The organism is Micromonospora sp. NPDC005206, from assembly GCF_040608175.1.
Taxonomy (GTDB): domain Bacteria; phylum Actinomycetota; class Actinomycetes; order Mycobacteriales; family Micromonosporaceae; genus Micromonospora.
On the sequence record NZ_JBEXHU010000026.1, the window covers coordinates 1 to 56651 of the forward strand.

A 56651-nucleotide genomic window follows, 5' to 3' on the forward strand; every position below is an offset into this window, starting at 1 on the left:
TCCTCGGAGCAGCGTGTCTCGATCATCAGGTGGGTCAGGGCGCCGTCGATGTACAGCACCGCCTGGTCGGCCGTGCCGAGGTCCGGGGCGTCGTAGCCGAGCCGCGCCAGTTCCGCGTCCAGCTGTGCGGCCCGCGCCTCGCTGGCCTGCTGCACGCTGGCCGCGTGGCGGCGTCGCGCTTCGGTCAGCCAGTCCGGCCTGCTCTCACGCGGCGACCGCACGTCCCGTTGGGTCCAGGGGCGGTCGAGTTTCGGCAGGTCCGCGTAGTCGATGCCGAGGACCTTGGCCGCCCCTCTCGGCTTCACGACCTTGTCCAGTTTTGCAGGCATGCCCACACCGTCTCATCTTATCTATGTCACCACGATGGACTCCGGACCCGCATAGTCGCAGAGGTAGAAGCGTTGTCTACAGCCTGCACGTACATCTTGTCTTCGTCACCACGTATCGGCGGGACGTCCTCAACGACGCGATGCTCACCGACGACCACGTCCACCTGCTCGTGCCCTACCCGCCCAAGCTGCCGATCTCCACACTGGTCAACCGACTCAAGGGCGTCTCGGCGCACTACCTGCGCAAGGAGTTCACCGGCCGGATCAACCGGCACATCATGCATGGGCACCTGTGGTCCCCTTCGTACTTCGCCGCGTCCTGCGGCGGCGCCCCACTGGAAGTGATCAAGGACTACATCAAGGGGCAGAAACGTCCCGGTCCGTAACGCGATTCCTCCCGGCCCTGAAGGGCCGGGATTCCTCGCTAGTCCAGTTGAACTTTCGTCCGGTGTGGGCCGTACCACTGCCCGAGGATGTCGATGCGGCTGGTCCGCCGTATCGCTGCCGAACTGCGGGAGGCCTGCCGTGCGAGTTGGTGAGCAGTCGACGGATCCCATCGATCAGGTACTGGGGGAGGTGCCGCTGCCGGCACCGCTGACCCCCGAGGATGTCCGGCTCGCGGTCCGGGCGGTGGTGGTGCACACCGCCGAGGAGTGGCCCACCGGGCCACTGTGCCGTAACGACGGCGCCTCCTACCCCTGCCGGTTGCACCGCTGGGGGCGGCGGGTGCTCGAGACACACGGGCTCAACGAGCGACAGATCGAGGCGTTGATCCGGCACGGCAACCCCTTCGTGCACGTGCCCTTCCCGTTCACCGCGACCGGGCCGTCCTCCGCCCGTCCCGCCGGCTACTCGGCCCAGGCCGCGCGTACCAACGGGCTGACGGCGCGACACCCGGCCGCGCGGGTCGTCCCACCCGGGGTACGACCCACCGCTCCCGGCCGGCCGGTGACTCCCCCCGTCACCGCGCCGCGCTGGCCCCGGGCGAGCTGAAGCGGCGCTACCCCTCGCCCGCCAGACCCGGGGCGACACGATGCCGGCCCGACGCGGAGGTTCCCCACCCGCGCCGGGCCGGCGTCGTGCTGTCCGAGCCTCAGTCGTTGCCGGCCCCGATCCCGCAGTCCGGCGCGGACCAGCTCGTCGTGTTCGAGCTGTTGTCGCTGTTGTTCTCCCGCCGCGAGTCGACGTGCACGTGGTCGTCGTGGTCGGGGTAGCCCGGCCCGTAGAGTCCGCTGAAGCCGTTGTTGCGCGCGCCGCGGGCGACCTGGCACAGCGACGACGTCCGCGAGGTGATGTCGGCCGCGTTGCCGTACAGGTGCTGGCTGTCCGATGCGCCGCCGACCTGGTTGTTGCAGCTCCGGCTGCGGAAGCCGCCCGAGACGTAGAGCGGCTTGTCGCCCAGGCCCTTGCGCAGCGCCTCCAGCTTCCACATGGTGCGCAGCGCGTTCTGCTTGGTCTGGCTCGCCGACAGCGGACCGCCGCTCCACCCGCTCCCGCCGCACCCGTTGTCCAGTTCGTTGTAGCTGAAGTGCGCGGGCGTGCAGTCGTTGTCCTGGAGCTGGTACAGCTTGGCGTAGGTCTGCGGTCCGGCGATCCCGTCGGCGCGCAGCCCGTACGCCTGTTGGAACCGCTTGACCGCCGCGGCGGTCTTCGGTCCGTAGATGCCGTCGTTCTCGACGATGTCCCGGGACCCGGCCCAACCGGCCACCCGGATCTGCAACTGGCGGACGTCGCTGCCCGAGCGGCCCTGGGACAGCGTGCGGTCCCAGGTGTAGCAGCCGTCGGCGTGGGCCGCGGGCGCGGCGACCACCGAGGCGATCGCGGCCCCGGGCAGCGCCAGGGCGAATGCGACGGCAGCTCGCTTCAAGGTGTTTACGCGCACAGAAGTCCTCCCGATAGGAGAGCGAATGGGGTGGTTTCAGGACATCGACCGAGACATCCCGTGATTTCCACCCTCGCACTGATCAGTGCGGTTGGCGGCAATTAACGAGAATTGTCCTCACGATTGGCCTTGCCTGGGTATCGGCTGGGATTTCGACTGATTTGCGAAACAGCCATTCACTCCCGATCACCCCGCCAAAGGGCAACCACACCGAACGTCGCAATCAATCGCACCGAGGGTGATGTTCCTCGGCCATTGGCGGCCGGTAACGTCAGCCTCGGGCGGCGGACTGGCGGAGGTGCACGTGGCACGCGGTGGCGTCTTCTGTGTCGAGGGCCAGTGGCACCGAGACCTCAACGAGCGGGGTTCCGTGCTGCCCACCCTCGAGTTGCTGGAACGGCTCGGCAAGATCCGGTTCATCCACAAGGACGCGGCCACCCGCGACGAGCTCTTCTACTTCCTGGACCGCTGGCTGCTCAAGCAGTACGCCGACCACCGGGTCGCCTTCTTCGCCATGCACGGTGAGCCGAGCCGTCTCTGCCTCACCGACTGGCAGTCCGTGGAGTTGAACGAGGTGGCCGAGTTGATGGCCGGCCGCTGCGAGGGGCGCCGGCTCTATTTCGGCAGTTGCTCGGTGCTGCGCGCCTCGGACGCGGTGCTGCGCGAGTTCCTCGAAGTCACCGGAGCCGCCCTGATCTGCGGTTTCACCCGGGAAGTCGACTGGGTCGAATCGGCCGCTTTCGAAACCGTGCTGCTCGACGTGCTGGCCAACGGTCAGCGGCACAATGCCGCCGAACTGCGGATGGGCTCGGCGCACTGGGCGCCGCTCGCCTCGTACCTCGGTTTCCGGGTGATCTACGCAAACGGCCGGGCCTGGCGTCCGGCCGGTCGCCCCCGGGTGCCGGCCCAGGCGGCGCACCGCGCGGCCCGGCCCAGCTGACCCGCCGTCGCCGCGTCGCGATCGCCCTGGTAGGAACGGATGATGGCGCCCAGCATCGCGAAGAACACCCGGGTCGACCGGGACACCCTGCTCGACTTCCTCCGGCCGCGACACCGCGTCGTGCTGATGACCACCCGGGCGGACGGCCGCCCCCAGTCCTCTCCGGTCTCCGCGGGCGTGGACGGCCAGGGCCGGCTGGTCGTCTCCACCTACCCGGAGCGAGCTAAGGTCACCAACATCCGCCGCGACCCGCGGGTCTCGGCCTGCGTGCTGTCCGACGACTGGAACGGGCCCTGGGTGCAGCTCGACGGCACCGCCGAGGTGCTGGACCTGCCGGAGGCGCTGGAGCCGCTGGTCGAGTACTTCCGCAGCATCTCCGGCGAGCACCCGGACTGGAACGACTACCGGGCGGCGATGGTGCGCCAGGGCAAGTCGCTGATCCGGGTCACCATCGACTCCTGGGGCCCGATCGCCACCGGCGGCTTCCCCGCCCGGCTCGCCGACTGACGGTTGGCGGGTGGTGTTCAGTACGCGGCGGTGAAGCGGGCGTTCTGGTGCCGCGGCTGCTCGATCTCGTCGACGATCGCCACCGCCAGGTCCTCGTACGTCAGCACCGAACGGCCCTGGTCGTCGGTGACCGGCTGGTCGGTGCCGGTGCGGTAGTGCCCGGTGCGCTCGCCGGGGTGGAACTCCAGCGGGGGCGGCGAGACGTACGTCCAGCTCACCCCATCGGCGGCGGTGCGGTAGTAGTCGAGGGCGTCGGCCTGGCCCAGCGCCGAGTCCCGATACTGCGCCGGGAAGTCCGGCTCGTCCGCGATGCGGGTGCCACGTGGGGTGAGCAGGGTCGACCCGCCGCCCAGGTGGATGATCCGCGGCGCAGCCGGCATCCCGCGCAGCGTTGTCACCAGGTTCTCCGCCGCGTTCCGCCACAGCTCGCGTTCGCCGCCGCCGATGGCCACGACCAGCGCGTCCACGTCCGGTGCCAGCTCCCGCACACTCCGCTCGCTGGTCGCGTCGCCGGTGACCGTCCGTACCCCCGCCGGCAGGTACGAGGTGGCCTCCGGGCGGCGGACGGCGGCGATCACCCGGTGCCCCCGGTCGACCGCCTCGGCGGTGATCCGCGACCCGGCGGTGCCGCCCGCGCCAAACACGACGATGGTGCTCACGATCGCCTCCCACCCGAACCTGGACCCGTCTTCAGGCTAGGGAGCGGCCGCCCGGGAGGTGCCGTAACGACGAACCCGGCCGTACGTTCGGGTGACTCGAAGGCTCGCATAGATCGAATACGGTGAGTCGCGCGAGATCCATTGAACCCAACGGGGGAGTCATGAGGCATCTCTCTGCCCGACGTCGGCTGCTCTCCTGGGCGGCGCCGGTCACGCTCGCGCTCACCGCTCTCGGACCCGCGTTCCCGGCGCACGCCGCCGCAGCCGGCACCCCGACTCCGGCCGTCGTCGGCCCGGTCGACAAGGACCTCAACGGCGACGGCGTACCCGACCTGGTGACCGTCGGCGGCACCGCCGGCCTTGGCTCCGGTGTCTGGACGGCGCGGGGCCGGGTCAACGCGACCACCGGCGCGGGCACCGGCCGCGTGAAGGTCCCGGCCGTGAACATCGGGGTGTACGGCAACGGGGTTTACGGCACAGACAACCCGCCGTCGGAGTTCGACGGCGCCCAGGTGATCACCGGCCGCTTTTTCGGCACTGCGAACCAGGACTTCCTCGCCTACTACCCGAGTGGCATCAACACCGGGGGCGGCAGCTTCATCGCGGGCGTCGGCGACGGCACGATGGTCAATCCCTATGGTGGCGGCGGCCAGGTGAGCCTCATGTCCGAATTCCTTGCCGACGAGTACGGTAACTTCCCGATCCAGCTCGTCAACGGGTACACGGCAGACGACGTGGACACCGCCATCCCGGACCTGATCGGCATCGTGGGCGACGAGACCAACGGATACCGCGTCAACTACTACCCGAACATCGGGGCACCCGGCCTCTACTTCCCCCGTCTGCCGCTCAACAACGCCACCCCGACCGGCGGCAGCGACTGGCAGAACTGGACCCTGGCCAGCACCGAGCTGGCGTCGGGGGCGGCGCTGGTGTTGCGTAACGCCACCAGCGGTGACCTCTACCTCTGGCAGGGCGTCACGATGACCGACAACGGCGACGGGACCGGCACGCTCGCCTACACCCAGTACCAGCTCGCCTCCGGCTGGAACACCGGCGTCGCGATCAGCGGCCTCACCGCCGCCGACTTGAACGCCGACGGCGTGGCCGACCTGTGGGCCGTGTTCCCGGACGGGACCGTGCGCGCGTACCTGATCTTGAAGCTGTCCGCGACCGGTACGGCGAAGGTGCGCGCGATCCAGGCGCAGCAGCTCGGCTGAGCCACGGCACCGGGGGCCCGTCGTGGCAGACGGGCCCCCGGTACCGGTCAGTCGACCAGGGCGGCGTAGACGAGCTGGCGCAGCTGGGAGCGCAGCGGGTACGTGCTCGACGGCATCAACTGGGTGAAGAGAAGCGCGGTGATCTCCTCGGCCGGGTCCACCCAGAACGCGGTGCTGGCCACCCCACCCCAGTAGTACTCGCCGACGCTGCTCGGCACCCGGCTGGGAATCGGGTCGTCGACGACCGCGAAGCCGAGGCCGAAGCCGATCCCGTCCAGGGTGGTCTCGGCGAAGCCGCCGGTGGACAGGGTGCCCAGGTCCTGACCCTCTGGCAGGTGGTTGCGGGTCATGAAGCGCACCGTGCGCGGCCCGAGCAGGCGTACCCCGTCCAGCTCGCCGCCGCGCAGCAGCAGCTGTGTGAAGCGGTGGTAGTCGGCGGCGCTGGAGATCAGGCCGCCGCCACCGGAGAACAGGGCGGGCTTGCGGTAGGCCAGCGAGCCGAGGCTGTCGTAGCGGACCGCCCGGCCGCTGCGCGGCTCGGGGACGTAGAGCGCGGCCAGGCGTTCGGCCTCGTCGCCCTCGACCCACCATCGGCTGTCGGTCATGCCCAGCGGGCCGAAGATCCGGTCGGCGAAGAACGCGTCGAGGCTCTGCCCGGACACCACCTCGACCAGTCGGCCGAGCACGTCGGTGGCGACCGAGTAGCCCCAGGCGGTGCCCGGCTGGAACAGCAGCGGCAGCTCGCCGAAGGCCGCGCAGGCGCCGGCCAGGTCGACGTCCGCCGGCGGGTACAGGTCGTAGCCGGCCGCCCGGTAGAGCCCGTCGACCACGGAGGTCTGCATGAAGCCGTACGTCAGACCGGCGGTGTGGGTGAGCAGGTGCCAGACCCGGATCGGCTCGATCGCCGGCACGGTGTACGGCTTGAGCGTCGACCCCTTCGAGTAGACCCGCAGGTCGGCGAACTCCGGCAGCCAGCGGCTGATCTCGTCGGTCAGCTCGAAGCGGCCCTCCTCCCACAGCATCATCGCCGCGACCGAGGTGACCGGCTTGGTCATCGAGTAGATCCGCCAGAGCGTGTCGGCCTCGACCGGAGCGCCCGACTCCCGGTCCCGCAGCCCGTACGTCGAGGAGTGCGCCACCTCGCCGCGGCGGGTGACCACCACCTGCCAGCCGGCCAGCCGGCCGTCGTCGACGTACCGGCCGAAGTGCTCGTCGATCCGGGCCAGCCGCGCCGGGTCGAAGCCGATCTGATCCGGGTCCTTGCTCCGCGCCACACTCACGCCGCCGAACCTACTAGCCGGTACGCCGGTACCGGAAGGGGCTGCCACCGACCGACCGGCCGGCCGGCTGTCGGCGGCCGGCACTAGCCTGGCCGAATGCCGGAGCTGACCGAGGACGTGACCTTCCGCCACGAGGACTGGTACGGCGAGGAGCTGACCGACCGGCACTTCGTGGGCTGCGAGTTCTTCCACGTGGACCTGACCGAGGCGGTGAGTCGCGGCGCGGTGTTCACCGGCTGCACGTTCGGCAACGTGCTGTTCAACGCCTCCCGGCACGTCGACTCCGCCTTCACCCGCTGCGTCTTCAAGCGGTGCAACTTCTTCGAGGTCGAGTTCACCGGCTGCAAGCTGGTCGGCAGCACCTTCACCCAGTGCGACCTGCGCCCGTTGACGGTGGCCGGCGGCGACTGGTCGTTCGTCGCGCTGCCCGGCGCGGACCTGCGCGGCGTCCGTCTGACCGACGTGCGGATGCGCGAGGTCGACCTGACCGGCGCCAACCTCACCGGCGCCACCGTGACCGGCGTCGACCTCTCCGGCGCGCAGCTGCACAGCTCCCGGCTCGGCGACGCCGACCTGCGCGGCAGCGACCTGACCGCGCTGGACCCGACGGTCGTCGAGCGGGCCGGTGCCATCGTCGACGCCGAGCAGGCCGTGGTCATCGCGCAGGCGCTCGGCTTCCGGATCGGCTGACGCGAGGGCGGTCAGGATCGACCGGAGTCCCGGCCGGCTGCCCGATACCGTCCGGTTCCGGACTGGACACGCCCGCCCGTCCGGATCTAGCGTGTCGTCCACGCCGGATGCGAGCGCAAAACGGCCCACAGTGGACGGTGCGATCCGCGACGCTGGATGGCGGCCGGGCGGTGGAGGTGGAGGGGTCGGTGGCGGACGAAGACCGCACGCGGGCGGATTCGGGGGCCGGTGACGAGCCGTCCGACCGACCAGCGAGGCACCGGCCGCGCGCCGGCATCACCGGGCATGCCCGCAGCACACTGCGCCGACTCACCAGTGACCGGAAGCGGCGGCGCTGGGCGGTGCAGGGGCTCGCCGTGCTCGTCTGCCTGGTGGGGCTCGTCTTGTACCTCGGCACCCGGTCCGGCCCGGAGTCCGGCGACGATCAGGCGGGCCGCCCGGGCGGCGTGCCCGCCGGGGCCACCCGCCCCACCGGCTTCCGGGGCGCGGAGGGTCGCACCCTCGAGGCCGGGCCGGCGACGCCCAATCTGCGTCCTCGGCAGCGTCCGCCCTCGCCCGACCCGACGCCGTCGGTCAGCGCGCCGGCCCCGCCGCCGCCGTCCCCGTCAGCGCCGGTGCTGTCGGTGAGCCGGGCGGAGGTGCCCGCCGAGGTCGACCTCACCGCCGTGGGCACCCGGGACTGGATGCACTGGGGCCTGCACGGCGGCAAGTCGACGGTCCGTAAGCGCGCCGGCTCCGGAGAGATCATCGACGGGGGTGGCGTCGGCACCCGGGTCGGCTGGGACGGCAACCAGGAGGTTGTCAGCTGGCGGGACGGCACGTCGGAGCGTTCGGTGAGCGGCAGCCCGAACGGCGTCTACACCTGCGGCGCCGGCAACGGGTTCAGCCTCGCCGTCGCCGGCAGCGGCGAGCCGCGTGTCGTCCAGCTCTACGCCGGGACCTGGATGGCCCGGGGCCGGCTGGAGGCCCGGCTGTCCACCGGCGGCCCGGTCAGCACCGCGCGGCTGGAGGACCCGTACACCAGCCAGAGCGCCCAGTTCACCATCCGGTTCAAGCTGCCGAAGGGCGCCCGGCTGCTGCTGACCTGGACCGTCGAGAAGGCCTTCACCGAGCACTGCGGCAACGTCGGCCTCCAGGCCGTGGCGGTGCGCTGACCGCCGGCTGTCGCCACGGTGTTCGGGCTGCCCGCCACGGATGGCGGCAGTAGCCTGGGCGCGAGGGCCACCGATCCGTGAGGAGTGCCGATGACGTCCAGCGAGCAGGTGGTGGACAGCCCCAGTGGCTGGGTCGCCGAGCACATCCGGCGGTACGTCGAGACCGGCGGCGCCGAGGGGCACGAGTGGCGGCCCGGGGTCTACACGCTCCTGCTGACCACCCGGGGCCGGCACAGCGGCAAGCGGCGCCGCACCGCCCTGATCTACGGGCGGGACGGCGACGACCACCTGGTGGTCGGCTCGCAGGGCGGCGCCCCGAAGCACCCGGCCTGGGTCCTCAACCTGCTGGCCGAGCCGCAGGTCGAAGTGCAGGTCGGCCCGGAGACGTTCACCGCGCGGGCGCGCATCGCGACGCCCGAGGAGAAGCCGCGGATGTGGGCCACGATGACCGCCATCTGGCCGGCGTACGACGACTACCAGGCCCGGACCGACCGGGAGATCCCGGTGGTGGTGCTGGAACGGTTCTGACCTGGCGTCCGTCATGCCGCGCCGGACGGCGGGACAGTTTGTCCGTCGCACGTGGTCGAGGGCGACGTAACTTTCTGCCGTCTCCGTCCCACCGTCCAGTGTGGAGGCACCGCAGATGAGCAGCAGTACCGCCCACCGTGTCCGTCCGGCCGTTTCGTCCGGTGCCGGTGAAGCCCCGGGGGAGGTGCTCCGCGACATCCCCCTGCCGCCATACGTGACGGGGGAGGACACCCAGTTCGCGGTGCGGGCGGTGGTGGTGCACGCGCCCCGCCGGTGGTCCGGCGGCATGGTCTGCCGTAACGACGCCAGCCCGCACCCACGCCGGCTGCACCGCTGGGGCACCCGGGTGCTGGCGCTGCGCGGGCTGCGGGCCGCCGAGATCGCCGCGCTCATCGAGCGGGGTGACCCGACCGCGGTGGTTCCCCCACCGGACCGCCCGGCCTGATCCGGCCGGGGGCGCGGGGCGCCCCCGGCCGTCGGTCAGCAGGTGATCGGCTTGACCCAGGAGCATTCCACGCCCTCCGGGGTCCGTGGCGTCTCCGGCACCGCCGGCGGTGCAATCCGTGCCGTGGCCGCGCCGTCCTCGCGGTAACCGGCCAACGCCACGGCGATCTGGTCCTCCAGCGGCTTCACGGACGCGGTGAGGTAGTTGTTCAGCAGGATGGAGAACGCCAGCAGCCGGCCGTCGGCGCTGGTGACATAGCCGGACAACCCGGAGACCCCGGTCAGGCTGCCGGTCTTGGCGTGCACGTTGCCCGCCGCCGGGGTGCCGGCCATCCGGCTGCGCAGCGTGCCGCCGACGAACCGGTCGGGTTGCCCGGCGATCGGCAGGGCCGCGTACCAGGTGGCGAACCAGGGTTCGGCCCGGACGGCGGCCAGCAGGTCGACGAACTCCGTGGCCGGAACGAGGTTGCGCCGGGACAGCCCGGAGCCGTCGCGCTGGCGCAGCGTGCCGGTGTCCATCCCGGTGTCGGCGACGTACTCGCTGATCGCGGTCAGCCCGGCCAACCAGGTGCCGGAGCCGGAGAGCACCCGGCCGATCTCCTTGGTCAACACCTCGGCGTGCCCATTGTTGGAGAGCTTGAGGAACGGCGTCATCAGCTCACCCAGACTCATCGAGTCGTGCCGGGCCACCGGATGCGCGGCCTCCGGGGTGGGCTGACCGAGCACGGTTCGACCGAGCACCCGGACGCCGTGCCGGTGCAGTGCCGCCCGGAACACGTCGGCCGCGTAGCCGGTGGGCTCCCAGACCGTCACCCAGTCGCTGGCCGGCTCGTCGCCGACCGCGATCTGCCCGCTCACCACGATCGTGTTGCCGCCGTGCTCGCGTTCGATCGAGATCGAGGTCTCACCACCGGCGACCGTCTCGGCGCGGTTGTCGATCCGGACGTACCCGGTGGGTGGGGTGGTGTTGACAACCGGCGGGGCGCCGGCCCGGTCAGCCGGGGCGGCGTGCACGATCACGGTGCCCGCGTCGTAGTCGGTGTCCGGCGCGACGGTCAGCGCGGAGACCTGGGCGGCGTAGTAGTAGGGCTCGTCGTCCCAGGTCCAGTCGGGGCCGAGCCGGGTGCGGTCGTACCGGGTGTCGTCGGCGATCAGGTTGCCGGTCACCACCCGGACACCGTCGGCCGCGACCTGTGCGGCGAGCGCGTCGTAGTCGGCCGCGAGCATGGTCGGGTCGCCGCCGCCCCGCAGGTAGAGGTTGCCCGAGAGCAGCCCGCCTCGGCGCTTGCCGGTGGTGCGTACGTCGGTGCCGAAGCGGTGACCCGGGCCGAGCAGTTCCAGGGCGGCCGTGGAGGTCAGCAGCTTGGTGTTGGAGGCCGGGATCAGCCGCCGGTCCCCGTTGCGGTCGTAAAGGGTCTGCCCCGTGCCGGTGTCGACCACGACCACCGACGCCTGCGCGCCGGTCAGCCGCTGGTCGGCGAGGATCGTGTCGATGGCCGCGCGCAGGCGGGTCGTCGCGGGGGTGGGCGACTCGGCGGTGGCGACGGGCGCGCCGGCGGTGGCCGCGGTGGCGACCAGCGCGACCAGCGCGAGGAGCCGGGGAAAGAGACGGCGATGCATGCGCTGATGCTGCCACGAAGGTATTCGCCGGAGAAGGGTCTCGGGCGAAGGATATTGCCAAACCCCGTTACGTCGGTCGGCCGACCGACCTGTCGTGCCCGCCCCAGTAGTGTCGTTGCGCCCCCATGACCAGCGGTGCCACCAGCGCGGCGAGGGCCCCGCCGAGCAGCGGGAAGACGATGAACAGCCAGAGCTGCCGCAGTGCCACTCCGCCCTCGAAGACGGCCGGGCCGAAGGCGCGGGCCGGGTTGACGGCGGCGCCGTCCAACGTCACGCCGACCAGCTGGGTCACGGCCAGGGCCAGCCCGATCGCCACGCCGGCGGTGCCCGGATTCTCGCTGCGACTGGTCACCACCAGGACGACCAGCACGAAGAGGAAGGTCAGCACGATCTCCAGCACGGCCGCGCCGCCCCGGTTGATGTTCGCGCCGTACCCGTTCGAGCCCAGCGCCCCGGTCTGGTCCACCACGTCGCCCCAGCGGGTCAGCGCCCAGAGCAGGAAGCCGGCCACGGTCGCGCCGGCGAACTGCGCGATCCAGTAGGCCACCGCACCGATCACCGAGATCTTCCCGGAGAGCAGCACACCGAGCGTCACCGCCGGGTTGACGTGGCTGCCGGAGAGCGGGCCGATCGTGTAGACCAGAGCCAGCATGACGAACCCGAAGGCCAGGGCGACGACCACCACCCCGCCCTGGACGCGCGCCGCGACGGCGCTGCCCACCCCGAAGAAGACCAGCAGAAACGTGCCGAGGAATTCGGCGGCCGCACGACGGGCATCTTCCATTTCGTCAGCGTAAGGACAATTCGGGCGACCCGGTGCTCGAATCATGGTCTGTGATCGGTGCGACGGCCAGGGCGGGCAGAGCCACGCCGCGTTCGGCGTTGTACCTCGCGTGGACACCCACTCCGTCGACGTCGTGGTGATCGGGGCCGGCCAGGCCGGCCTGAGCGCCGGCTACCACCTGCGCCGCACCGGCTTCGCCCCCGGCAGCGGCTTCGTCATCCTCGACGGTGACGACGGCCCCGGCGGAGCCTGGCAGCACCGCTGGCCGACCCTGCTGCTGGACCGGGTGCACGGCATTCACGACCTGCCCGGGCGGCCCTTCCCGCCCGGCGACCCGCAACGGCCGGCCGCCGAGCAGGTCAGCGCCTACTTCGCGGGGTACGAGCGAGCCTTCGAACTGCCGGTGCGGCGGCCGGTGCGGGTCCGCGCGGTGCACTCCCGTCCGGACGGACGGCTGGACGTACGCACCGACGGCGACCAGTGGACCACCCGCGCCCTGATCAACGCGACCGGCACCTGGACCCGGCCGTTCTGGCCGTACTACCCGGGTCGGTCCTCATTCCGCGGCCGGCAGCTGCACACCGCCGACTACCGGGGCCCGGACGAGTTCACCGGCCGCCGGGTGGTGGTGGTCGGCGGCGGCACCTCCGCGGTGCAACTGCTCGCCGAGGTCTCCACCGTCGCGGCCGCCACCACCTGGGTGACCCGCCGGCCACCCCTGTTCCGCGACGAGGAGTTCGACACCGAGCTGGGCCGGGCCGCGGTGGCCCGGGTGGACGCGGCGGTACGGGCCGGGCGCCCACCGGGCAGCGTGGTGGGCGTGACCGGGCTGCCGGTCACCCCGGAGATACGACGGCTGCGCGAGCGAGGCGTCCTCGACCGGCTACCCGTCTTCGACCGGATCACGCCCGACGGGGTGGCCTGGGCGGACGGACGGTTCGTGCCGGCGGACATGATTCTCTGGTGCACCGGCTTTCGCGCCGCGCTCGACCACCTGGCCCCGCTGGGGCTGCGCGGGCCGGGCGGCGGTATCACGATGGACGGCACCCGCGTGGTCGCCGACGAGCGGATCCACCTGGTCGGGTACGGCCCGTCCGCGAGCACGATCGGAGCGAACCGGGCCGGCCGCGCGGCGGTCAACGAGATCCGTGCGTTGCTCGCCCCGGCCCACGCTCTCGACTGATCCGCCTCTATTTGACGGATCGCCCGGCAGCGGGCAACGTAGGCGGTGACGGGGCCCGTCAGCTGCCCCGACGCGATGCGACGGCGACGACCGTTCGCCCCTCCTGTCGCCTCCCACGTGTGCTCGTACGCGGACCGATTGTCCGGTCTGTGCGGTAACCGACCGCGAGCCGAGAATCCACGAGGAGTTCCGCCAATGCTCACCATGACCGACAATGCCGTGCTCGTCATCCGTGACCTCGCCAACCAACAGGACGTCGGCGAGGACGGTGGGGTGCGTATCGCCGCCGACGCCGACGCCGGATCGCTCACCGTGGAACTGGTGCCCGAGCCGGTGCAGGGCGACCACGTGGTCGACAACCAGGGCGCCCGGATCTTCCTCGACGAGGACGCCGTCGAACTGCTCGGCGACGCCTCGGTGGACGCCACCGTCGACGACGAGGGCATCATCCAGTTCGGGTTCACCGAGAAGGCCTAGCAGGGCTCAGCCGGCACGGCGGGTCGCACCGCCGCGCGACTGCCGCGGCGACCGCCCCCGCTGCGGCGGCTCCGGCCCGGGATGCCACCCCGGGTCGGCGTCGGCGCGTGGGTGCAGCAGCGCGGTCAGCACATGCGCCAGGTGGTGCGACGTGCTCCAGGCCGCCCAGTTGGCGGCCGAGCCGGCGCCGGCGCCCCTTCGGGCCCGGCGCAGCAGCTCATGGTCACCCCAGGAGAAGGCCGCGCCGGTGCGCGGCCAGTGCGGCGCCGAGACCAACGTGCGGCACAGGTCAGCGAACCGGTCGTCGCCCCGCCCGCCCCGCCGGGACCAGCGGTAGACCCACCAACCGCCGTCGGCCGTGTATCGCACGGTGGGCAACCGGTCACCCGGTTCACCGGTGCCGGGTACGGCCGGGCCGACGCCGTAGTCGCCGTAGTCGACCCCGGCGTCGGCCAGCCGCTGCCAGAGCTGCCAGTCCCAGCGGTCCAGCCGGACCGGCTCGTCGGTGGGCAGCCGGGACAGCGTCGGCGGCATTCCGCCGGCCGCCACCGTCACCGACCGCCAGGCGTGCCGACGGGCCCAGTCCAGCAGCCGGCGTACCCGGGGCTCGGCCAGCCGCACGTCCGCCGGGCAGCACACGTCGCCCGCGTCCACCAGCAGGTCGCACTCCTCCGGCGCCAGGCCGGTGAACCGCCAGATCCGCTCGACGGCGGCGGTGTCCTCGTCCGGCCCGGCCCGGTCCTGACCGGCCCGCAGCCGGACCAGCGCCCGCCGGGCGTACGCCCGGGCCGCCGTGCCGTGCGCGACCAGGCGCCGGTCGCTCTCCGCGAGCCCGATCACGGGCACCAGCGGTACGCCCCAACGGGCCAGCTCCGCGTCCGGCGCGTCGGGCAGGGTACTGACGTCGACGGCTGGCAGCAGCCCGACCGGCAGCCGGCGCAGTACGTCCATCGTGGTGCGGTCGACCGCGCCGACCTCCAGGATCGGGGCGAGCATCGGGGCGGCCGCCGGGTCGAGATGACTCAAGGCGTCCAGCTCGCCGCGACGGCTGGCGAGGATGGGGCGGTAGACCGGTTCCGCCGCCCGGCCCCCGTGGGCGGGCACCATACTTCAATCTAGCCAGGCATAGGCATATGTCCCAGCTCGTCGAGCCGGAATTCGGCTGTCCGGCTGTCGGCTCGGCGACTACGCTCGCCCGATGCTCGCGCCAGCTCACCGCTACCGGTCCGACGACGAGGACAGCGCCCGCTGGGCCGGCTTCCCGTTCCGGGACGGCGACATCGTGATCAGCACCCGATCCAAGAGTGGCACCACCTGGATGCAGATGATCTGCGCGCTGCTGGTGCTGGGCACCCCGGAGCTGCCGGCGCCGCTGACCGAGCTGTCACCGTGGCTGGACTGGCTGGTCGAGCCGCAGGACGCGGTGTACCGCCGGTTGGCCGCCCAGCCGCATCGGCGGTTCATCAAGACGCACACGCCGCTGGACGGTCTGCCGCTCGACCCCCGGGTGCACTACGTGGTGGTGGCCCGGCACCCGCTGGACATGGCGGTCTCCCTGTACCACCAGGCCGGCAATCTGGACCGGGTGCGGCTCAGCCAGCTGACCGGCCAGACCGTCCCGGCGGGGCCGCCGCGAGCACGGACGCCGGTGGGGCAGTGGCTGTCGAGCTGGGTCGACCGGGAGGCGGACCCGCGCGCCGAGCTGGACTCGCTGCCCGGGGTGCTCCTGCACCTGAGCGACGCCTGGTCGCGCCGGCACGAGCCGAACGTCGAGCTGGTGCACTACGACGACCTGCGGGCCGACCTGGGCGGCCAGATGCGCCGGCTCGCCGACCGGTGGGGCCTCGCGGTGTCACCCGAGCACTGGCCCGACCTGGTCGAGGCGGCGACCTTCGGCCGGATGCGGGAGCGCGCCGACCGGCTCGCACCGGACACGCTCGGTGTGCTGCGCGACCGCCGGGCCTTCTTCCGTCATGGCGGATCGGGACAGGGACGGGACCTGTTGGACGCGCCCGCGCTGGCCCGCTACCGGGCGCGAACGGCGGCGCTCGCGCCACCCGACCTGCTCACCTGGCTGCACCACGACGGCTGACCGGCCGGCGTGGCACGACGCAGGGGTGCGCAGACGAGCGCACGGCGCCGCTTCGACCGTGGTCGGAACGTCGCCGCGCTCTGGCCGTCTCCCACCACCGCAGCCGTTCGGCGGTACGCCGGCAGGGACCTGGCTCGACCGGCCGCCCGCGCCGGTCAGACATGTCGATCCCCGGCCGGCGTGGATCCAAACCTGCCAACCGTGGGGAATTCCACCATCTGCGAGTCCCGGCGTGGCTCGGCGCCGAACGGGGTATGAGCCCGACATGGAGCATTTCACGATCGCGACCGTCGCCGAGAAGAGCCCGGACTTCCGACGGGTGCTGTGGACCGGACAGCACACCCAGTTGGTCATCATGACCATCCCGCCGGGCGGGGAAATCGGCGAGGAGGTGCACGAGGACATCGACCAGATCCTGACCTTCGTCAGCGGCACCGGCGAGGCGCGGGTCGCCGGCGAGAAGCGGGAGGTCGTCTCCGGCGACCTGGTCGTGGTGCCGGCCGGCACCAGGCACAACTTCGTCAACACCGGGCCCAACCCGTTGGTGCTCTACACCGTCTACGGCCCGCCGGAGCACGCCGACCAGGCCGTGCACCGGACCAAGGAGGAGGCGGACGCGGCCGAGGAGGCCGGCGAGGACGAGCCACCCACCGCGTGACGCGGCCGACGGCGGTCTGATCCGGGCCGATCGGGGTACCCGCGACGGGTGGAGCAGCAGCCGGCGATCTCCGACTACGGATTCCTGTCCGACTCCCGCTCCGGCGCGCTGGTGAGCAAGCACGGGTCGATCGACTGGTGGTGTCCGCCCCGGTTCGACGGCGCCTCCGTGTTCGGGCGGTTGCTCGACCCGCGCGCCGGGCACTTCCGGTTGGCGCCGGTGGGCGTGGGCGGGCAGGGATACCGGGTGGAGCGCTCGTACCGGCCGGACACGCTGGTGTTGCGCACGGTGCACCACACCCCTAACGGCAGCGTGGCGGTCACCGACGCGCTCGCCGCCGAGTTCGGCGCCCGTGCGCACGAACTCGGCCAGAACTCACCCGCCGTGCTGATCCGGGTGATCGAGGGGCTGTCGGGGCGCGTCCGGATGGCGTTGGACTTCGCACCCCGTCCGGAGTACGGCCTGCTCACCCCGTACCTGCACGAGCAGCCGGACGGCACGGTCGTGGCCGGGGCGGGCCCGGTGACACTGTTGCTGCGCTCCGCGGAGCTGCCGCTACGGGCCGGCCGGGACCGGGTGACCCACGAGTTCGAGGTCTCCGCCGGCCAGGTGATCGGGATGGACGTGGCGTACGGCGCCACGTACGGCGACCCGCCGGTCCGGCTGGACCCGGTGGCCGCACTCGCCGACACGGTACGGGCGTGGGAGGCGTACCGGGAGCCGCACCAGTATCCGGGCCGGTACCCCGAGCTGGTCCGGCCCAGCGCGACCGTGCTGACCGGTCTCACGTACTCCCGCAGTGGCGCGATCACCGCCGCGCTGACCACGTCCCTGCCGGAGCAGATCGGCGGTGACCGCAACTACGACTACCGCTTCGCCTGGCTGCGCGACTTCTCGATGACCATGCGGGCGCTCTGGGTGGCGGCCTGCCCCCACGAGGCGTCCCAGCTGTTCGCCTGGGTGTCCCGCTCGATCGGCCGGATCGGCGACGAGCCGGTGCCGGTGCTGTTCGGGCTGGAGGGGGAGCGTGACCTCACCGAGCACGACTGCCCGCAGCTGGCCGGCTACGCCGGCAGCCGGCCGGTCCGGATCGGCAACGACGCCTGGCGGCAGCGACAGCTGGACGTGCCGGGGGAGGTGATGTCGGCGGTCTGGCGGCTGCGCGACTACCTGGGCGGGACGTTCGACGGGGAGCTGCGGGAGATGGTGCTCGGGCTGACCGAGCAGGTGGCGAGCACCTGGCATCTGCCGGACCGGGGCATGTGGGAGGCCCGCGACGGGGACCAGCACTACCTCTCCTCGAAGGTGCTCTGCTGGATGACCATGGACCGGGCGGTGCGGCTCGCCGACCGGCTGGGCGAGCGGGCCGCCCCGGACCGCTGGGCCAGGATCCGCGACGAGATCCGCGACGAGGTGCTCCGGCGGGGCTGGAACGAGCGGATCGGCGCGTTCACCGGCGCGTTCGGCTCGGCCGAGCTGGACGCATCGGCGCTCTTCCTGCCGGTGGTGCACTTCCTGCCGGCCACTGATCGGCGGATGCGCTCCACCATCGAGGTGGTGGAGCGGGAGCTGGGCACCGACGACGGTTTGGTACGCCGCTGGTCGACCGACCCGGCCGGCTTCGTGCTCTGCTCGTTCTGGCTGGTGGAGTGCCTGATGCTGGCGGGCGAGCGGCGCCGGGCCGAGGAGCTGTTCGAGCGGGTGGTCGGGCGAGCCAACGACGTGGGCCTGTTCAGCGAGCAGATCGACCTGGTCACCGGTGCGCAGCTCGGCAACACCCCGCAGGCGCTGTCGCACATCGGCCTGATCAACGCGGCCTGGCGGCTGACCGATCCGTACAGCTTCTGACCGGTCGACCGCCCCGCCTTCCGGTGAATCCTGCAACAGACCTGCAAGCGCAAGGCATTGACGTTGATGCGTACGCGGTCCTAGCCTCGAAGATGCGGGAAAGCCCTTTCCCACGGCTTTGATCCCGCTTCACCCCGCTCCGGACACCGGGCATCCGACGGGGCGCACCGATCCCAGGCCATGGCGTCACGCCGTGCCGGCACGTCCCCGTACGGACGGCCGCGGGATCGCCACCACACGCGTCAAGGAGGACAGCTGTGCAGAAGAGACGACTCCCCGGCCGACGACCATTGCTGCTCGCGGTGGGCGCCGGCGCGACCGTGGCCGCCCTCGCGGCCGGCATGACCTCGGCCTTCGCGGCCACCGTCTTCACCGACGACTTCAACGACGGCAACACCACCGGGTGGTCCAAGTCCGGCGGCACCTGGACCGTCGACGGCTCGGGCGTGCTCAACCAGTCCAACGCCGGCAGCTCGCTGGCCCGGCAGTTCGCCGGCCAGACCAGCTGGACCGACTACTCGGTGCAGGCCCGGGTCCGGCCGGCCAGCTTCGGCTCGTCCAGCGCCCTGGTCGGGCTCGCGGCCCGGTCCAGCAGCAGCACCAAGATGTACCGGCTGGCCCTGCTCGGCTCCGGACGGGCCGAACTCCAGGCCGTCAACGGCAGCGCCATCACCTCGATCGGCTCCGCGTCGCTGGGCATCGGCACCGGCAACTGGTACACCCTGCGCATCGAGGCCAGCGGCAGCACCATCCGCGGCTTCGTCAACGGCACCCAGATCGCCGCCGGCAGCAACAGCCTGGTCGGCGCCGGCCGGATCGGCCTGGTCACCGCGTACGCCAGCGGCGGCTTCGACGACGTCATCGTGGACGCGTCCGGCGGTGGCACCCCGCCCCCGACGACCCCGCCGCCCACCACGCCGGGCCCGACCAACCCGCCGCCCGCGGGCTGGCCGACGCCCACCGGGAACCAGAAGGTGGACGCGACGATCCCGGTCTCGGGCACCTTCGACGGCGGGCTCAGGCGCTACTACGGCATCGGCGACGGCGGCCAGAGCGAGAGCCAGGACCCGATGTTCGAGCTGGCCGCCGGTGCCACCCTGCGCAACGTCATCATCGGCGCGCCCGCCGGTGACGGCGTGCACTGCGAGGGCAACTGCACCCTGATCAACGTCTGGTGGGAGGACGTGGGCGAGGACGCGGCCACCTTCCGCGGTGGCACCACGTACACGGTCGACGGCGGCGGCGCCCGCTCGGCCAGCGACAAGGTCTTCCAGCACAACGGCTCCGGCACCGTCACCATCAGGAACTTCCGGGTGGAGAACGCCGGCAAGCTCTACCGGGCCTGCGGCAACTGCTCCACCTCGTACCAGCGGCACGTGGTGATCGACAACGTGATCGTCCGCGACACCGACGCGATCGCCGGCATCAACACCAACTGGGGCGACACCGCCCGGTTCAGCCGGATCACCATCGTCGGCGACCCGGACCGGGACACCTCGATCTGCGTCAAGTACCGGGGCGTGCCGAAGGGCAGCGAGCCCGTCCAGATCGGGGAGGGCGCCGACGGCGTCAACTGCCTCTACGCACCGTCCGACATCACCTACCAGTAGGCCGGCACCGCGGCACCCCGCGGACCGCACGGTCCGCGGGGCGCCCGCCGGCTCAGGCCAGCACGGGTACGCCGGAGACGTCGACGGTCTCCGGATACTTCAGCCCGGCGCCGGTGTTGAGCACCACCACCCGCTCACCGGCCCGGATCCAACCGCCCGCGCGCAACTGTCGTGCCGCGGTCAGGCAGGCGGCCCCCTCCGGGCAGAGCAGCAGCCCCTCCCGGGTGGCGAAGGCCCGCAGGTCGGCCAGGATGTCCGCGTCGTCGACGGCCACGGCCGTGCCGGCGGAGTCCCGCAGCGCCGCCAGGATCAGCTCGTCGCCGAGCGGCGCCGGCACGGTGATGCCGAACGCGACGGTGTGGGCGCCGGCCCACGGCCGGGCCCGATCCTCGCCGGCGGCGAAGGCCCGCACGATCGGCGCGCAGCCGGTCGACTGCACCGCCACCAGCCGGGGCAGCTTGTCGCCGATCCAGCCCAGCTCGCGCAGCTCGTGCAACGCCTTGTGGATGCCGATCAGCCCGACACCGCCGCCCGTCGGGTAGATGATCACGTCGGGCGTCTGCCAGCCGAGCTGCTCGACGATCTCGTACCCCATCGTCTTCTTGCCCTCCAGCCGGTAGGGCTCGCGCAGCGTGCCGGCGTCGAAGATCGCCCCGGCGGACTCCGCGACCAACTCGGCCACCCGCCGGCTCGCGTCGCTGATCAGCCCGTCGATCAGGCGCAGGTCGGCGCCGGCCGCCACGCACTCACGCCGGCAGATGCTCGGCGCCGGCAACGGCATGACGATGGTGGCTCCCATCCCGGCCCGCGCCGCGTACGTCGCCCAGGCCGAGCCGGCGTTGCCGTTGGTGGGCATGGCGATCCGCTCGACGCCCAGCTCGCGGGCCCGGCTCACGCCGACCGCGGCGCCGCGCGCCTTGAACGAGCCGGTCGGCATCAGCCCCTCGTCCTTGACCATCAGGTCCTCGATGCCGATCTCGGCTCCGTACGCCGGGGCGCGTAGCAGTGGCGTCCAACCCTCGCCGAGCGTGGTGACGTGTCGAGGGTCGGCGACCGGCAGCAGCTCCCGGTAGCGCCACAGGTCGGCCGGGCGCAGCGGGAAGCGCTCCGGGGTGACCGCCTTTGCCACCGCCGCGAGGTCGTAGCGGGCCAGCAGCGGGGAGCCGCACTCGCACAGGTTCTGCAACCGGTCGGCGGCGTACTCCCGGCCGCAGCGTGGGCAGTCCAGGTGGGTCAGGTACACGTCGCTCCTCGCCGTCAGACCGCGTCGATGCTGAGCCAGCGCCCGCTGCGCTTCCCCGGCTCGTAGACCGAGTCCAGCCGCTTGGCGACCACGCCGGGCAGGCCCTGCTCACGCCCGGTGCGCAGGGCCTCGTCGCCGGCGCCGGGGAACCACGGCGGAGTCTGCCAGTGCGTACCGGTCAGCGCCAGCCCGTCGAGCAGTTCCCGGCGTTGCGCGTACGGCAGGTCCACGCTGCTCACGCCCTCCAGCCAGAGCAGGTCGACCAGGAGGTACTGGGCGCCCGCCGGGACCCTGCCGCCGCTGGCCGCGCCTGCCGGGCGCACCCGGCCGGCGCCGTCGATGCGCACCAGCACACCGTCCAGCACCGCCTCGGTCGGGGCCAGCGCCTCGGCCAGCGCGCGCAGCCACGGGTATCCGCCGGTGATCTCCTCGTCGGTCTCCGAGAGCAGCCGCAGCCGCCCACCGGAGACGTACGCCATCGCCCGAACCCCGTCCCAGCGCAGCTCGTAGCCCCACCCGGCGACGTCCCGGGGGAGCCCGGCGGCGGGCGTGGCGTGCATCGGGCGGACCAGCTCGGGCATCGGCGTCCAGCCGGGCGGGGCCGGGTCGGTACGCCGGACCATCCAGTCCCGGCCGCCGGTGGGGAAGAGCACGTACCGCCCGGCGGTCCGCTCCCCGGCGAGGGTCACGATCACCTCGTCGTCGCGCCACTTCTCCGAGCGGTAGGTGCCGCGGTCGTGGATGACCATCCGGCCGCCGCCGTACTCGCCGGCTGGGATCTCGCCGTGGAAGTCGAGGTACTCCATCGGGTGGTCCTCGGTGTGCACGGCGAGGTGGTTGTGGCCGGGGTCGCGGGGCAGGCCGCGCGGCACCGCCCAGGACGCCAGCACCCCCTCGTGCTCCAGGCGCAGGTCCCAGTGCAGGCTGCGGGCGTGGTGCTGCTGGATGACGAAGCGGGCGGCGCCGTCGCCGGGGCCGGCCGCCGTCGGGCTCCGCGCCGGCACCGGCTCGGGTGTGCGGGCCGCGTCCCGCCGACGCCGGTACTCCTCCAGCCGGTCGGTCACACCCGCATTCTCCGGCAAACCGGACCGTCCCGCTGGACACCTGAGTGTCCGGTTCGCTCGCCGGCCGGGCGTCGGGCGGGTAGAACGGTCCATATGGACAACACGGACCAGCCCACCGTCCTGCTCCCCGGTGACGTGCGGATGCCCCTGCTCGGGTTCGGCACCTGGAAGGCCACCGGCCAGGCCGGTTACGACGCGGTGCTGGCCGCGCTCGACACCGGCTACCGGCACCTCGACACCGCCACCCTGTACGGCAACGAGCGGGAGGTCGGCCGGGCGGTCCAGGAGAGCGGGATGCGCCGCGAGGACATCTTCATCACCACCAAGGTCCCGCCGGACCGGGTAGGCCGGGAGCGGGAGACGCTGGAGGCCAGTCTGGAGGCGCTCGGCGTCGACCAGGTGGATCTCTGGTTGATCCACTGGCCGCCGTCCGCCACCGACAGCATCCCGATGTGGCGGGAGTTGCTGGCCGCCCGGGACGAGAACCTGGCCCGGGCGGTGGGGGTCAGCAACTACAGCACGGCGGAGATGGACGAGCTGATCCAGTCGACCGAGGAGAATCCGGCGGTCAACCAGATTCGGTGGGGCCCGATGCTGTACGACCGGCAGCGGCACGCCGAGCACCGGGACCGGGGAGTGGTGCTGGAGGGGTACAGCGCGTTCAAGACGACCGACCTGAGCAATCCGGTACTCACCGGGATCGCCGGCGCGCACAGCGTCTCGCCGGCGCAGGTGGTGCTGCGCTGGCACATCGACCACGAGATCGTGGTGATCCCGAAGTCGGTGACCCCGGAGCGGATCAGCGCCAACTTCGACGTCTTCCACTTCTCGTTGACGGCGGAGGAGATGCGCGAGATCGACGCGCTCGGCAACGCCTGATTCTGCCAAATTCCTTCAGTGAACGGCGCGTGTGTGAAGGGTATCGACATCGACGCTCATGACGGTATAGCGTGCCCGTCATCACGTTCGTCGATGCGTTCGAACCCGCCGTCGCTGGAGGATCGCCATGGCCCGGTCACCATCCATCCGTCTGCGCCGCCGAGGGATGCTCGCCATCCCCGCCCTGGTGGCCGCCGCGCTGACCACCGTCGCCCGGCCCGCCCCGGCGAGCGCCGCGCCGAAGGCCGAGTGCCTGGCCGACCTGCTCGGGGGCTCCTGATGGCCACCATTCCCTGGCTGGTCGACGTGCTGCGCGCCGCCGGGGTCCAGGTCGTCGTCGAGGGGGACTGGCTCAACCGGATGCGGCCCGGCTCCTTCGACCCGATCGGGGTGCTCTGGCACCACACGGCCTCGACCTCCAGCGCCAGCAACCCGCACCCGGCGCTCGGCATCTGCATCAACGGCCGACCGGACCTGGCCGGCCCGCTCTGCCAGGCGCTGGTCGACTACAACGGGGTATTCCACGTCATCTCGGCCGGCCGGTGCAACCACGCCGGGGTCAGCGGTGGCAGCGGACCGATCCCGTCGGGAGACGGCAACACGCTCATGATCGGGTGGGAGATCGACTACAACGGCGTCAACCAGGAGATGACCGCCGCGCAGTACAACGCGTCGATCGCCGCCACCGCCGCTGTGCTCACCCGGCTGGGCAGGGACAGCAGCTACGCCCGAGGGCACCGGGAGACCAGCACCAGCGGCAAGATCGACCCGTCCTTCATCGACCTGAACGTGATGCGGTCCGACGTGGCCGCCAGGATGGCCGGCGGCGGCACCGCGTGGTCCTCCACCGTGGACAACACCACCGCCGGCCGCTTCACCGCCAGCGCCAACTGGGGTGTGTCCTCGTACTCCGGCCAGCGGTACGGCGCCGACTACCGGTACGCGGACCCGGTCGCGGCCAGCGACGTCGCGTGGTACCGGTTCGCCGTCCCGGCCACCGCCAGTTACCGCGTCGAGGCCTGGTGGCCCGCGAACGCCGGCTACAACAGCGCCGCGCCGTACATCGTCGCCACCACCACCGGCAACCAGACGGTCCGCGTCGACCAGCGGATCACCGGCGGGCAGTGGCGGATCCTCGGCACGTTCACCCTGCCGGCCGGTGACGCCAACCGGGTGGGCGTGAGCCGGTGGAGCAACGGCACCGGCCTGGTCATCGCCGACGCCGTCCGCCTCACCCGGGTCTGACCCGCACTGCCAGATCGACTCGATTTCCAAGAATTCGGGGTATCCCAGGTGCGAGGACGCCCCGACTTCAAGGAACCCGAGTGGACATCACCGGTGGGGCGTGACCGGATGGCCACGCCCCACCGTTGGCCGGTCAGGTGCGGGCGCAGGTCGCCCCGTTAAGCGAGAAGCTCGTCGGTGACGAGTACGCCCCGCTCACCGTCCCCTGGTACCCGAAGCTCGCGGTACCCCCGGGTGGAACGGAACCGTTGTGGCCGACGTTCCGGGCGGTCACCGCGGACCCGCTCTGGCTCACCGTGGCGTTCCAGGCGTTGGTGACCTGCTGCCCGCTGGGCAGGTTGTAGGTCAGCGTCCAGCCGTTCAGCGCGCTGGACCCGGTGTTGGTGATCTGCACGTCGGCGGTGAAGCCGTTGTTCCACGAGTTCGGCGTGTACTTCACCGCGCAACCCGCGCCACCCGGCGGCGGCGTGGTGGGCGGTGGGGTGGTGGGCGGCGTGCCGCCACCGTTGACGGCGGCCGAGAACGAGGTCACCGCGAGGCCGACGCCGCCCTGCCAGGGCTCGAAGCCGGCCTGGATGCTGGTCAGGTACCAGCTGTTGGTGATCGCACCCCGGTTGCGGACGTCGTTGATGAAGTCCAGCACGCTGAAGTTCAGGCTGGAGATCGCCGACGGCGCGACGTACGAGATGACGTTGTTGGAACCGTTGCTGCCCCGCCAGACCTCCCACGTCCGGCCGGCCAGGGTGGCCGTGCCGACCGGTGAACCGATGGGCTGGATCGAGCCCTGCCGGTTGAGCCAGATCATGATCTCCATCTGGTTCACCCCGTCTCGCTTGGGCGACGGGTCCAGCCAGATGTCGTACGAGGCGTTGTAGGTGGCGCCACTGACGTACCGGTAGTTGATGCTGCTGGTGGCGCTGCTGATCTGGCTCACCTGGATCGGCAGGTTCGTGCCGGGAGAGCAGTTGGTGTAGTGGCAACCGAAGAACACCGAGGGGTACGCCGTCGGCGCGCCGTTGGTGGGGCTGCTGCCGTTGAGGGTGGTGATTTCGAAGCCGGTGCTGGTGACATTGATGCACTGCTGGGCGCTGGTGCCCCAGCGGTTGTTCTGCACCACGTACCGGCTCTGGATCACGGTGGAGCCGTACTGTTCGCAGATCTGGGTGTCGGCGGAGGCGTTGCCGCCGAAGGTCACGGCAACGAGTGAGCTGGCGAGTAGCAGCCCGGCGGCGACTAGGGCCCGAAGTGGACGTTTCATGACGCTCCTTGACTGCGGCGCGTGCCGGGCGCCGGACGGGTCGGGGCGAAGACGGGAGCGCTCCCACGCTCAATGACACATTTACATGCCTGAAACTCTGGCGCAACCGTACGCGTCAAACTGGTGAATTGTGAGGATTGCCACGCCCGCGCCGGACGGCCGTCGGCGGACATCCAGCTAACCGGTGCGGGCCGCCCAACGATCGGCTTCGGGCGGGCCGATCGGGCCCTGGTGTGCGCCGATAGCGCCGAGTAGCGTGTTGCCTCCAACGCGTGCCGTATCCCCTCCGGAGGCGTACACCACCATGGGTGGCTCCCCCCTGCGCATCCTCGTCGTCGGCGCGGGCATTGCCGGCCTGGCCGTGGCCCGGGCGCTGCGCCTGGTGGGCTTCCGGCCGGACGTCACGGACAAGCTGCCACCGGGGGAGTCCACCGACACGGGCCTCTACCTACCGGGCAACGCCGCTCGCGCGCTGCACCGGCTGGGCCTGCACGACCCGGTCCGCCCACTCGGGCAGGTGATCCACCGCCAGCGCTTCTTCGACGCCGCCGGCGTGCCGCTCTGCGAGGTCGACCTCGACACTCTCTGGGCCGGCGTCGGCGAGTGCCGGGCGCTGCCCCGGGCGGATCTGCACCGGGTGCTGCTCAGCGGAGCCGGCGGCGCGGTCCGCCACGGCGCCGAGGTCCGCACCCTGGATCTGCTCCCGGGCGGGGTCGGGGTCACCTTCACCGACGGCACCAGCACCGAGTACGACCTGGTCATCGGTGCCGACGGGCCGCGATCCTCGGTCCGTACCCTGGCCTCCCTCGGCGGGCCGCCCCGCCCGGTCGGGCAGGTGGTCTACCGGGCCGTGCTCCGCGATGGCCCTCCGGTCACCGAGTGGACCGCCCTGCTCGGTCAGCGCTGCGGGTTGCTGATGGTGCCGATCGGTGCCGGTCGGCTGCACTGCTACGCCGACGAGGCGGGCACCGAGCCGCCCGCCGACCCGCTGGCCCGGCTGCGCGAACTCTTCGCCGACTACCGCGGCCCGGTGCCCGAGGTGCTGGCGGCGCTCGACCGGGTGCACGTCGCGATCACCGACGAGGTGGAGCTGGGCCGCTGGCACCGGGGGCGGGTGCTGCTGGTCGGCGACGCCGCGCACGCCACCGCGCCGACCCTGTCCCAGGGCGCGGCGATGGCGCTGGAGGACGCCGTGGTGCTGGCCGAGTCGCTGCGCGCCGCCGGCAGCGTGGAGGCGGCGCTGGTGGCGTACGAGAGCCGCCGCCGCCCGCGTACCCGATGGGTGCGGGACCGGACCCGGGACCGCAACCGGACCCGGGACGTGCCGCCGGCGCTGCGCGACCCGCTGCTGCGTGGACGCGGCGACCGGATCTTCGGAGAGCACTACCGGCTGCTGGTCGGCCCGCTGTAGATCGTGTCCCGCCACCCCACGCGGCGCTGCGACCTGCCGGGGACTATCCTCCTTGCGGATGACGGCCCGCAGATAACCAGCGTGTGCCGAGCGGGACAAACGAGAACCGGAGGCCACTCGTGACCACCGTCGCACCCAAGCCGGTCGTGACCCGGCCCTGGCCGGTCCGGGAGCCGGTCAAGGGGTCGGCCATCGCGCGGCTGCTGCGTACCACGGACGCGAAGCAGATCGGGATCATGTACATGGTCACCGCGTTCGCGTTCTTCATGATCGGCGGCCTGATGGCCCTGATCATGCGGGCTGAGCTGGCCCAACCCGGGCTGCAGTTCCTGTCGCCCGAGCAGTACAACCAGCTCTTCACGATGCACGGCACGATCATGCTGCTGTTCTTCGCGACGCCGATCGTGTTCGCCTTCGCGAACTACATCGTGCCGATCCAGATCGGCGCACCCGACGTCTCCTTCCCGCGGCTGAACAGTTTCGCCTTCTGGCTGTTCCTCTTCGGCGGGTCGATCGCGATCGCCGGCTTCATGACCCCCGGCGGCGCCGCCGACTTCGGCTGGACCGCCTACACCCCGTTGAGCACCGCGGAGCACTCGCCGGGCGTCGGCGGGAACATGTGGGTGGTGGGCCTGGCCGTCTCCGGCCTGGGCACCATCCTCGGCGCGGTGAACATGATCACCACGATCCTGACTCTCCGCGCGCCGGGCATGACCATGTTCCGGATGCCGATCTTCACGTGGAACATCCTGGTCACCAGCCTGCTGGTGATCCTGGTCTTCCCGCTGCTGGCCGCCGCGCTCTTCGCGCTCGCCGCCGACCGAATCATCGGGGCCCACGTGTACGACCCGGCGACCGGTGGGCCGATGCTCTGGCAGCACCTGTTCTGGTTCTTCGGGCACCCCGAGGTGTACATCATCGCGTTGCCGTTCTTCGGCATCATCTCGGAGATCATTCCGGTCTTCTCCCGCAAGCCGATCTTCGGCTACAAGGGTCTGGTGGCCGCCACCATCTCGATCGCCGCGCTCTCCATGAGCGTCTGGGCGCACCACATGTTCGCCACGGGTCAGGTGCTGCTGCCGTTCTTCAGCTTCCTGAGCTACCTGATCGCCGTGCCCACCGGTATGAAGTTCTTCAACTGGATCGGCACCATGTGGCGAGGCCAGATCAGCTTCGAGACGCCCATGCTCTGGGCGGTGGGCTTCCTGGTGACCTTCCTCTTCGGCGGTCTCACCGGCGTGCTGCTGGCCAGCCCGCCGGTCGACTTCCACGTGTCGGACTCGTACTTCGTGGTGGCGCACTTCCACTACGTGCTCTTCGGCACCATCGTGTTCGCCGTCTTCGGTGGCATCTACTTCTGGTTCCCGAAGATGTTCGGCCGGATGCTCGACGAGCGCCTGGGCAAGGTGCACTTCTGGCTCACCATGATCGGCTTCCACACCACGTTCCTGGTGCAGCACTGGCTAGGCAACGAGGGCATGCCCCGCCGATACGCCGACTACCTGCCCAGCGACGGCTTCACCACGCTGAACGTGATCTCCACCATCGGCGCGTTCATCACCGGTATCTCCACGCTGCCGTTCATCTACAACTGCTGGAAGTCGTACAAGACCGGCCCGGTGGTCGAGGTGAACGACCCCTGGGGTTACGGCAACTCGCTGGAGTGGGCGACGAGCAGCCCGCCGCCGCTGCGCAACTTCGACCGGATGCCCCGGATCCGCTCCGAGCGGCCGGCGTTCGACGCGAAGTTCCCGGAGCTGGCCGCCGGCGGCCAGAGCCTGGCCGGCCCGCCGGAGGGTGGCGCCAAGCCGCTCACCAGCGAGTCGGACGGCGGTGCCAGCTACCGCGAGGACACCGCCAGCGACATCGACCGGAACTGACACTCAGCTCCGCAGCTGTACGACGGGCGCCGCCACCGGGACCACCGGAAGCGGCGCCCGTCGCCATTCCCGCCTCGCCTCGCCTCGGCTCGGCTCGGCCCGTCACGGCTGGGGCCGGCTCGTCACCGCCCGCGCCGGCCCGCCGCCTGACGGGTTCCCCGGGCCACCTGTACCTGATGAGCCTTATACCTCTGAGGTATATCTATGACTTACAGGTATAACCCTTCTCCGGCACAGGCCCGCCGGGCAGCGGCACGGGCGGCACGGCAAACCGGTTCCCGCGCCCGGGGGACTTCCCACGCGAGCCGGGGAGGTTCGTTCGCCAGCCAGGCAGGGGAGGTTCGTTCGCCGCAAGGCCGCGACGTGCCGGCTTCAGCGGGCCGCGGCGGGGGTGAGGTCGGTCTCGACGGGCGGGGGCGGGGTGGCCGCGTCCGCGTTGCGGCGGCGACGCAGCTCGATCGGAAGCACCACCAGGGTCACCAGCGCACCCAGCGCGCCGGTCACCACGAAACCCCAGAGCGGGGCGCTGGCGTCGATCACCGCACCGGCGAGCGGCGCGCCGACGGCGATGCCCACGGTGACCGCGGATCCGTGCAGGCCCATCGCCTCACCGCGCACCTCTGCCGGTGCCAGCCGGCTGACCGCGTCGGAGGAGGCCGCGATGGTCGGCGCGCAGAGCGCCCCGGCCGGGATCAGCGCCAGGCAGAGTAGCCACCAGTGCGCGCCGCCCAGCCCGACCGGGATGGTGCAAAGGCCGAGCGCCGCGGTCAGCGCCAGCGGGGAGAGTGAGCGGTGCACGGCACCGTACGCGAAGCCACCGAACAACGAGGCGACCGCCCAGCCGGCCAGCACCGCGCCGGTCCAGCCGGCCTCACCGCTCTCCCGCAGCACGGCAACCACCGCCACGTCGGTCCCGCCGAGCACGAGGGTCGCGGCGGCGCTGACCGCCAGGACGGCGAGCAGCCGGGGGGTCAGCCACTCCCGGCGAGGCACCCTGCGCCGCGGGCCGGTGGGCTCGGCGACGCCACGGATCGGTGGATTGAGCAGCCACAGGGCGATCCCGGCGGCAACGATGCCGGCGCCGACCAGGTAGAGGGTGGTCCGTGCGGAGATCGCGGTGACCAGGGCCACCGCCAACGCCGGGCCGACCATGAAGGACAGCTCCACCGACATCGAGTCCAGCGCGTACGCCGGGCGGCGCCGATCCTCCGGAACCAGCGCCGCGATGGACTGCCGGACCACCGAGAAGATCGGCAGGGCGAGCGAGCCGGCGACGAAGGCGGCAGGCAGCAGCAGCGGGTACGGCAGCGACGGCGCGGTGGCCCAGAACACCGCCTCGGCGATGCCGGTGAGCACCAGGACCGGGCGCAGGCCACGCCGGTCCACCAGCCGACCGAGCAACGGGCCGCCGATCGCCGCGCCCACCGTGATGGCCGCGCCGACCAGGCCGGCCGCCCCATAGCCCCGATCGAGGTCGAGCACCACGTGGAAGGTCAACGTCACCCCGGTCGCGGTGAGCGGAATCCGGGCGAGGACGGCTACCAGCAGCAGCGACCGCAGGCCGGGCAGAGCGAGCGCTTCCCGGTAAGGCTTCATGTTCACGTGGGTCCGTACCTCCGGCGACATCCTCGACCGGCGGCGGGCCGATGACCAACCAATTACCGCCTCATGCGGCCCTGATCACAGGCTGACCGTGCAGGGTCACCCCCGCGCCGTCCATCGCCCGCAGCGCCACGTCGGTGGTGTCCGGAGCGACCGCCGCCGTCAGCTCCAGCAGCACGGTGGTGGCGAAGCCCTCCCGGGCGGCGTCCAGCGCGGTCGCCCGGACGCAGTGGTCGGTGGCGATGCCGACCAGGTCGACCCGGTCCACGTCGTGCCGGCGCAGCCAGTCGGCCAGGCACTCGCCGTCGTCGGCGTGCCCATCGAACCCGGAGTACGCCGCCGCGTGCTCACCCTTGTGGAAGATCGCCTCGACCCGCTCGGTGTCCAGGTCGGGGTGGAACTCCGAGCCGCTGGTGCCGACCACGCAGTGCCGGGGCCAGGACTCCACGAAATCCGGCGGATCGCCGAAGTGCGCACCCGGGTCGATGTGGTAGTCCTTGGTCGCGACCACGTGCGCCCACCGGTCCGGCTCGGTGGCGATCAGCCGGGAGATGCCGGCGGCCACCCCCGCGCCGCCAGCGACGGCCAGCGAGCCGCCCTCGCAGAAGTCGTTCTGCACGTCCACGATGATCAGCGCATTGCGCACCGGGCGCTCCTCTCGTCACGGCCGCGCCCGTGTGGCGGGCCCCGGGTGATCTCAGTCGGCGGGTACGACGGTGACCGGCACGGCCGGGTCGCCGGCGGAGAGCTTCAGCCCCTCCCACGGGATGGAGATCAGGCACTCCCGCAGGTGTTCCCGCGACTCGTCGAGGGTGGGCAGCTCCACCGGTTCGCCGTCGACCACGTACGAGCGCTGGAGCATCCGGTCGTTGGGCTGTCGGTCCGGCACGCCCTGCGGGCAGATGACCTCCTCGGTGGCGGTGCCGGTCGGCTTGTGCCGGCGGACCGCGACCTTCCGGCCGCCGATGGTCGCCTTGTGCTCGGAGCGCTTCACCACCGGCCGTCCCTCGACCTCGACGAGCTTGTAGACCAGCCCGGCGGTGGGAGCCCCGGAGCCGGTGACCACGGCCGTGCCAGCGCCGTACATGTCCACCGGCTCGGCGGCCAGCGACGCGATCGCGTGCTCGTCCAGGTCGCCAGAGACGATGATTTTGGTCTCGGTGGCGCCCAGCGAGTCCAGCAGTTCCCGGGACTGCTGGGCGATCACCGCGAGGTCGCCCGAGTCGATTCGCACCGCCCGCAGTGCCGGCCCGGCCACCGCTATCGCGTTGCGGATGCCCTGGCTGATGTCGTACGTGTCGACGAGCAGCGTCGTGTTGTTGCCCAGCGTGGCCACCTGCGAGGCGAACGCGGCCCGTTCGTCGTCGTGCAGCAGCGTGAACGCGTGTGCCGCAGTGCCCGCCGTGGGGATGCCGTAGTGCGCACCGGCGGCAAGGTTGGAGGTGAACCGGAAACCGGCCAGGTACGCGGCCCGCGCCGCGGCCACCGCGGCCCCCTCGTGCGCCCGGCGCGCTCCCATCTCGATCAGCGTCCGGCCGCGTGCCGCGGTCACCATCCGGGCCGCCGCCGCCGCCACCGCGCTGTCGTGGTTGAGCACCGAGAGCGCCAGCGTCTCCAGCACCACGCACTCGGCGAAGCCGCCGGAGACGGTGAGGATCGGCGAACCGGGGAAGAAGAGCTCACCCTCGGCGTACCCGTCGATGTCGCCGGTGAAGCGGTAGTCGGCGAGCCAGGCGGCGGCCGCGTCGTCGACCACCCCGGTCCGACGCAGGAAGTCGATCTCCGCCGGGTCGAACCGGAAGTCGCGGATCAGCTCGATCAGCCGGGCCGTGCCGGCGACCACGCCGTACCGGCGCCCGGTCGGTAGCCGGCGGCTGAACACCTCGAAGACGCAACGGCGGTCGGCGGTGCCGTCCTTGAGGGCTGCGCTGACCATGGTCAGCTCGTAGTGGTCGGTCAGCAGCGAGGGGCGGAGAGTGCTCACCGCCCCAGCCTAAGGTTCAGCTCGCGGCGCCGCCCTCGTGGCCCGGGATCGACCGGAGGGCCGCCCACAGCTCGGCCCTGCCGGTCACACCGAGCTTGGTGTAGATCCGCTGGAGATGGTTCTCCACCGTTCGTGCCGAGAGGTAGAGCCGCTCGGCGATGGCTCGGCTGGTCGCGCCGTGCGCGGCGAGCCGGGCCACCTGCCACTCCCGCTCGGTCAGCACCGGCGCCCCGGCGTGCAGCGCCGGCGTACGGATCAGGTCGCAGCGGCTGAGCAACCCGGCGAGACGCTCCCGGGCGTCGCCGGCCGCCGCCGAGTGCTGCCGGCGCAGCCGGTGCAGGGCCTGGGCGGTGGCCTCGGCGGCGTACACGTGCAGCTCCAGCGCGACGTAGTCGTCGGCGACCGCGAGCAGATCCGTGGCGGCGTCGGTCACCGCGGCCCGGGCGTGCCGGGCCAGCAGCGGCGGGAGCACGCCGTCGACCTGCTCAGAGAGCTCGGCGAGGCGCTGCGCGACGGTGCGCCGGCCGCCGTCGGAGCAGGTCGGCCCGACCGGCGCGCCGGCCTGATCCAGCCGGACCAGATCGTGCAGGACGTGCACCTCGTGCCCGGCGAAGCCGTCCGAGCGCAGCCGGTCCACCAGGTCGTTGAGCTGTTTGATCGCGCCGGGCAGATCGCCCGACGCGGCGAGCACCGCGCCGCGGGCCTGCTCCAGCCACGGGTAGAGCACCGCCATGCCCGGTGCCTGGGTGCGGTCCGCCTCGGCCATCGCCTCGGTGGCCTGCGCCGCGTCGCCGCGCAGCGCCGCCGCCTGCGCCCGTTCGGCCTGGGCCAGACCGGCGTAGACCCGACTGGTGGCCAGCACCGCGCAGGCGCCCAGCGACGTCCGCATCGCCCCGTCGCTCTGCCCGCGCATGCGGGCGGCGTACGCCTGGAGGATGGCCAGGTATCCGGTGCCGAGCCGGAAGTCCCCCGCACCCGCGAGGTCGGCGAACTCGTCGGCGACGATCGCGTCGATTCCGACCAGGTCGCCGGTGAGCATGAGCCGGGTGCCGCGGGCCAACTCCAGGGCCAGTTGCAGGTACGGCATGTCGGTACGCCAGCTGGCCGCGGCGGAGTGCACCTGGGCGATCGCCGTACCGCTGCGGCTCAGCTGGCCCTGCGCGGCCTGGACGTATGCGATGGTGCTGCGGGCCAGCTCGCGGGCGGCCACGCTGGCCGCCGGCCGGTCCAGCACCCGCTGGCTGAGCCGTACGGCGGTGGTCGTGTCCAGCCGGTGCAGTCGCATGATCGCCTCGAAGGCGTGCACCCGGGCCCGGTCGGCGGAGTCGCTGAGCTGCTCGACACGGGACGCGATCTCCTCCACCGTGGATTCCCGGCTCAGCCCCCAGTAGCTGACCATTCCCCGCACGGTCAGCCATCGGCAGAGTCGCCGCTCGTCGCTGGGGTCGGGGCTCACCGCGTCCAGGACCTCGATGGCCTCCTCCGGCCGGTCGGCGAACATCAGGATGGTGGCCAGCAGCTCCGCCGCGTCCGACCCGCCGTCGGCGTCCAGCGCGGCGCGGGCCAGCCGGGTCGCCAGCGGCACGTCGTAGCGGGTGAATGCCTGCACCGCGGCGTCCACCAGCAGGGCCGGGTCCTGCGCGGTGCCCGAGTCGAGCCGCCACACCGCCACCCGCAACAGGTCGTCGCGGCGGCGCTTGCCGACTCGCTCGAGCAGCTCCGCGAGGCTCGCCTGGAGCCGTCGGGTGCGGCTGACCGGGCAGCGGCGGCGCATGACCTCGCCGTAGAGCGGGTGGGCCAGCCGGACGTTGGTCCGCCGGTCGTGCTGCACCACGCTGATCAGCCCACGTTCCTCGGCGATCTCCACGTCGGCCGGGTCGGCGGCCTGGTTGAGCAGGTGCAGGCCCAGGGGCTCGCCGAAGGCGACCAGCTCGACGACCGCGCGGACGCCGTCGGTGAGCTGCCCGACCCGGGTGTCGATCAGGTCGGTCAGATTGGGCGCCAGCTCCAGCCGCCCGGTCCACTTCCAGATGCCGTAGGTGCGCTTGAGCTCCGCGCTGCCGTTGGCGGCGTGCACCAGCTCGCGCAGCAGTAGCGGGTTGCCGGCCGACAGCCGGCCGAGCCGGTCGGCGGAGCCGGCGTCGACCGGGCCGTCCAGGATCGCCGCCAGCAGCCCGGCGGTCTCCGCCGGTGGCATCGGGGTCAGCTCGACGTGCTCGACCAGGTCGTCGGTCCAGAGTGCGCGGATCGGCAGCGGGATCTGCTCGCCGTCGCGTAGGGTGCCGACCACGGTGGCGTTCTCCGCGCGGGCGACCAGGTGCACCAGCGCCGCGGAGGGCGGGTCGAGCAGGTGCGCGTCGTCGATGGCGAGCACGATCCGCCGGCCGGCGGCCTGCTGTTGCAGCACGCCCAGCGCCCAGCGCAGGATGCCGGCGGGCGAGAGGCCCTGGGGCTGCTCGGCGGGGAGGACCTGCACGAGCCCGCCGAACGGCAGCGCGGCCGTGGTGGCGCTGGCCGCGATGGACCAGATCGCGTACCGGTCGGTGGGCAGCGTTTTCACGCCCTCGCGCAGCAGCCGGCTCTTGCCGATGCCCGCGCTGCCGCTGAAGAAGAGCCCTCGGCCGGCCTGCCCGGTCACTGTCGCCAGCAGGCGGTTGAGCTCGTCGGTTCGGCCGACGAACTGCCATCGACTCATCCCGGCAGCATATCCATCGAGACCTGTCTGCGCCGGTACCGTCACGCACCGAAGTTGAGTAATCTCGCGATTACCGGTGAGTATTCGAAGTGTTCCGCCCGGTTACCTGGCCGCCCGTAGTCTTCCGGCATCCGGGTACCGTTACCGGTATTTCCACGCGACCGGATGCCTGGTCGCCTGCAATGGGAGGCCACCTGATGAAGCAGGGCCCTCTCCCCTCGGTCGACTCGCCGGGCGACATGGCCGGCCCAGCTGACCTGCCGCGCTGCGGTCCGCTACCCACCCGGATCGGGGTGACCGGCCCCGCTCCGGAGGAGCCGCTCGGCGTGGTCGCCGTCGGCCCCGCCGGTGCCGAGCGTCGCGGCGTGTTCGCCACCCTGCTCGGGCTCGACCCGGTCATGCTCACCGTGCCGGCGGGCAGTTGGCTGGTGGTGCGACACGCCAAGGCGCCCACCCGGGCGGCGTACGTGCCGGGTTACCGCCAACCGCACTCCTACGGCGCGGACCGGGACGCCGCCGGCCCGGCGCTGGCCCGCCCGCCCCGGCGGGTCGAGCTGAGCGTGCCCGAGCCGCTGCTGCGGCACTTCACCCTGGTCGACACGCCGGACACCGGCACGCTCGGCGTCGCCGGCGGCCGGGTGCTGCTCGACGCGGTCGGCCGGGCCGGCGCGCTGCTCTTCGTGATTGCGGCCGATCAGGCGTTCACCGCCGCGGAGCTGAACCTGCTCGCCGAGGTGGCCCCGGCCGCGGTGAAGGTCGTCTTCGCGGTCACTCCCGGCGCGGCGGGCTGGGCGCCGCTGCCCGACGGCGCGGCGACGACGGAGGACGCGGGGGCGTCCGTCCCGCCGGCACAGGGCGGGCCGGGGAAGGTGGACCCGGTCGCGGTGACCGTGGCGGCGCACCGCGCGGCGCTGCTGGCCGCGGTGCCCTCGCTGGCGAGTGCGCGGTGGTTCCCGGTCGACGGCGCCGAGTCCGCCGCCGACCTGCGCCGGGCGCTGGTGGGTTGGGCGGCGCACGAGGGGTTGCAGCGGGCCAGTGCGGATCCGCCGGTGCTGCCCGGCCAGCACGACCGGGTGTCGGTGGTGTCCGACCCGGGGGACTGGTCCGAGCAGCTCGACCGGCAGACCCGCTCCTGCGCACAGCGGATCCGCCAGCACCTCGCGCTGGAGTTGGCGAACGCCCACCTGCGGGTGGTTCAGGAGATCGTCTTCGGGGTCGGGTGCGCCGGCCTGCCGGAGTTGCTGGACCGGGAGATGGCGGCGTTGTCGCTGTTGGCCACCGCGCAGTGCGACCACGCGGTGCGGGGCATCGTGGCGGACGCCGCGGCCCGGGTGCTCGGCGCGCCGCCGGCCGGGGGTGTGCGCCGCCGGATCGCCACCGCCGTGCAGTACGGCCTGACCGATCACTGGCCCGGCCGCGACCTGGACCGGGTGCTGCTGATCACCAGCACGGCCGGCGTGGCCTCGCTGACCGGTCCGGAGGCGATCGACGCGCTCGACGGCTATCCGCGGGCGTCCCGCGACGAGGTGCTCCCGCCGGTCGCGGTGGCGCTGTCCGGTGGATGCTGGCAGCAGTGGCGTACGCCCGGCAATGACGACCACAACGCCGCCCGGGCGTGGTCCCAGCGGGCGTTGCGGGAGGTCGAGCTGGGGCTGTCCCGGGAGATCTCCCGACGGTTCGAGGTGATCCGCCTCTCGCTGGGCGCGGTGCTCTCCGATGCAGTCGATCACGGCATCCTGCTCGCCTGACGGCGGGGCTGCGCCCTGCTCCGGCCCCGTGCGAGACCTCGCGTCCAACAGCGTTCAGGGCGAGGCCGGGGACGCCGGGTTGGGTGATCCTCGCCGGGCCGGCGTTCCGGTTCCTCGGTTCCGGGAAACCGGTGGCACGATGGGGGGCATGGCGGCTCCGCAGGTTGCACCGGTCGAGACGCCGGCCACTCACGAGGTGCCGGCGTCCGAGCGGCAGTGGGTGACGATCGTGTGGGACGACCCGGTCAACCTGATGACGTACGTGACCTGGGTCTTCCAGAAGCTTTTCGGCTACAGCCGGGAGAGGGCCGAGCAGCTGATGCTGGACGTGCACCACAAGGGCCGCGCCGTGGTCTCCACCGGCGCCCGGGAGCGGATGGAGCACGACGCGTCGCAGTTGCACGCGTACGGGTTGTGGGCGACGGTGGACCGCTCGTGAGCGCGAGGAGTGAGCCGGTTCTGCGAGCCCCGCAGTCGCGAACAGGGGGGGCATCGTGAGCATGTTCCGCCGCCAGGCCGGCCGTTACGTCGCCACCTTCGCCGTCGACGAGGTGCGGGTGCTGCGCAAGGTCGCCTCCGAGGTGGTCGGTCTGCTCACCGACGGCTTCGACCACACTGACCCGGTCGTCGGCCGGCTCTTCCCGGCGGCCTACCCCGAGGACGCGGCCGGCTCCGCCGAGTTCCGCCGCTACACCGAGGGCGACCTGAAGACCGCGAAGATCGATCAGGCGGGGGCCATCCTGGCCGCGCTGCCCGATGAGGCGGGCGGTGAGGTGCGGCTGGACGCCGAGGCGGCCGAGGCGTGGCTGCGGGCGTTGAACGACGCCCGGCTGGCGATGGGCGTCCGGCTGGAGATCAAGGACGGGACGGACCTGGGTGAGGAGCTGGACGACGCGGTCGCCGAGGACCCGGCCTCCAGCCGGGTGTTCCAGCTGTCGGTCTACGCGTACCTCGGATATCTACAGGAGTCGCTGCTCAACGCCTTGATCGATTAGGCGTGACCGGCACCACTTCAGGCCGGTACCCGGCAGGCGTTAGGCTGGTGCACGTGCTGAGCATCGACCGGTCGATCATCGACGCGATCGTCGCCCACGCGCGCCGGGACCACCCAGACGAGGCGTGCGGCGTGGTCGCCGGTCCCCTCGGCAGCGACACACCGACCCGGCACATCCCGATGGACAACGCCGCGCGGTCGATGACGTTCTACGAGTTCGACTCGATGGAGCAGCTGCGGGTGTGGCGGGAGATGGACGACCGGGACGAGGAGCCCGTTGTCATCTACCACTCGCACACCGCCACCGAGGCGTACCCCTCGCGCACCGACGTCTCCTTCGCGGGCGAGCCGGGCGCGCACTACCTGCTCGTCTCGACTCGCGAGCCCGACTCCGAGGAGATCCGGTCGTTCCGGATCGTCGACGGCGTGGTGACCGAGGAGCCGGTTCGGATCGTGGCGGCTGGGGTCGACCCGCACGCCGTCCAGTCCTACATGTTCGGGCAGAGCCCGGCGACGGTCGACTACGAGTGTTCCGGCCGCTGACCCGTCAGCGTCCGCACCCGTTCCGTCCCGTCACCCCTGGCACACTCGAATGAGGAGCACGACATCATGGCCATCGAGGTTCGCATCCCCACCATCCTGCGCAGCTACACCGGCGGCGCCAAGGTCGTCGAAGGTTCCGGCGACACCCTGAGCGACCTGCTCGCCGACCTGGATTCCCGGCACGCCGGGCTGCGGGGCCGGCTGGTCACCGAGGCTGGCACGCTGCACCGTTTCGTCAACGTCTACGTCAACGACGAGGACGTCCGTTTCCTCGGCGCGCTGGACGCCAAGCTCTCCGACGGCGACAGCATCACCATCCTGCCGGCCGTGGCCGGCGGCGCGTTCGGCTTCGCGGCGGCAGCGGCGATCAGCCAGCACAGTGCCGCCGTGGCCAGCCAGCAGAGCGCGACGGCGGCAGCCCGCGACAGCCGTCGCGGTGCCGTCGCCGCCCGCTGAGGGCGGCCGCCATGGCGCGGTACGACAGCCTGCTCGACGCCTGCGGGGGCACGCCGCTGGTCGGCCTGCCCCGGCTCTCCCCGACGGTGCCCGAGGGCGCCCCGCCGGTGCGGCTCTGGGCCAAGCTGGAGGACCGGAACCCGACCGGCAGCATCAAGGACCGGGCGGCGCTGTTCATGGTCCGCGCCGCGGAGGAGGCCGGCCGGCTCCGGACGGGTGACACCATCCTGGAACCGACTAGCGGCAACACCGGCATCTCGCTGGCCATGGTGGCCAAGCTGCGCGGCTACCGGCTGGTCTGCGTGATGCCCGAGAACGTCTCCACCGAGCGGGTCCAACTGCTCCGGATGTACGGCGCTGAGATCATCTTCTCGCCGGCGGCGGGTGGCTCCAATCAGGCCGTCGCCACCGCCAAGCAGATCGCCGCCGAGCATCCCGACTGGGTGATGCTCTACCAGTACGGCAATGAGGCCAACGCCCGGGCGCACTACGAGACGACCGGCCCGGAGCTGCTGCACGACCTGCCCACCATCACGCACTTCGTGGCCGGCCTGGGCACCACCGGCACGCTGATGGGCACCGGGCGCTACCTGCGGGAGAAGGTCGACGGCATCCAGGTCGTGGCCGCCGAGCCGCGCTACGGCGAGGTGGTCTACGGCCTGCGCAACATCGACGAGGGGTACGTGCCGGAGCTGTACGACGCCTCGGTGCTCTCCCGGCGCTTCTCGGTCGGCACGCGGGACGCGGTGCTGCGTACCCGGCAGCTCGTCGACGTGGAGGGCATCTTCGCCGGCTTCTCCACCGGCGCGATCCTGCACGCCGCCCTCGCGGTGGCGCATGAGGCGGTCCGCGACGGCCGCCGCGCCGACGTGGCCTTCGTGGTCTGCGACGGCGGCTGGAAGTACCTGTCGACCGGCGCGTACGGCGGCACGCTGGCCGACGCCGAGGACGCCCTGGAGGGGCAGCTCTGGGCGTGACCGATCTGGTCTCCGCGTACGGGCCGTCGATGCGCACGTCGACGGCCCGTACGCTGCCCGCCGCGCCGTGAGCAGGTGTCACGTTCGTGACAAGTTCCATTGGATGATTCTTGCGGCCGCGTACCCCAGCGTAGGCTGCGCAGCGTGGCGTACGCGTCGGTAGAGATCACGGCCGGGACGACGGCCGGCTCGGGTGCTACTGACAGTGACAGCGAGAAAACTTGATGCGACTGACCGTCCTGGGTTGCGCCGGTAGCTTCCCCGGCCCCGAGTCGCCGTGTTCGGCCTACCTCGTCGAGGCCGACGGCTTCCGGCTACTGGTCGACTTCGGCCCTGGTTCGCTGTCCAGCCTCCAGCGGTACGCGGGGCTGCACGCCCCGGACGCGATCCTCCTGACCCACCTGCACTGCGACCACATCCTCGACGCCGTGTCGTACGTGGTGGTCCGCCGGTACGCCCCGGACGGTCCCTACCCGGCGCTGCCGGTGTACGCGCCCTCCGGCGCACCGGACCGGCTCAGCGCCGCCTACGGCGACGACGGCTCCGTGGAGGACGTCTACCAGTTCTACGCCCTCCAACCGGGCACCTTCCCGATCGGCCCGTTCACGGTCACCGTCGACCGGGTCAACCACCCCGTCGAGACGTACGGCGTGCGGCTGGAGCACGGCGGTCGGTCGCTCTGCTACTCCTCGGACACCGCGCCCTGCGACGCGCTGCTGCGGCTGGCCCAGAACGCCGACGTCCTCCTCTGCGAGGCCAGCTACCTCGACGGCGTGGACAACCCACCGGACCTGCACCTCACCGGCCGGGAAGCCGGTGAGGCGGCGACCAAGGCCGTGGTCGGCCGGTTGCTGCTCACCCACCTGGTGGCCGCCTGGGGCAGCGAGGCGCACACGCTGGAGTCGGCCGCCGCCGCGTACACCGGGCCGCTCGAGGTGGTCCGGGCCGGCGCCAGCTACGACGTCTGACCCACCTCGCCCCGGCCGCACGTGGTGGTCGATGCGACCAGCGCGCTGCCCGAGGTGCAGGGGCGCCGCCGTCGGTGGTGTCCGGTCGGGGCACCCCGGGGCAGGTGCGGCGCCGCACCGCATAGGGTGCAGGCATGGCGCGACCTGACGGGCGAGGGCCCGATGAACTTCGACCGGTGACCCTGACCCGAGGCTGGAGCACACATCCGGAGGGCTCGGTGCTCGTCGAGTTCGGCGGCACCCGGGTGCTCTGCACGGCGAGCGTCACCGAGGGCGTGCCCCGCTGGCGCAAGGGCTCCGGGCTCGGCTGGGTGACCGCCGAGTACGCGATGCTGCCCCGGGCCACCAACACCCGCTCCGACCGGGAGAGCGTCAAGGGTCGGGTCGGTGGCCGGACCCACGAGATCTCCCGGCTGATCGGCCGCAGCCTGCGCGCCTGCATCGACCTGAAGGCGCTCGGCGAGAACTCTGTGGTGCTCGACTGCGACGTGCTCCAGGCCGACGGCGGCACCCGGACCGCCGCGATCACCGGGGCGTACGTGGCGCTGCACGACGCGGTGGACTGGCTGGCCGCCCGCAAGGCGTTGGCCGGGAAGCCGGAGAACGTGATGCACCGTTCGGTGGCCGCGGTCAGCGTGGGGATCATCGCCGGCGAGGCGCGGCTCGACCTCTGCTACGAGGAGGACGCGGCCGCCGAGGTGGACATGAACGTGGTCTGCACGGGCGCGGGCGATTTCGTCGAGGTGCAGGGCACCGGTGAGGCGGGCGTGTTCGCCCGGGAGCAACTCGACACCCTGCTCGACCTGGCCGTCGCCGGTTGCGCCGACCTGGCCGAGGCCCAGCGGAAGGCTCTCTCATGAACAAGGTCCTGCTCGCCACCCGCAATCGCAAGAAGCTGGTCGAACTCCAGCGGATCCTGGACGGCGCGCTCGGCGCGCACCGGATCGCCCTCCTCGGGCTGGACGACGTCGAGCAGTACCCGGAACTGCCGGAGACCGGTCTGACCTTCGGCGAGAACGCGCTGATCAAGGCGCGGGAGGGCTGCCGGCGTACCGGGTTGCCGACCATCGCCGACGACTCCGGGATCGCGGTGGACGCGCTCAACGGGATGCCGGGGGTGTTCAGCGCCCGCTGGTCCGGGCAGCACGGTGACGACCACGCCAACCTTCAGCTGGTGCTGGATCAGATCGCTGACGTGCCCGACGAGCAGCGGGCCGCCTCGTTCGTCTGCACGGTGGCGCTGGTGCTGCCCGGTGGCAAGGAGCACCTCGTCGACGGCCGGCAGTCCGGGCAGGTGCTGCGCGCTCCGCGCGGTGATGGTGGATTCGGCTACGACCCGATCTTCCTGGGCGATGGACAGGACCGGACCAACGCCGAGCTGACCCCGACCGAGAAGGACGCGGTCAGCCATCGCGGCAAGGCGCTGCGCGAGCTGGCCAAGCTGATCGCCAAGGTGCTGCCGCCCACCGCGGCCTGAGACCGGGACAGTCCGGTCGGCAGCCAGGGGTGGCCAGGTGATCGGACGATGGCATGTACTGAATCCGGAAGTCCGGGCATCCGGATCGGCAGGTGGTCGGGGAGACGGGATGGCGTGGGCCGGTAGGCGCGGCGTGCTGGCGGCACTGATGGGTCTTGCCCTGCTGGCCGCCAGCGGTGGTCTCCTGGCCTTCTCGACCAAGACGCCGGAGGGTGGGGCGGCCGGCGCGTGGGTCGTGGAGCCCATCCCGCCGGCGCCACCGCTGACCGAGTCGCGCGACGCCCGCAGCGGTTTCGTCCACCCTGGCGTGCTGGTGCGCAGCGAGCAGTTGAACTTCGTGAGCCGCAAGGTCAGGGCTGGTGAGGAGCCCTGGCGTTCGGCATGGCTCGCCATGCAGCGCAGCCAGTACGCCGAGCTGTCCTGGCGCCCCCGACCGGTGTCCACCGTGGACTGCGGCTTCTACTCCCAGCCGGACAGCGGATGCACCGCCGAGGCCGAGGACGCGGTGGCCGCGTACACCCAGGCGTTGATGTGGTCCTTCACGCGTGACCGCAGGTACGCGGAGAAGGCCATCGACATCCTGGACGCGTGGTCGGGCGTTCTCAAGGAGCACACCAACGCCAACGCGCCGCTGCAGGCGGGGTGGGCCGGGGCGACGTTCGCGCGAGCCGCGGAACTGATCAAGCACACCTACACCGGCTGGCCCCCCGATTGGTTGGCCCGTACGGAGCGGATGCTCCGCACTGTCTACCTACCGACGGTCCTCGCCGGGACGAACGGCTCCAGGGCGGGGAACTGGGAACTGATCATGCTCGACGCGGCGGTGGGCATCTCGGTCTTCCTCGACGATCGCGCCTCGTTCCTCAAGGCCGTCGAGAAGTGGCGGCTGCGGCTGCGGGCGTACGTCTATCTCAGTGGCGACGGCCCCCTGCCCTACGCGCCACCCGGCGACGTCTTCACGAAGACGCAGCTCATCGACTATTGGGGTGGGCAGAACCCGCTCGTCGACGGGCTCGCCCAGGAGACCTGCCGCGACTTTCTGCACACCGGGTGGGGCCTCGCAGCGGCGGCGCATGTCGCCGAGACGGCGTGGATCCAGGGGCGGGACCTGTACGCCGAGGCGCGCGAGCGGCTCACTCGTGCGCTGGAGTTCCACACCGGCTTCGAGCTGGGCAGGCCGGTGCCGCCGTGGCTGTGCGGGGGTCGGCTCGTCACCGGGTTGGCGCCGTCACCCGAGATCGCCTTCAACCACTACGCCACCAGGATGGGGCTCGACCTGCCGAACACCAGGCGCGTGGTGGAGGCCGACCGGCCCGCGGGGCCGGCCGCCTACTTCTTCGCCTGGGAGACGCTGACCCACGCCGGTAACCCCAACTGACCGCACGTCGGCTCTCCCGCCACCGCGGCCAGCTCTGACCGCTGGACCCCTGTCGACGCGCCCTGGCCTGCGCGCAACGGCCGGCAGCACCCCGTGGCCGGTCGCAACCAGGGGCGTCTAGGCTACGCAGCTGCGAGCCACATCCCGGGCGGCGGCCGCCGTGCCGGCCCAGCGCGATCCAAAGGACCAGGACGAATGGTCGAGTTGGCCCCCTCCACCAGTTCGCCGGAGGTGACCGCAGCGGGTGAGGCGCGCGCGGAAGCACGCCCTTCAGCTCCCCTGACGGATCGACTCGCACGCTGGTCGGTGCCGGTCGTACCGGCCCTCGCCGCGTTCCTCATCGCGCTCTACGGCCTTGAGCGCCGGCAGCTCTGGCGCGACGAGATCGCCACGTGGGCGGCGTCGACGAAGTCAATGGGGGCGCTGCGGGGCCTGGTGGAGGTGACCGACGCGGTCATCGCGCCCTACTACATCCTGATGCACGGCTGGATCGCGGTGTTCGGCGAATCGGAGGCGTCCCTGCGGATGCCGTCCATCATCGCGGTGGCGCTCGCCGCCGCGATGACCGCGGTCATCGGCCGCAAGCTGTTCGACCCGACGACCGGTCTGTTCGCCGGTCTGCTCGTCGCCGTGCTGCCGACCGTCTCCCGGTACGCGCAGGAAGCGCGCCCCTACGCTCTCGCCGCCGCCGCGGTGGCGCTGGCGACCCTGCTGATGCTGCGTGCGGCGGAGCGGCCGACGTGGCTGCGGTGGCTCGCGTACGCCGTGGTGGTGGCCGTGGCCGGGTTGCTGCACATGGTCGCGCTGCTGCTGTTGCCGGCGCACATGGTGTACGTCCTGAGCCTTCGTCAGAAGAGGGTGATCCTGCGCTGGTTCCTGGCGGCGGTCGCGGCTGTCATCCCCGTGCTTCCCCTGGCCTGGATCGGGTCCGAGCAGGCCAAGCAGGTGTCGTGGATTCCGGAGGCCACCTGGGACAGCACCAACAACGAGATCGTGCGGGTGACGGGCAGTGTCACGGTCAGCGCGCTGATCATCGGGCTGGCCCTCCTCGGCGCCGTGACGCTGGGGCGTCGTGGCGCTCTGCTCGGCACGTGGGCGGTCGCGCCGTTCTATGTACTGCTGCTCATCTCACCGGTGGCGGCGCTGCTCATCCATCGGTACGTGCTGTTCACCCTGCCGGCGTGGTGCCTGCTGGCCGTCGCGACCGTGACCCGGCACGCCCAACCGGCGCCCGGTACGGCGACGTCGTCCTGGCGGCGGGCCGTCCTGCCCGCGCTGCTGGTCGTGCTCTGCGCCGCCTTCGCGCTGCCGATGCACGCGACGAACCGCGAAAACGTCGTGCCGGGCGAGCCCGACCTGCGGGGCGCGGTGGCGGTCCTCGCGGCGGAGGCCAACGCTGGCGACGCGGTCGGGATCCATGCCGGATACGCCAGTCGACTGCAGGACGGTGTGAACTACTACCTTCGCCGGGCCGACGGGCCGGAGCTGAACACGGTCTTCACCGCTTGGCCCGGCGGCGTCGCGACGTACGGGCGGACCTGCCGGAACGGCGACTGTCTCCGCACGGCCGAGCGGCTGTGGCTGGTCAGCGGGTCGACCGAGGCCGACCAGCGCACCGGCATGAATCCGTCGCTGAGCCAGCAGCTCGCCGGGTTCGAGCAGGTCCGGGTGGTCCGGCTCACCGGGGTCACCGTGTCACTGTGGCAAGCCACGGGACGGGCCTGAGCAGGGAGTTCCGACGCACCGTGACCGATGTCCACTGTGTCCGGCGACCGCTCGTACGGAGCTGACGCGCACCGCCTGCGCACCGACGGTCCCCGGATGGAGTACGGGCGTTCCGGCCGTATACCCTCGCCGTCGCCGCTAGTGCATGGCGGTGTGGCGGGTACACGCCACCCCACCCCTACCGCAGTGGTGAGGCACAGTGAGCGACTCGAAGCCGACGTCTCGTGGGCTGCTGCGGCCGGAGATCCAAGCACTGCGGGCCCTTGCCGTGCTCCTGGTGCTGCTGTTTCATTTCTGGCCGCACCGGATCCCGGGCGGATACGTCGGCGTCGACGTCTTCTTCGCGATCAGCGGCTTCCTCATCACGGCGCACCTCGTGCGCGAGGTGCGGCAATCCGGCTCGGTTCGCCTCCGGGCCTTCTGGGCCCGCCGGATCCGGCGCCTGTTGCCGGCTTCCCTGCTCGTCCTCGTCGCCACCGCGGCGGCCGTCTTCATCTGGGTGCCACAGCTCTACTGGCCGCAGATACTCCGAGAGATCGCGGCGGCGACCATCTACGTCGAGAACTGGCAACTGGCGCACGACGCCGTGGACTACCTCGCCGCGGAAAATGTCCGGTCGCCGGTGCAGCACTACTGGTCACTCTCGGTGGAGGAACAGTTCTACCTGGTCTGGCCCCTGTTGATCGTGCTCGCGGTGGTGATCGCCGGCCGGCTCCGGCGGACGGACCCGATGGGCGCGATCCGGGTCACGCTCGCCCTGATCGTCGCAACCTCCTTCGCCTACTCCGTCTACGAGACGTCCGCGAACAGTGCCGCCGCCTACTTCGTCACGCCCACTCGGGCGTGGGAGTTCGGGGCCGGCGCGATGCTCGCGACCCTGCCGGGGCTCGGCCGGTCGGCCGGGGAGCGTACCCGGGCGGCGGTCTCCTGGCTGGGCCTGCTCCTGATCGGCGTCGCCGCTTTCGTACTCCATTCCGGGACCCCCTTCCCGGGTTACGCCGCAGCGCTGCCGGTCGTCGGCACGCTCGCCGCCATCTGGGCCGGTGCACCCGGTCCGCGCTGGTCTCCTCTCGGGCCGATGGCCTGGGCGCCGGTGCAGAAGTTCGGCGACTGGTCGTACTCCGTCTACCTCTGGCACTGGCCGCCCATCGTGATTTTCCAGCTGGCGACCGGCGACCGGATGATCTGGCCGGTGAAGCTCGTCGTCATCGCGGGTGTGGTGGTGTTGGCCGCGCTGACCAAGCGCCTCGTCGAGGACCCGGTGCGGTTCGGCGTGTTCACCCGCGGGCGCCGGTTGTGGCCGCAGTACGCGGCCGCGGCGATGTCGATGGCACTGGTCCTGTCCGTCGTCGTCGCCGGAAACCGCCTGCTCGAACAGGGCAGCCAGGCGAACACCTCGCGTCTCGAGCAGTTGTTGGCGGCGGGCACGCCGTGCCTCGGGGCGGGTGCCAGAGTCGAGCCGCAACGCTGCGAGGACGGCGCCCTCGGCCGGGAGCTGTTCCCCGAGATGTCGATGCTCACCAAGGACACGGGCTCCGCGTACCGGTGCTACGACCAGGAGCCGGGCGCCACGCTCACGTCGTGTCGCATCGGATCGCAGCGGCCCGACGCGACCCGGGTCGCACTCGTCGGGGACTCGCACGCGGCGATGCTGATTCCGGCGATCGAGGGTCAGCTCGACGCTCGGAACTGGGCGGTCGAGACCTACGTCGCCCGCGGGTGCATCTGGGCGACGGTCGACGCCGCGGACCAGTCCGATCCGTGCTACGCGCGACGGCAGGCGATGGCTCAGAGGCTTGGCGACGGCCCGAAGTACGACCTCGTCATCGTCAGTGGGAGGCGGAACGCGAGCGCCGACCCCCGGGCGGCGGGCGGCCAGATCCGCAAATACGTCGAGGCGTGGCGCCCGGTGCTGGAGCGGGGAACCAGGATCGTCGTGGTGGTGGACAATCCGGGGCTCGGCTCGGCCGACCTGAGCTGTCTCGTCGACGACGCGGCGAACGGAGGGGATCCGAGGCGATGCGCCGTCGACCGGCAGGCGGCGCTCGGCACCCGGGACGCCCTCGAGGAGGCCGCGAAGCGGACCGACGGAAAGGTGCGGACGGTCGATCTCACCGACCTGTTCTGCACCGCGACCCAGTGTCCGCTGGTGATCGGCAACGTCATCGTCTACCGCGACACGCACCACATGACGGCGACCTACGCGCGAACCCTGGGGTCCCACCTCGTCGAGCGTGTCGCGGCACGACTCGCAATGTAACGCCGAGCCCGCGACCCACAGGCATGGAAGTTCACCGCGAGTTGCAGCCGAACAGTCCATTGCGGTCACCTCGACTTCTCGCTCCGGCGGCGTGGTCGCGGAAAGTGGGCGAAAAAGGGGAAATCGCACTCGGTGCCGTGGCGGTCGCCGGTCGGTTCGCCGTCGACCCGGGCAACCTCTATCGGTTATGACGCTCGCGTATAGTGCCCCGAGGGATGGCGCTGAGAGGATCACGAAATGGACATAATGCCTCGAAAGGCGGCGGCTGCCCCGACTGAGGGCAGTGGCCGGCGCCTCGGGCGTTATCCGTTGGCCACAGCCCAGATCATGGCCGCACTCGCCATGGTAATGATCGGCGTGAAATCATTCTTCGACATCTTCGGCGAAAAGGTCGCGGCCGACACCGTTGACGCCGGCATGGTGGCGACGGTGATTGGCGCCCTCTTCATGGCGGGGTCCTTTGTCGCCATCGTCGTGGCGATGAAGCGTTTCCCGACGGATCTGGCGCCCTCCATCGTCGCGCTGCTGGTTCTCGGCCTGTTCTCCATCATCGGCCTGCTGGCGATATCCGCGCGGGAGGACTTCCTCCAGATCTTCACCACGGCCGACGTGGTCGCGCTCTTCGGTCCGGACGTCGCGCCGAAGAGCGGGGTCATCACGCAGGGCGCCCAGCTCGCGGTCGGGTTCGCGCCGATCATGCTGTTGGCGGTCATGTTCCGCAAGCCGGACTGGTTCTCCGTCGAACGGCTGCGGTGGGTGCTGCTGCTCGTGGTCCTCGGCGCCGTCGCGCATTCCGTGATCGCCTGGCTGCAGGTCGTCGGCGTCGTCCCGTACACCTACTTCTTCAACCTGATGAGCGGCAAGGTCGGGCGGGCGTCGGGGGGTTACTTCCATCCGGCGTCCCTCGGCCGGCTCCTGATCTTCGCGGTGTTCATCCTCTACGCCGCCGGTGACCGGCTACGGGTCAGTCCGGTGGCCCGCTACGCCGCCGTCGCGCTCCTGGCCGCCACCGCGGTCGTCAGCACACACCGGATCACCATCCTCTGTGTGGCGTTGGTGATCGTCGCGTTCGAGCTGCGCCGGCTCCCGGAGCTCCTCCGGCAGATTTCCAACCTGCCGTTCCGCACCGCCGTCTGGGGAGCGGTCGTCCTCGTCGTCCTCGTGGTCCTGGCGGCGATCCGTTGGGGAGCCTATCTGTTGGATCGCGCGCTCTTTCTCGTCACGCAGATCGGCTCACTCAATCCGACCAACGACGAGTTCCTGCACGGTCGAGGGCAGATCTGGTTCCGCGTAGCGGAAGTGTGGCAGGACGCGCCGTGGGACGTCTGGCTCATCGGGCTGGGCTACGAACCCTGGAACACCCACGCCGATCCGTTGCGCGTCTTCGTGGTGTGGGGATTGCTCGGGCTCATTCTCATGACGATTATCTTCGTCAACCTGTGGCGGGTGACGAAGCGGGCCATCGCGGTCGAGGCGAGGTGGATGCTGACCATCCTCTACGTCCTGACGGTCATCTCCGCTCTCACGCAGAAGCCGACCTCCTACTCGTACTTCATGTGGTTGTTCTTCCTCTCCCTCATTCTTCTTGTCAGATTCTTCCCCCTTTCGAGCACGCCGGCCGGCGCGCCAACCGATGCTGGTGGTGATCACAAATGAGCTCCCCCCTGTTCATTTCGTGGAAGCGTTATCAGCGTCGATCCGACGTGCTGGCGGAGGCGCTGGGCGCCGAGGTGGCGTGGCGCCCGTCCAAGGCGACGCCGAAGATCCTTCGCCCCTTCGACTACGTCGCCCACACGTGGAACGATCTCCAACTGCTCCGCTCGCGTCGGCCATCGTTCGTGGTCGCGCAGGCGCAGCCCCACCTGTCCGCGCTGGCCCCCTACCTCAGCCGGGTTCCGTACATCGTCGACGCGCACAACGGGCAGTTCCAGTCGCGGTGGCGCCGGGTTCCCAGCACCGCGTCGATCCTGCGGGGGGCGCAACTGGTTCTGACCCACACCGAAGAGGCCGACGCTATCGCCCGTGCGGAGTTCCCGGGCCTGCGTACGCTCGTCGTGCACGATCCGCTTCGGGAGATCCCGCCGGCGGCACCACGTGGCTGGGTGTTCGTCGTGGCCACCGTCGCTCCGGACGAGCCGATGGACGTCCTCATCGACGCGATCGAGGCGATGCCGGACGTCACCTTCGCGACCACCGCGCCACTGCACCGGTTGCCGCCGCCGCTTCGTGAGCGCGCGGAGCGCCTACCCAACTTCACCACCCTGGGCTTCCTCGACCTCCCCGACTACGAGGCGGCCGTCGCCGCCTCGCGCGCGGTTGTCGTGCTGACCGACCGGGACGCCACGCAGCCCAGTGGCGCGTGCGAGGCGCTGAGCGCGGGTCGGCCGTTGGTCCTGTCTCGCACCCGGACCACCGAGGCTCTGTTCGGGAGCTTCGCCACGCTCGTCGCCAACCAGAGCGATGCCCTGGTCGCCGGCGTCCGCGAGGCCATCGACGAGGACCCGGCCGCGGCCGGGCGGATCACGGCGGCTCGCGAGGCGTGGATGGGTCGCACGGAGGCCGAGTTGGAGATGTTGCGATCGCACGTGCCGGCCGGAGCGGCCGCGTGATGGTCGGACGATGACCGGAGTCGAGGTGCGGACCGGCCCGCCGGCAGGCAGCCGGTCCGGCAGCGGCATGGCGCGCCGCCTCCGCCAGTTGGGCCTGCTCGGGATCAGCCAGGCCGGCGTCACCGTGCTCGCGTTCCTCACCCAGGTGTTGCTCGCCCGTAGCCTGCCCAAGGCGGACTTCGGCGCCTTCATGTCGGTGATGTCCCTGGTCACGCTGGCCGGGCCGCTGGCCATCTTCGGGGTCGCCGAGTTCTGGCTGCAACGGTTCGGACGCGAGGGGTCTCGGGCGTTCCGTTGGGTACGGCCGTCCATCGCGCTGGTCGCGGTCACGTCCGGCCTGCTGGTCGTCGCGCTCGTCGGGTGGGGGCTGCTCGACCGGCATGATCCCGACACCGGTGACCTTCGGATCGGGCTCGCCCCGATCATCCTGTCGCTTGTCGCGATGGCGCTGTCCGGGTCGGCCCTCCAGTTGCAGGGCGCCTACGGGCGACTCGCGGCGCTGCAACTGGCGCCGCAGGTCGGTCGACTCCTCGTGGCCGTTCTGACCCTGTCCTTCGGGCTGTCGGCGCTCATGGTGGCACTGGGCTACGCGCTCGTGGCTGCCGTCACGGTGGCCATGAGTGTCCTGATGATCACGCCGTTCTGGTACGGGCGGGCGACGCTGGAGGGCCACCTTCCGGTGCGCCGTCGCCCGGCGCGTCCACCCCGGGCTCGCCACCTCGTCGCCGCCACGTGGCTGTTCCTGCTGGGCAGCCTGTTCTACCAGCTCGGCATGCAACTGGGCATCGTCGTCTCCGCCGAGTTTCTGAGCTCGGAGTCCGCCGCGGTGCTCGCCGTGCCCATGACGCTGTTGACCGCGATCTACCTGCTGCCGCGCATCGTCTACCAGCAGTACTTCCTGGCGAAGCTGCACCGGTGGTCCCGCTCCAACCGCAACGCGGTCCTCATCGCGTACCGCGCCGGCACGGTCGGGATGATCGGTCTCGGTCTGCTCCTCGGCGCCGCCGTCGCGCTGGTCGGCCGGTACGCCATTCCCCTGATCTTCGGCGCGGAGTACCGGACCTCCGTCCCGGTGATGGCCATCCTCGCGCTGGCGATCCCCCTGCGCTTCGGCGCTGCCAGTGTCGAGTCGCTGCTGATGAGCGGCGGCCTGGTGCGGCAGAAGGTGCTGTATCAGGGGCTGGGCTCGCTCGCCTACCTGGCCGCGCTGGCCACCGCGATCCCGCTGTTCGGTGTGGCCGGCGCCGCATGGGCGACGGTGCTGTCCGAGGCGATCGTTCTCGTCCTGTTCTGGTCCCGAGCGAAGCGCGACGTCGTGGCGGGCGCCGAACTACCCTCCTGGGCGGAGATCCGACGGACGGTCATCAGGAGCTGAGCCCGCTTCGACGGGTGACCTGGCAGGCCCCGACGCCGGTCATCGGGGCCGCCGATGGTCAGGCCAGCGGACCGACCTCGCGTTCGATGGCGGTACGCAGGTCGCGGTCGGACACCGTACGGCGGGCCGCCTCCATCGCCGGAGCGAGAAAGATGTCCGGGCCCGGCTCGCCGGCGAACGCCTGGACCGCCTCCACCGCGGCCCGGCCGGCCGGCGACGGCACCAGCGGGGCGCGCAGCTGAAGGCCGCGTACCGCCGCCAGCAGCTCGACCGCGAGCACGCTGGACAGGTTGTCCAGCACGGTGCGCAGCTTCTTGGCCGCCGCCCAGCCCATCGAGACGTGGTCCTCCTGCATCCCACTGGTGGGCAGGGAATCCACCGAGGCCGGCGCGGCCAGTCGGCGGTTCTCCGCGACGATCCCGGCCGCCGTGTACTGGGCGATCATCAGACCGGAGTTGACCCCGGCGTCGGGGGAGAGGAACGCCGGCAGCTCCCGGGACCGGGTGACGTCCAGCAGCCGGTCCACCCGCCGCTCGGCGATCGCGCCCACCTCGGCGGCGGCGATGGCCAGGAAGTCGGCGGCGAAGCCGAGCGGAGCCCCGTGGAAGTTACCGGTCGACTCGACCCGGCCGTCCGGCAGCACCACCGGGTTGTCCACCACGGAGATCAGCTCGCGGGCCGCCACCGTCCGCGCGAACTCCAGCGTGTCCCGGGCCGCCCCGGCCACCTGCGGCGCGCAGCGCATCGAGTACGCGTCCTGCACGGCGTGCGCCAGGTCGTCCCGGTGCGAGTCCATCACCCGGGAGTCCTGGAGCAGCCGGTGGATGTTCGCCGCCGAGGCCGCCTGCCCGGGGTGCGGACGGATGGCGTGCAGCTCGGGCAGGAAGGGCCGCTCGGAGCCGAGCATCGCCTCGATGCCCAGCGCGGCGGTGACGTCGGCCATGGTGAACAGGTGCGCGGCGTCGTGGATGGCCATCAACAGCATGCCGAGCATCCCGTCGGTGCCGTTGATCAGTGCCAGCCCCTCCTTGGCGGCCAGCTCGATCGGCTTGAGCCCGGCGGCGGTCAGCACGTCGGCCGCGTCCTGCCGCTCGCCGGTCGGCCCGAGCACCCAGCCCTCGCCGAGCAGCACGAGCGCGCAGTGCGCCAGCGGCGCCAGGTCGCCGGAGGCCCCCAGCGAGCCGTGCTCCGGCACCCAGGGGGTGATGTCGTGGTTGAGAAGGTCGAGCAGCGCCTCGGCGACCAGCGGGCGGACCCCGGAGTGGCCGAGCGCGAGCGAGCGGACCCGCAGCAGCATCATCGCCCGGACCACCTCGCGCGGCATCGGCGCGCCCACCCCGGCGGCGTGCGAGCGGATCAGCGCGTGCTGGAGCTCGGCCCGGCGCTCCGGGGCGACGAACGTGTTGGCGAGCGCCCCGAATCCCGTCGAGACCCCGTAGACGGGGCGGCCGGACGACTCGATGCCGTCCACGATGGCCCGGCTGGTCGCCATGGCGTCGATGGTGGCCGGGTCGAGGACGACCTTGGCGGTGCCGCGGGCCACCGCGAGCACGTCGGCGGGGGAGACCCCGGTGGGCTGAATGGTCACGGTCGTCATTGCGGCACTCCGTTGAGCAGGACCTGGCGGATCAGTGGAACACCGGGCCGGTAGGCCAGGTGCAGGTACGACGGCGCGTCCAGGACGACCAGGTCGGCCCGGGCGCCGGGGGTGAGCACGCCGATGTCGTCGCGGCGCAGCGCCCGCGCGCCGCCCAGCGTCGCGGCCCGGACCGCCTCCGCCGGGGTCATCCGCATCTCGCGGACCGCCAGCGCCACACAGAACGGCATCGACGAGGTGTACGACGAGCCGGGGTTGCAGTCGGTGGCGAGCGCGACGGTGATGCCGGCGTCGAGCAGGCGGCGGGCGTCCGGGTACGGCGAGCGGGTGGAGAACTCGGCGCCGGGCAGCAGGGTCGCCACCGTGCGGGTCCCCGACCCGTCGGTGTGGGCGGTGCCGGCCAGCGCGGCCACGTCGGCATCGCTGAGGTGGGTGCAGTGGTCGACGCTCGCCGCGTCCAGCTCCACGCCGAGCAGCACCCCGGGGCCGGGGCCGAGCTGGTTGGCGTGCAACCGCACGCCCAGCCCGGCGGCCTGCCCGCAGGCCAGGATGGCCCGGGCGTGGTCGACGTCGAAGGCGCCCCGCTCGCAGAACACGTCGATCCACTTGGCGTGCGGCGCGGCGGCGGCCAGCATCGGCCCGCAGACCAGGCCGACGTAGTCGTCGGGGCGGTCGGCGTACTCGGCGGGCACCACGTGCGCGCCGAGGAAGGTGGTCTCGGCGCTGGCCTCGGCGGCGATCCGCAGCGAGCGGGCCTCGTCGGCGACGGTCAGCCCGTACCCGCTCTTGATTTCCATGGTGGTGGTGCCCTGCCGCAGCGCCTCCCCGCGCAGCCGGCGCACGGTGGCGCGCAGCTCGTCGTCGGAAGCCGCCCGGGTCGCGCCGACCGTGGTCCGGATGCCGCCCCCGGTGTACGGCTGGCCGGCCATCCGGGCGGCGAACTCGGCGGCGCGGTCCCCGGCGAAGACCAGGTGTGCGTGGCTGTCCACGAATCCGGGCAGCACGGCGGCCCCGTCGGCGTCGACCCGCCGGTCGGCGGCCGGCGCGTACGCCGCCGGCCCGACCCAGGCCACCCGACCCTCCTCGACGAGCACGGCCGCGTTGCGGCGGATGCCCAGCGGGCCCTCGCCAGCGCCGTTGGTGACCAGCTCCCCGATGTTGTCCACCAGCAGGCTGCTCATGTGGGAGTCACCGCCTCGATCGAGGCCGACAGTTCAGCCGGCACGTCCACAGTCAGGTGCCGGCCCTCGGCCACCACCACCCGCCCGTCCACGACGACCTGTACGACGTCCGTGGCCCCGGCGGCGAAGAACGCGCCCACCGGCGGCACCCCGGCGGTGCGGGCGCTGTCCAGCCGTACCGTGACCAGGTCGGCCCGGGCGCCGACGGCGATCCGCCCGGCGTCGGCCCAGCCCAGTGCGGCGTGCCCGGCGGAGGTGGCGGCGATCAGCAGCTCGGCCGGGGTGAAGTGGCCGCGGCGTCGGGTGCGCAGCCGCTCGTCCAACTCCACCGCCCGGGCCTCCTCGAAGAGGTCGATCACCGCCTGGCTGTCGCTGCCCAGGCTCAACCGGATCCCCGCCTCGGCCATCCGCCGGGCCGGGCCGATCCCGTCGGCGAGGTCCCGTTCGGTGGTCGGGCACAGGCACACCCCGGTCCTGCTCTCCCCGAGCAGCGCCAGGTCACCGCTGGTCGGGTGGGTGGCGTGCACGGCCGTGGTGTCCGGCCCGAGCACGCCGTGCTCGGCGAGCAGCGCGGTCGGCGTACGCCCGTGCACGGCCCGGCACTCGTCGTTCTCGGCGGGCTGCTCGGAGAGGTGCACGTGCAGCGGCGCCCGCCGGTCCCGCGCCCAGTCGGCCACCGTGCCGAGCTGGTCGGCGGGGACCGCCCGTACCGAGTGCACGGCCGCGCCGACCCGGGAGTGCCCGTCCGTCGGCTGGAACGCCGTCACCCGCTCGGCCCACCGGGCCGCGTCGCCGTCGCCGAAGCGTCGCTGCGGCCCGGCCAGGGCCCGGCCGTCCACGCCGGCGGTCAGGTAGCAGGTGTCCAGCAGGGTGAGCCGGATCCCGGCGTGCGCGGCGGCCTCGACCAGCGCCTCGCCCATCGCGTTCGGGTCGTCGTAGGCGCCGCCGTCGGGCCGGTGGTGCAGGTAGTGGAACTCACCGACGCAGGTGATCCCCGCGAGGGCCATCTCGGCGTAGACCGCCCGGGCCAGGGCGAGGTAGGTGTCCGGGTCCAGGCGGTCCGCAACGGCGTACATCCGGTCCCGCCAGCTCCAGAAGTCGCCCCGGCCACCGTGGGTACGCCCGCGCAGCGCCCGGTGGAACGCGTGCGAGTGCACGTTGGCCAGTCCGGGCAGGGTCAACCCGGGCAGCGGCTTGGCGTCGGCGAACACCTCGACCCCGGCGGGCGGTCGGCTGCCCGCGGTCAGCGGCGTCACGGCGGTGATCCGCTCACCGTCGGTCTCGATCAGCACGTCCGGAGTGGGCTCGGCGTACTCGGGCAGCCAGGCGTACTCGGCGAGCCAGCGGGTCACCGGCATGTCAGCTCCTCCAGGACCCGGGCCAGCGCCCGTACGCCGGCGGCGCAGTCGACGTCGGTGGCCGCCTCGGCGGGGGAGTGCGACACCCCGGTCGGGTTGCGCACGAAGAGCATCGCGGTGGGCAGGTGCGCGGCCAGCACCCCGGCGTCGTGCCCGGCGCCGGTGGGCAGCACCGGTGCCGTGAGCAGCGTGGCCAGCCGGCCGGCCAGCCCGCCATCGAAGGCGACCAGCGGGGTCGTCGACTCCTCGGTCACCGTCACCGCCGTACCGTCGCGGCGGGCCCGCTCGGCGAGCTTGCCCCGTACCGCGTCGACCAGCCCGGTCAGCGTCTCCGGGTCGGCGGCCCGGGCGTCCAGCCAGCCGGTCACCTTCGACGGGATGGCGTTGGTGGCGTTCGGTTCGACGGCGACCCGGCCCACGGTGGCGTGCGCGCCGCGCAGCCGGGCCTCCTTGTTGGCCGCCAGCACGGTGAACGCGTAGGTGAGCATCGGGTCGCGGCGGTCGGCCATCCGGGTCGTACCGGCGTGGTTGCCCTCGCCGACCACGTCGAAGCGCCACCGGCCGTGCGGCCAGATCGCGCTGGCCACACCGACCGGAGCGTCCGTCTCGTCCAGCGCGCGGCCCTGCTCGACGTGCAGCTCCACGAAGGCGCCGAACCGGCCCAGCAGGTCCGGGCGGGCGCCCGCCGGCTGGTCGCCGAGCGCCTCGGCGAAGCTCACCCCGGCCGCGTCGCGCAGCCCGGCCGCGCGTTCCGCCGGCAGCGCCCCGGTGAGCAGCCGCGACCCCAGGCACGGTACGCCGAAGCGCGCACCCTCCTCCTCGACGAACGCGGCCAGCAC

53 protein-coding genes (1 of these 53 running past the window's edge) are annotated in these 56651 nt (G+C 72.0%); 35 read left to right on the forward strand and 18 right to left on the reverse strand.

Features of this window, described 5'->3' with window-relative positions; translation table 11 throughout:
• On the reverse strand, window positions 1–329 hold a 329-nt coding region (locus ABZU69_RS31370), incomplete at its 3' end, for a hypothetical protein (RefSeq protein WP_354967918.1).
• Window positions 330–352: 23 nt separating this feature from the next.
• Here ABZU69_RS31370 and tnpA point away from each other — a divergent pair.
• Together tnpA and ABZU69_RS31380 are read left to right on the forward strand one after the other, a co-directional pair.
• Complete coding sequence (gene tnpA / locus ABZU69_RS31375) at window positions 353–715, forward strand: IS200/IS605 family transposase (protein WP_354967919.1); 363 nt, start codon at window positions 353–355, stop codon at window positions 713–715.
• Window positions 716–854: 139 nt separating this feature from the next.
• Window positions 855–1322, forward strand: a complete 468-nt coding sequence (locus tag ABZU69_RS31380; RefSeq protein ID WP_354967920.1) for a hypothetical protein — start codon at window positions 855–857, stop codon at window positions 1320–1322.
• 100 nt (window positions 1323–1422) lie between these two features.
• On the opposite strand, the gene ABZU69_RS31385 is transcribed toward ABZU69_RS31380, so the two are convergent.
• Window positions 1423–2211, reverse strand: a complete 789-nt coding sequence (locus ABZU69_RS31385) for a D-Ala-D-Ala carboxypeptidase family metallohydrolase (protein ID WP_354967921.1) — start codon at window positions 2209–2211, stop codon at window positions 1423–1425.
• Window positions 2212–2515: 304 nt separating this feature from the next.
• On the opposite strand from ABZU69_RS31385, the gene ABZU69_RS31390 reads away from it, so the two are divergent.
• Both ABZU69_RS31390 and ABZU69_RS31395 read left to right on the forward strand, forming a co-directional pair.
• Complete coding sequence (locus ABZU69_RS31390) at window positions 2516–3151, forward strand: hypothetical protein (protein WP_354967922.1); 636 nt, start codon at window positions 2516–2518, stop codon at window positions 3149–3151.
• A gap of 42 nt (window positions 3152–3193) precedes the next feature.
• Window positions 3194–3658 carry a PPOX class F420-dependent oxidoreductase gene (locus ABZU69_RS31395; RefSeq protein ID WP_354967923.1) on the forward strand — a complete coding sequence of 155 codons (465 nt, stop codon included), beginning with the start codon at window positions 3194–3196 and terminating at the stop codon, window positions 3656–3658.
• A gap of 17 nt (window positions 3659–3675) precedes the next feature.
• Here the strand turns inward: ABZU69_RS31395 and ABZU69_RS31400 are convergent, their stop codons facing one another.
• On the reverse strand, window positions 3676–4317 hold the full coding sequence (locus tag ABZU69_RS31400) for an NAD(P)H-binding protein (RefSeq protein ID WP_354967924.1): 642 nt from the start codon (window positions 4315–4317) through the stop codon (window positions 3676–3678).
• A 161-nt stretch (window positions 4318–4478) separates the two neighbouring features.
• Between ABZU69_RS31400 and ABZU69_RS31405 the strand changes: the two genes are divergently transcribed.
• Window positions 4479–5537 carry a hypothetical protein gene (locus tag ABZU69_RS31405; protein ID WP_354967925.1) on the forward strand — a complete coding sequence of 353 codons (1059 nt, stop codon included), beginning with the start codon at window positions 4479–4481 and terminating at the stop codon, window positions 5535–5537.
• Window positions 5538–5584: 47 nt separating this feature from the next.
• On the opposite strand, the gene ABZU69_RS31410 is transcribed toward ABZU69_RS31405, so the two are convergent.
• Window positions 5585–6817 (reverse strand): serine hydrolase domain-containing protein, encoded by a 1233-nt coding sequence (locus tag ABZU69_RS31410; RefSeq protein WP_354967926.1) that lies wholly within the window; start codon window positions 6815–6817, stop codon window positions 5585–5587.
• Between the two features lie 96 nt (window positions 6818–6913).
• On the opposite strand from ABZU69_RS31410, the gene ABZU69_RS31415 reads away from it, so the two are divergent.
• The 4 genes from ABZU69_RS31415 (at window position 6914) to ABZU69_RS31430 (ending at window position 9634) form a co-directional block, all read left to right on the forward strand.
• The gene (locus ABZU69_RS31415) at window positions 6914–7507 is read left to right on the forward strand and encodes a pentapeptide repeat-containing protein (RefSeq protein ID WP_354967927.1); all 594 of its coding nucleotides are present in this window, start codon (window positions 6914–6916) and stop codon (window positions 7505–7507) included.
• Between the two features lie 107 nt (window positions 7508–7614).
• The gene (locus ABZU69_RS31420) at window positions 7615–8661 is read left to right on the forward strand and encodes a hypothetical protein (protein WP_354967928.1); all 1047 of its coding nucleotides are present in this window, start codon (window positions 7615–7617) and stop codon (window positions 8659–8661) included.
• A 90-nt stretch (window positions 8662–8751) separates the two neighbouring features.
• A complete protein-coding gene (locus ABZU69_RS31425; RefSeq protein WP_354967929.1) occupies window positions 8752–9189 on the forward strand; it encodes a nitroreductase family deazaflavin-dependent oxidoreductase in 438 nt (145 codons plus the stop codon).
• 115 nt (window positions 9190–9304) lie between these two features.
• Window positions 9305–9634, forward strand: coding sequence for a hypothetical protein (locus ABZU69_RS31430; protein ID WP_354967930.1), 330 nt, complete (start codon window positions 9305–9307; stop codon window positions 9632–9634).
• Window positions 9635–9669: 35 nt separating this feature from the next.
• Here ABZU69_RS31430 and dacB read toward each other — a convergent pair whose 3' ends face one another.
• Together dacB and ABZU69_RS31440 are read right to left on the reverse strand one after the other, a co-directional pair.
• Complete coding sequence (gene dacB / locus ABZU69_RS31435; RefSeq protein ID WP_354967931.1) at window positions 9670–11253, reverse strand: D-alanyl-D-alanine carboxypeptidase/D-alanyl-D-alanine-endopeptidase; 1584 nt, start codon at window positions 11251–11253, stop codon at window positions 9670–9672.
• A gap of 67 nt (window positions 11254–11320) precedes the next feature.
• Window positions 11321–12037, reverse strand: coding sequence for an aquaporin (locus ABZU69_RS31440; RefSeq protein WP_354967932.1), 717 nt, complete (start codon window positions 12035–12037; stop codon window positions 11321–11323).
• A gap of 109 nt (window positions 12038–12146) precedes the next feature.
• Between ABZU69_RS31440 and ABZU69_RS31445 the strand changes: the two genes are divergently transcribed.
• Together ABZU69_RS31445 and ABZU69_RS31450 are read left to right on the forward strand one after the other, a co-directional pair.
• Window positions 12147–13220, forward strand: a complete 1074-nt coding sequence (locus tag ABZU69_RS31445; RefSeq protein ID WP_354967933.1) for an NAD(P)-binding domain-containing protein — start codon at window positions 12147–12149, stop codon at window positions 13218–13220.
• Window positions 13221–13415: 195 nt separating this feature from the next.
• The gene (locus ABZU69_RS31450) at window positions 13416–13697 is read left to right on the forward strand and encodes an adhesin (RefSeq protein ID WP_354967934.1); all 282 of its coding nucleotides are present in this window, start codon (window positions 13416–13418) and stop codon (window positions 13695–13697) included.
• Between the two features lie 6 nt (window positions 13698–13703).
• Here ABZU69_RS31450 and ABZU69_RS31455 read toward each other — a convergent pair whose 3' ends face one another.
• Window positions 13704–14804, reverse strand: a complete 1101-nt coding sequence (locus ABZU69_RS31455; protein ID WP_354967935.1) for a hypothetical protein — start codon at window positions 14802–14804, stop codon at window positions 13704–13706.
• Window positions 14805–14895: 91 nt separating this feature from the next.
• Here ABZU69_RS31455 and ABZU69_RS31460 point away from each other — a divergent pair, with 91 nt between their 5' ends.
• The 4 genes from ABZU69_RS31460 to ABZU69_RS31475 all read left to right on the forward strand — a co-directional run bounded on the left by ABZU69_RS31460 (window position 14896) and on the right by ABZU69_RS31475 (window position 19905).
• Window positions 14896–15789 (forward strand): sulfotransferase domain-containing protein, encoded by an 894-nt coding sequence (locus ABZU69_RS31460; protein WP_354967936.1) that lies wholly within the window; start codon window positions 14896–14898, stop codon window positions 15787–15789.
• Window positions 15790–16054: 265 nt separating this feature from the next.
• Entirely contained in the window at window positions 16055–16447 is a 393-nt protein-coding gene (locus tag ABZU69_RS31465) for a cupin domain-containing protein (protein ID WP_354967937.1), read from the forward strand.
• Between the two features lie 48 nt (window positions 16448–16495).
• Window positions 16496–18295 carry a glycoside hydrolase family 15 protein gene (locus ABZU69_RS31470; RefSeq protein ID WP_354967938.1) on the forward strand — a complete coding sequence of 600 codons (1800 nt, stop codon included), beginning with the start codon at window positions 16496–16498 and terminating at the stop codon, window positions 18293–18295.
• A gap of 257 nt (window positions 18296–18552) precedes the next feature.
• Window positions 18553–19905, forward strand: a complete 1353-nt coding sequence (locus tag ABZU69_RS31475; RefSeq protein WP_354967939.1) for a pectate lyase — start codon at window positions 18553–18555, stop codon at window positions 19903–19905.
• Between the two features lie 52 nt (window positions 19906–19957).
• On the opposite strand, the gene ABZU69_RS31480 is transcribed toward ABZU69_RS31475, so the two are convergent.
• Both ABZU69_RS31480 and ABZU69_RS31485 read right to left on the reverse strand, forming a co-directional pair.
• On the reverse strand, window positions 19958–21148 hold the full coding sequence (locus tag ABZU69_RS31480) for a threonine synthase (protein WP_354967940.1): 1191 nt from the start codon (window positions 21146–21148) through the stop codon (window positions 19958–19960).
• 14 nt (window positions 21149–21162) lie between these two features.
• Window positions 21163–22212 (reverse strand): DNA polymerase ligase N-terminal domain-containing protein, encoded by a 1050-nt coding sequence (locus tag ABZU69_RS31485; RefSeq protein ID WP_354967941.1) that lies wholly within the window; start codon window positions 22210–22212, stop codon window positions 21163–21165.
• A 93-nt stretch (window positions 22213–22305) separates the two neighbouring features.
• On the opposite strand from ABZU69_RS31485, the gene ABZU69_RS31490 reads away from it, so the two are divergent.
• From ABZU69_RS31490 to ABZU69_RS31500, 3 genes are all read left to right on the forward strand, one after another.
• Window positions 22306–23091: an aldo/keto reductase gene (locus tag ABZU69_RS31490; protein WP_354967942.1), complete on the forward strand. Its 786-nt coding sequence runs from the start codon at window positions 22306–22308 to the stop codon at window positions 23089–23091.
• A 127-nt stretch (window positions 23092–23218) separates the two neighbouring features.
• On the forward strand, window positions 23219–23371 hold the full coding sequence (locus ABZU69_RS31495) for a hypothetical protein (protein ID WP_354967943.1): 153 nt from the start codon (window positions 23219–23221) through the stop codon (window positions 23369–23371).
• On the forward strand, window positions 23371–24336 hold the full coding sequence (locus tag ABZU69_RS31500) for an N-acetylmuramoyl-L-alanine amidase (RefSeq protein WP_354967944.1): 966 nt from the start codon (window positions 23371–23373) through the stop codon (window positions 24334–24336). The genes ABZU69_RS31495 and ABZU69_RS31500 overlap by 1 nt, the downstream gene beginning before the upstream one ends.
• A 133-nt stretch (window positions 24337–24469) precedes the next feature.
• On the opposite strand, the gene ABZU69_RS31505 is transcribed toward ABZU69_RS31500, so the two are convergent.
• Window positions 24470–25594, reverse strand: coding sequence for a cellulose binding domain-containing protein (locus tag ABZU69_RS31505; RefSeq protein WP_354967945.1), 1125 nt, complete (start codon window positions 25592–25594; stop codon window positions 24470–24472).
• 304 nt (window positions 25595–25898) lie between these two features.
• Between ABZU69_RS31505 and ABZU69_RS31510 the strand changes: the two genes are divergently transcribed.
• Together ABZU69_RS31510 and ctaD are read left to right on the forward strand one after the other, a co-directional pair.
• On the forward strand, window positions 25899–27005 hold the full coding sequence (locus ABZU69_RS31510) for an FAD-dependent monooxygenase (protein ID WP_354967946.1): 1107 nt from the start codon (window positions 25899–25901) through the stop codon (window positions 27003–27005).
• Window positions 27006–27124: 119 nt separating this feature from the next.
• Entirely contained in the window at window positions 27125–28885 is a 1761-nt protein-coding gene (ctaD, locus tag ABZU69_RS31515; RefSeq protein ID WP_354967947.1) for a cytochrome c oxidase subunit I, read from the forward strand.
• A gap of 372 nt (window positions 28886–29257) precedes the next feature.
• Here ctaD and ABZU69_RS31520 read toward each other — a convergent pair whose 3' ends face one another.
• From ABZU69_RS31520 to ABZU69_RS31535, 4 genes are read right to left on the reverse strand one after another with little or no spacing between them, the layout of a single operon-like run.
• Complete coding sequence (locus tag ABZU69_RS31520; protein WP_354967948.1) at window positions 29258–30511, reverse strand: MFS transporter; 1254 nt, start codon at window positions 30509–30511, stop codon at window positions 29258–29260.
• Window positions 30512–30551: 40 nt separating this feature from the next.
• Window positions 30552–31133, reverse strand: a complete 582-nt coding sequence (locus tag ABZU69_RS31525; RefSeq protein ID WP_354967949.1) for an isochorismatase family protein — start codon at window positions 31131–31133, stop codon at window positions 30552–30554.
• A 51-nt stretch (window positions 31134–31184) separates the two neighbouring features.
• On the reverse strand, window positions 31185–32471 hold the full coding sequence (locus ABZU69_RS31530) for a nicotinate phosphoribosyltransferase (RefSeq protein ID WP_354967950.1): 1287 nt from the start codon (window positions 32469–32471) through the stop codon (window positions 31185–31187).
• A gap of 16 nt (window positions 32472–32487) precedes the next feature.
• The gene (locus ABZU69_RS31535) at window positions 32488–35166 is read right to left on the reverse strand and encodes a LuxR C-terminal-related transcriptional regulator (RefSeq protein WP_354967951.1); all 2679 of its coding nucleotides are present in this window, start codon (window positions 35164–35166) and stop codon (window positions 32488–32490) included.
• 197 nt (window positions 35167–35363) lie between these two features.
• Here ABZU69_RS31535 and ABZU69_RS31540 point away from each other — a divergent pair, with 197 nt between their 5' ends.
• The 15 genes from ABZU69_RS31540 to ABZU69_RS31610 all read left to right on the forward strand — a co-directional run bounded on the left by ABZU69_RS31540 (window position 35364) and on the right by ABZU69_RS31610 (window position 51676).
• Window positions 35364–36914, forward strand: coding sequence for a hypothetical protein (locus tag ABZU69_RS31540; RefSeq protein WP_354967952.1), 1551 nt, complete (start codon window positions 35364–35366; stop codon window positions 36912–36914).
• Window positions 36915–37062: 148 nt separating this feature from the next.
• Complete coding sequence (clpS, locus tag ABZU69_RS31545) at window positions 37063–37353, forward strand: ATP-dependent Clp protease adapter ClpS (RefSeq protein ID WP_354967953.1); 291 nt, start codon at window positions 37063–37065, stop codon at window positions 37351–37353.
• Window positions 37354–37414: 61 nt separating this feature from the next.
• Complete coding sequence (locus tag ABZU69_RS31550; RefSeq protein WP_354967993.1) at window positions 37415–37909, forward strand: DUF2017 domain-containing protein; 495 nt, start codon at window positions 37415–37417, stop codon at window positions 37907–37909.
• 53 nt (window positions 37910–37962) lie between these two features.
• Window positions 37963–38451, forward strand: coding sequence for a M67 family metallopeptidase (locus tag ABZU69_RS31555; RefSeq protein ID WP_354967954.1), 489 nt, complete (start codon window positions 37963–37965; stop codon window positions 38449–38451).
• A gap of 66 nt (window positions 38452–38517) precedes the next feature.
• Window positions 38518–38907 carry a MoaD/ThiS family protein gene (locus tag ABZU69_RS31560; RefSeq protein WP_354967955.1) on the forward strand — a complete coding sequence of 130 codons (390 nt, stop codon included), beginning with the start codon at window positions 38518–38520 and terminating at the stop codon, window positions 38905–38907.
• An 11-nt stretch (window positions 38908–38918) separates the two neighbouring features.
• Window positions 38919–39884, forward strand: coding sequence for a cysteine synthase (locus tag ABZU69_RS31565; RefSeq protein WP_089017454.1), 966 nt, complete (start codon window positions 38919–38921; stop codon window positions 39882–39884).
• A 224-nt stretch (window positions 39885–40108) separates the two neighbouring features.
• Window positions 40109–40852, forward strand: coding sequence for an MBL fold metallo-hydrolase (locus ABZU69_RS31570; RefSeq protein WP_354967956.1), 744 nt, complete (start codon window positions 40109–40111; stop codon window positions 40850–40852).
• A 134-nt stretch (window positions 40853–40986) separates the two neighbouring features.
• Window positions 40987–41712, forward strand: coding sequence for a ribonuclease PH (gene rph / locus ABZU69_RS31575; RefSeq protein ID WP_354967957.1), 726 nt, complete (start codon window positions 40987–40989; stop codon window positions 41710–41712).
• A complete protein-coding gene (gene rdgB, locus ABZU69_RS31580) occupies window positions 41709–42329 on the forward strand; it encodes an RdgB/HAM1 family non-canonical purine NTP pyrophosphatase (RefSeq protein ID WP_354967958.1) in 621 nt (206 codons plus the stop codon). Before rph ends, rdgB begins: the two co-directional genes overlap by 4 nt.
• A 109-nt stretch (window positions 42330–42438) precedes the next feature.
• Window positions 42439–43707 carry an alginate lyase family protein gene (locus ABZU69_RS31585; RefSeq protein ID WP_354967959.1) on the forward strand — a complete coding sequence of 423 codons (1269 nt, stop codon included), beginning with the start codon at window positions 42439–42441 and terminating at the stop codon, window positions 43705–43707.
• A gap of 306 nt (window positions 43708–44013) precedes the next feature.
• Complete coding sequence (locus tag ABZU69_RS31590; protein WP_354967960.1) at window positions 44014–45432, forward strand: glycosyltransferase family 39 protein; 1419 nt, start codon at window positions 44014–44016, stop codon at window positions 45430–45432.
• Between the two features lie 199 nt (window positions 45433–45631).
• Window positions 45632–47692 carry an acyltransferase family protein gene (locus tag ABZU69_RS31595; RefSeq protein ID WP_354967961.1) on the forward strand — a complete coding sequence of 687 codons (2061 nt, stop codon included), beginning with the start codon at window positions 45632–45634 and terminating at the stop codon, window positions 47690–47692.
• Window positions 47693–48019: 327 nt separating this feature from the next.
• The gene (locus ABZU69_RS31600; RefSeq protein WP_354967962.1) at window positions 48020–49348 is read left to right on the forward strand and encodes a hypothetical protein; all 1329 of its coding nucleotides are present in this window, start codon (window positions 48020–48022) and stop codon (window positions 49346–49348) included.
• On the forward strand, window positions 49345–50301 hold the full coding sequence (locus ABZU69_RS31605; RefSeq protein WP_354967963.1) for a glycosyltransferase: 957 nt from the start codon (window positions 49345–49347) through the stop codon (window positions 50299–50301). Before ABZU69_RS31600 ends, ABZU69_RS31605 begins: the two co-directional genes overlap by 4 nt.
• A gap of 10 nt (window positions 50302–50311) precedes the next feature.
• Window positions 50312–51676: a polysaccharide biosynthesis C-terminal domain-containing protein gene (locus ABZU69_RS31610; protein WP_354967964.1), complete on the forward strand. Its 1365-nt coding sequence runs from the start codon at window positions 50312–50314 to the stop codon at window positions 51674–51676.
• Between the two features lie 58 nt (window positions 51677–51734).
• Here the strand turns inward: ABZU69_RS31610 and hutH are convergent, their stop codons facing one another.
• The 4 genes in view from hutH to ABZU69_RS31630 are tightly spaced (each overlapping or abutting the next) and all read right to left on the reverse strand, a layout consistent with a single transcriptional unit that may run on beyond the window.
• Entirely contained in the window at window positions 51735–53273 is a 1539-nt protein-coding gene (hutH, locus tag ABZU69_RS31615) for a histidine ammonia-lyase (protein WP_354967965.1), read from the reverse strand.
• A complete protein-coding gene (gene hutI / locus ABZU69_RS31620) occupies window positions 53270–54454 on the reverse strand; it encodes an imidazolonepropionase (protein ID WP_354967966.1) in 1185 nt (394 codons plus the stop codon). The genes hutH and hutI overlap by 4 nt, the downstream gene beginning before the upstream one ends.
• On the reverse strand, window positions 54451–55806 hold the full coding sequence (locus ABZU69_RS31625; protein WP_354967994.1) for a formimidoylglutamate deiminase: 1356 nt from the start codon (window positions 55804–55806) through the stop codon (window positions 54451–54453). The genes hutI and ABZU69_RS31625 overlap by 4 nt, the downstream gene beginning before the upstream one ends.
• Window positions 55803–56651, reverse strand: the 3' portion of a protein-coding gene (locus tag ABZU69_RS31630) for an allantoate amidohydrolase (protein WP_354967967.1). The gene runs 372 nt beyond the window's last position; only the last 849 of its 1221 coding nucleotides appear in the window; the start codon falls outside the window, past its right edge; the stop codon is at window positions 55803–55805. The genes ABZU69_RS31625 and ABZU69_RS31630 overlap by 4 nt, the downstream gene beginning before the upstream one ends.

Bases quoted from the DNA above. Each gene is read 5' to 3' on its own strand.
- tnpA (WP_354967919.1), top strand. From the start codon at position 353: ATGTCACCACGATGGACTCCGGACCCGCATAGTCGCAGAGGTAGAAGC.
- ABZU69_RS31395 (WP_354967923.1), top strand. From the start codon at position 3,194: ATGGCGCCCAGCATCGCGAAGAACACCCGGGTCGACCGGGACACCCTG.
- ABZU69_RS31405 (WP_354967925.1), top strand. From the start codon at position 4,479: ATGAGGCATCTCTCTGCCCGACGTCGGCTGCTCTCCTGGGCGGCGCCG.
- ABZU69_RS31415 (WP_354967927.1), top strand. From the start codon at position 6,914: ATGCCGGAGCTGACCGAGGACGTGACCTTCCGCCACGAGGACTGGTAC.
- ABZU69_RS31420 (WP_354967928.1), top strand. From the start codon at position 7,615: ATGCGAGCGCAAAACGGCCCACAGTGGACGGTGCGATCCGCGACGCTG.
- ABZU69_RS31425 (WP_354967929.1), top strand. From the start codon at position 8,752: ATGACGTCCAGCGAGCAGGTGGTGGACAGCCCCAGTGGCTGGGTCGCC.
- ABZU69_RS31430 (WP_354967930.1), top strand. From the start codon at position 9,305: ATGAGCAGCAGTACCGCCCACCGTGTCCGTCCGGCCGTTTCGTCCGGT.
- dacB (WP_354967931.1), bottom strand. From the start codon at position 11,253: ATGCATCGCCGTCTCTTTCCCCGGCTCCTCGCGCTGGTCGCGCTGGTC.
- ABZU69_RS31440 (WP_354967932.1), bottom strand. From the start codon at position 12,037: ATGGAAGATGCCCGTCGTGCGGCCGCCGAATTCCTCGGCACGTTTCTG.
- ABZU69_RS31450 (WP_354967934.1), top strand. From the start codon at position 13,416: ATGCTCACCATGACCGACAATGCCGTGCTCGTCATCCGTGACCTCGCC.
- ABZU69_RS31455 (WP_354967935.1), bottom strand. From the start codon at position 14,804: ATGGTGCCCGCCCACGGGGGCCGGGCGGCGGAACCGGTCTACCGCCCC.
- ABZU69_RS31460 (WP_354967936.1), top strand. From the start codon at position 14,896: ATGCTCGCGCCAGCTCACCGCTACCGGTCCGACGACGAGGACAGCGCC.
- ABZU69_RS31465 (WP_354967937.1), top strand. From the start codon at position 16,055: ATGGAGCATTTCACGATCGCGACCGTCGCCGAGAAGAGCCCGGACTTC.
- ABZU69_RS31490 (WP_354967942.1), top strand. From the start codon at position 22,306: ATGGACAACACGGACCAGCCCACCGTCCTGCTCCCCGGTGACGTGCGG.
- ABZU69_RS31495 (WP_354967943.1), top strand. From the start codon at position 23,219: ATGGCCCGGTCACCATCCATCCGTCTGCGCCGCCGAGGGATGCTCGCC.
- ABZU69_RS31500 (WP_354967944.1), top strand. From the start codon at position 23,371: ATGGCCACCATTCCCTGGCTGGTCGACGTGCTGCGCGCCGCCGGGGTC.
- ABZU69_RS31505 (WP_354967945.1), bottom strand. From the start codon at position 25,594: ATGAAACGTCCACTTCGGGCCCTAGTCGCCGCCGGGCTGCTACTCGCC.
- ABZU69_RS31510 (WP_354967946.1), top strand. From the start codon at position 25,899: ATGGGTGGCTCCCCCCTGCGCATCCTCGTCGTCGGCGCGGGCATTGCC.
- ABZU69_RS31520 (WP_354967948.1), bottom strand. From the start codon at position 30,511: ATGTCGCCGGAGGTACGGACCCACGTGAACATGAAGCCTTACCGGGAA.
- ABZU69_RS31535 (WP_354967951.1), bottom strand. From the start codon at position 35,166: ATGAGTCGATGGCAGTTCGTCGGCCGAACCGACGAGCTCAACCGCCTG.
- ABZU69_RS31540 (WP_354967952.1), top strand. From the start codon at position 35,364: ATGAAGCAGGGCCCTCTCCCCTCGGTCGACTCGCCGGGCGACATGGCC.
- clpS (WP_354967953.1), top strand. From the start codon at position 37,063: ATGGCGGCTCCGCAGGTTGCACCGGTCGAGACGCCGGCCACTCACGAG.
- ABZU69_RS31550 (WP_354967993.1), top strand. From the start codon at position 37,415: ATGTTCCGCCGCCAGGCCGGCCGTTACGTCGCCACCTTCGCCGTCGAC.
- ABZU69_RS31560 (WP_354967955.1), top strand. From the start codon at position 38,518: ATGGCCATCGAGGTTCGCATCCCCACCATCCTGCGCAGCTACACCGGC.
- ABZU69_RS31565 (WP_089017454.1), top strand. From the start codon at position 38,919: ATGGCGCGGTACGACAGCCTGCTCGACGCCTGCGGGGGCACGCCGCTG.
- ABZU69_RS31570 (WP_354967956.1), top strand. From the start codon at position 40,109: ATGCGACTGACCGTCCTGGGTTGCGCCGGTAGCTTCCCCGGCCCCGAG.
- rph (WP_354967957.1), top strand. From the start codon at position 40,987: ATGGCGCGACCTGACGGGCGAGGGCCCGATGAACTTCGACCGGTGACC.
- rdgB (WP_354967958.1), top strand. From the start codon at position 41,709: ATGAACAAGGTCCTGCTCGCCACCCGCAATCGCAAGAAGCTGGTCGAA.
- ABZU69_RS31585 (WP_354967959.1), top strand. From the start codon at position 42,439: ATGGCGTGGGCCGGTAGGCGCGGCGTGCTGGCGGCACTGATGGGTCTT.
- ABZU69_RS31600 (WP_354967962.1), top strand. From the start codon at position 48,020: ATGGCCGCACTCGCCATGGTAATGATCGGCGTGAAATCATTCTTCGAC.
- ABZU69_RS31605 (WP_354967963.1), top strand. From the start codon at position 49,345: ATGAGCTCCCCCCTGTTCATTTCGTGGAAGCGTTATCAGCGTCGATCC.
- ABZU69_RS31610 (WP_354967964.1), top strand. From the start codon at position 50,312: ATGACCGGAGTCGAGGTGCGGACCGGCCCGCCGGCAGGCAGCCGGTCC.
- hutH (WP_354967965.1), bottom strand. From the start codon at position 53,273: ATGACGACCGTGACCATTCAGCCCACCGGGGTCTCCCCCGCCGACGTG.
- hutI (WP_354967966.1), bottom strand. From the start codon at position 54,454: ATGAGCAGCCTGCTGGTGGACAACATCGGGGAGCTGGTCACCAACGGC.